At 67.9% G+C, this 56,677-nt stretch carries 53 protein-coding genes and 4 pseudogenes (2 of these 57 cut by a window edge); 27 read left to right on the top strand and 30 right to left on the bottom strand.

The genetic code is table 11. The features are described from left to right. Positions 1–175, bottom strand: the start of a protein-coding gene (locus CP970_RS07660) for a hypothetical protein (RefSeq protein ID WP_055554852.1). Its footprint begins 725 nt before the window's first position; only the first 175 of its 900 coding nucleotides appear in the window; the start codon lies at positions 173–175; the stop codon falls past the left edge of the window. A gap of 231 nt (positions 176–406) precedes the next feature. Continuing rightward, positions 407–844, bottom strand: a complete 438-nt coding sequence (locus CP970_RS07655; protein ID WP_055554850.1) for an arsenate reductase ArsC — start codon at positions 842–844, stop codon at positions 407–409. Between the two features lie 95 nt (positions 845–939). Between CP970_RS07655 and CP970_RS07650 the strand changes: the two genes are divergently transcribed. Both CP970_RS07650 and arsB read left to right on the top strand, forming a co-directional pair. Further along, a complete protein-coding gene (locus CP970_RS07650; RefSeq protein ID WP_055554847.1) occupies positions 940–1,251 on the top strand; it encodes an ArsR/SmtB family transcription factor in 312 nt (103 codons plus the stop codon). Further along, the gene (gene arsB / locus CP970_RS07645) at positions 1,251–2,357 is read left to right on the top strand and encodes an ACR3 family arsenite efflux transporter (protein WP_055554845.1); all 1,107 of its coding nucleotides are present in this window, start codon (positions 1,251–1,253) and stop codon (positions 2,355–2,357) included. The genes CP970_RS07650 and arsB overlap by 1 nt, the downstream gene beginning before the upstream one ends. A gap of 67 nt (positions 2,358–2,424) precedes the next feature. Here arsB and CP970_RS07640 read toward each other — a convergent pair whose 3' ends face one another. Both CP970_RS07640 and CP970_RS07635 read right to left on the bottom strand, forming a co-directional pair. Further along, positions 2,425–3,090 (bottom strand): nitroreductase, encoded by a 666-nt coding sequence (locus tag CP970_RS07640; protein WP_055547774.1) that lies wholly within the window; start codon positions 3,088–3,090, stop codon positions 2,425–2,427. Between the two features lie 83 nt (positions 3,091–3,173). Then, complete coding sequence (locus tag CP970_RS07635) at positions 3,174–3,833, bottom strand: MSMEG_1061 family FMN-dependent PPOX-type flavoprotein (protein WP_055547776.1); 660 nt, start codon at positions 3,831–3,833, stop codon at positions 3,174–3,176. 345 nt (positions 3,834–4,178) lie between these two features. On the opposite strand from CP970_RS07635, the gene CP970_RS07630 reads away from it, so the two are divergent. The 3 genes from CP970_RS07630 to CP970_RS07620 all read left to right on the top strand — a co-directional run bounded on the left by CP970_RS07630 (position 4,179) and on the right by CP970_RS07620 (position 6,362). Continuing rightward, positions 4,179–4,415, top strand: coding sequence for a hypothetical protein (locus CP970_RS07630; RefSeq protein WP_055547778.1), 237 nt, complete (start codon positions 4,179–4,181; stop codon positions 4,413–4,415). Between the two features lie 321 nt (positions 4,416–4,736). Then, positions 4,737–5,333, top strand: coding sequence for a WD40 repeat domain-containing protein (locus CP970_RS07625; RefSeq protein ID WP_150493083.1), 597 nt, complete (start codon positions 4,737–4,739; stop codon positions 5,331–5,333). A gap of 108 nt (positions 5,334–5,441) precedes the next feature. Next, positions 5,442–6,362 carry a hypothetical protein gene (locus tag CP970_RS07620; protein ID WP_150493081.1) on the top strand — a complete coding sequence of 307 codons (921 nt, stop codon included), beginning with the start codon at positions 5,442–5,444 and terminating at the stop codon, positions 6,360–6,362. Between the two features lie 74 nt (positions 6,363–6,436). Here the strand turns inward: CP970_RS07620 and CP970_RS07615 are convergent, their stop codons facing one another. Then, complete coding sequence (locus CP970_RS07615; RefSeq protein WP_055547784.1) at positions 6,437–6,946, bottom strand: MarR family winged helix-turn-helix transcriptional regulator; 510 nt, start codon at positions 6,944–6,946, stop codon at positions 6,437–6,439. 128 nt (positions 6,947–7,074) lie between these two features. Here CP970_RS07615 and CP970_RS07610 point away from each other — a divergent pair, with 128 nt between their 5' ends. Beyond that, complete coding sequence (locus CP970_RS07610) at positions 7,075–7,500, top strand: Rid family hydrolase (RefSeq protein ID WP_055547786.1); 426 nt, start codon at positions 7,075–7,077, stop codon at positions 7,498–7,500. A 485-nt stretch (positions 7,501–7,985) separates the two neighbouring features. Here the strand turns inward: CP970_RS07610 and CP970_RS07605 are convergent, their stop codons facing one another. The 6 genes and pseudogenes from CP970_RS07605 to CP970_RS07560 all read right to left on the bottom strand — a co-directional run bounded on the left by CP970_RS07605 (position 7,986) and on the right by CP970_RS07560 (position 13,688). Continuing rightward, positions 7,986–8,252, bottom strand: coding sequence for a hypothetical protein (locus CP970_RS07605; protein WP_055547788.1), 267 nt, complete (start codon positions 8,250–8,252; stop codon positions 7,986–7,988). 1,055 nt (positions 8,253–9,307) lie between these two features. After that, positions 9,308–9,496: pseudogene (locus CP970_RS07590) on the bottom strand (phosphotyrosine protein phosphatase); the annotation flags it as partial. 279 nt (positions 9,497–9,775) lie between these two features. Then, on the bottom strand, positions 9,776–10,657 hold the full coding sequence (locus CP970_RS07585; protein ID WP_055547790.1) for an alpha/beta fold hydrolase: 882 nt from the start codon (positions 10,655–10,657) through the stop codon (positions 9,776–9,778). A gap of 38 nt (positions 10,658–10,695) precedes the next feature. Further along, positions 10,696–11,991: a hypothetical protein gene (locus CP970_RS07575; protein ID WP_055547792.1), complete on the bottom strand. Its 1,296-nt coding sequence runs from the start codon at positions 11,989–11,991 to the stop codon at positions 10,696–10,698. A 112-nt stretch (positions 11,992–12,103) separates the two neighbouring features. Continuing rightward, positions 12,104–12,682: a TetR/AcrR family transcriptional regulator gene (locus CP970_RS07570; protein ID WP_055547794.1), complete on the bottom strand. Its 579-nt coding sequence runs from the start codon at positions 12,680–12,682 to the stop codon at positions 12,104–12,106. A gap of 676 nt (positions 12,683–13,358) precedes the next feature. Beyond that, entirely contained in the window at positions 13,359–13,688 is a 330-nt protein-coding gene (locus tag CP970_RS07560; protein ID WP_055547796.1) for a transposase, read from the bottom strand. Positions 13,689–13,960: 272 nt separating this feature from the next. Between CP970_RS07560 and CP970_RS07555 the strand changes: the two genes are divergently transcribed. Further along, positions 13,961–14,455: a hypothetical protein gene (locus CP970_RS07555; protein ID WP_055547807.1), complete on the top strand. Its 495-nt coding sequence runs from the start codon at positions 13,961–13,963 to the stop codon at positions 14,453–14,455. 338 nt (positions 14,456–14,793) lie between these two features. On the opposite strand, the gene CP970_RS07550 is transcribed toward CP970_RS07555, so the two are convergent. Continuing rightward, positions 14,794–19,440 carry an alkaline phosphatase family protein gene (locus CP970_RS07550; RefSeq protein ID WP_055547798.1) on the bottom strand — a complete coding sequence of 1,549 codons (4,647 nt, stop codon included), beginning with the start codon at positions 19,438–19,440 and terminating at the stop codon, positions 14,794–14,796. A gap of 1,071 nt (positions 19,441–20,511) precedes the next feature. Continuing rightward, a complete protein-coding gene (locus tag CP970_RS07545; protein WP_063806095.1) occupies positions 20,512–20,892 on the bottom strand; it encodes a DUF3662 domain-containing protein in 381 nt (126 codons plus the stop codon). 389 nt (positions 20,893–21,281) lie between these two features. Between CP970_RS07545 and CP970_RS07540 the strand changes: the two genes are divergently transcribed. Continuing rightward, positions 21,282–21,680 (top strand): FadR/GntR family transcriptional regulator, encoded by a 399-nt coding sequence (locus CP970_RS07540; RefSeq protein WP_317987144.1) that lies wholly within the window; start codon positions 21,282–21,284, stop codon positions 21,678–21,680. 834 nt (positions 21,681–22,514) lie between these two features. Here the strand turns inward: CP970_RS07540 and CP970_RS07535 are convergent. Next, the gene (locus CP970_RS07535) at positions 22,515–23,480 is read right to left on the bottom strand and encodes a restriction endonuclease (RefSeq protein WP_055547803.1); all 966 of its coding nucleotides are present in this window, start codon (positions 23,478–23,480) and stop codon (positions 22,515–22,517) included. A 744-nt stretch (positions 23,481–24,224) separates the two neighbouring features. Here CP970_RS07535 and CP970_RS07530 point away from each other — a divergent pair. The 4 genes from CP970_RS07530 (at position 24,225) to CP970_RS07515 (ending at position 27,661) form a co-directional block, all read left to right on the top strand. Next, entirely contained in the window at positions 24,225–25,313 is a 1,089-nt protein-coding gene (locus CP970_RS07530) for a ferredoxin reductase (protein WP_055547805.1), read from the top strand. A gap of 18 nt (positions 25,314–25,331) precedes the next feature. Then, on the top strand, positions 25,332–26,396 hold the full coding sequence (locus CP970_RS07525; protein ID WP_206188647.1) for a fatty acid desaturase family protein: 1,065 nt from the start codon (positions 25,332–25,334) through the stop codon (positions 26,394–26,396). Between the two features lie 132 nt (positions 26,397–26,528). Beyond that, positions 26,529–27,089, top strand: a complete 561-nt coding sequence (locus CP970_RS07520) for a DUF6328 family protein (RefSeq protein WP_224058314.1) — start codon at positions 26,529–26,531, stop codon at positions 27,087–27,089. Between the two features lie 143 nt (positions 27,090–27,232). Further along, positions 27,233–27,661 carry a hypothetical protein gene (locus tag CP970_RS07515; RefSeq protein WP_055548211.1) on the top strand — a complete coding sequence of 143 codons (429 nt, stop codon included), beginning with the start codon at positions 27,233–27,235 and terminating at the stop codon, positions 27,659–27,661. Between the two features lie 192 nt (positions 27,662–27,853). Here the strand turns inward: CP970_RS07515 and CP970_RS07510 are convergent, their stop codons facing one another. The 4 genes from CP970_RS07510 to CP970_RS07495 form a co-directional block, all read right to left on the bottom strand. Beyond that, positions 27,854–28,273, bottom strand: a complete 420-nt coding sequence (locus CP970_RS07510; protein WP_191094881.1) for a hypothetical protein — start codon at positions 28,271–28,273, stop codon at positions 27,854–27,856. Further along, positions 28,270–28,896, bottom strand: a complete 627-nt coding sequence (locus CP970_RS07505; protein WP_055548213.1) for a hypothetical protein — start codon at positions 28,894–28,896, stop codon at positions 28,270–28,272. Before CP970_RS07505 ends, CP970_RS07510 begins: the two co-directional genes overlap by 4 nt. 130 nt (positions 28,897–29,026) lie before the next feature. Continuing rightward, positions 29,027–29,200 carry a CsbD family protein gene (locus tag CP970_RS07500; RefSeq protein ID WP_079043547.1) on the bottom strand — a complete coding sequence of 58 codons (174 nt, stop codon included), beginning with the start codon at positions 29,198–29,200 and terminating at the stop codon, positions 29,027–29,029. Positions 29,201–29,292: 92 nt separating this feature from the next. Next, on the bottom strand, positions 29,293–29,466 hold the full coding sequence (locus CP970_RS07495) for a hypothetical protein (protein ID WP_055548215.1): 174 nt from the start codon (positions 29,464–29,466) through the stop codon (positions 29,293–29,295). Positions 29,467–30,164: 698 nt separating this feature from the next. On the opposite strand from CP970_RS07495, the gene CP970_RS07485 reads away from it, so the two are divergent. The 4 genes from CP970_RS07485 (at position 30,165) to CP970_RS07470 (ending at position 31,672) form a co-directional block, all read left to right on the top strand. Beyond that, positions 30,165–30,434, top strand: coding sequence for a hypothetical protein (locus CP970_RS07485; protein WP_055548219.1), 270 nt, complete (start codon positions 30,165–30,167; stop codon positions 30,432–30,434). A gap of 68 nt (positions 30,435–30,502) precedes the next feature. Then, positions 30,503–30,862, top strand: coding sequence for an ANTAR domain-containing protein (locus CP970_RS07480; protein WP_055548222.1), 360 nt, complete (start codon positions 30,503–30,505; stop codon positions 30,860–30,862). 41 nt (positions 30,863–30,903) lie between these two features. After that, positions 30,904–31,260, top strand: coding sequence for a PRC-barrel domain-containing protein (locus CP970_RS07475; protein ID WP_055548224.1), 357 nt, complete (start codon positions 30,904–30,906; stop codon positions 31,258–31,260). A 61-nt stretch (positions 31,261–31,321) separates the two neighbouring features. Continuing rightward, positions 31,322–31,672: an ANTAR domain-containing protein gene (locus CP970_RS07470; RefSeq protein ID WP_055548226.1), complete on the top strand. Its 351-nt coding sequence runs from the start codon at positions 31,322–31,324 to the stop codon at positions 31,670–31,672. A gap of 150 nt (positions 31,673–31,822) precedes the next feature. Here the strand turns inward: CP970_RS07470 and CP970_RS07465 are convergent, their stop codons facing one another. The 4 genes from CP970_RS07465 to CP970_RS07455 all read right to left on the bottom strand — a co-directional run bounded on the left by CP970_RS07465 (position 31,823) and on the right by CP970_RS07455 (position 35,381). After that, positions 31,823–33,253, bottom strand: coding sequence for a PP2C family protein-serine/threonine phosphatase (locus tag CP970_RS07465; protein WP_055548228.1), 1,431 nt, complete (start codon positions 33,251–33,253; stop codon positions 31,823–31,825). 36 nt (positions 33,254–33,289) lie between these two features. After that, positions 33,290–33,892, bottom strand: coding sequence for a hypothetical protein (locus CP970_RS07460; RefSeq protein ID WP_224059175.1), 603 nt, complete (start codon positions 33,890–33,892; stop codon positions 33,290–33,292). Between the two features lie 63 nt (positions 33,893–33,955). After that, positions 33,956–34,081 (bottom strand): hypothetical protein, encoded by a 126-nt coding sequence (locus CP970_RS45500; RefSeq protein WP_263406792.1) that lies wholly within the window; start codon positions 34,079–34,081, stop codon positions 33,956–33,958. Positions 34,082–34,085: 4 nt separating this feature from the next. After that, a complete protein-coding gene (locus tag CP970_RS07455) occupies positions 34,086–35,381 on the bottom strand; it encodes a diacylglycerol/lipid kinase family protein (RefSeq protein WP_055548230.1) in 1,296 nt (431 codons plus the stop codon). A gap of 174 nt (positions 35,382–35,555) precedes the next feature. Between CP970_RS07455 and CP970_RS07450 the strand changes: the two genes are divergently transcribed. After that, entirely contained in the window at positions 35,556–36,389 is an 834-nt protein-coding gene (locus CP970_RS07450) for a DUF1206 domain-containing protein (RefSeq protein WP_224058312.1), read from the top strand. Positions 36,390–36,831: 442 nt separating this feature from the next. Here CP970_RS07450 and CP970_RS07445 read toward each other — a convergent pair whose 3' ends face one another. The 4 genes from CP970_RS07445 to CP970_RS07430 form a co-directional block, all read right to left on the bottom strand. Then, positions 36,832–37,548 (bottom strand): GAF and ANTAR domain-containing protein, encoded by a 717-nt coding sequence (locus CP970_RS07445; protein ID WP_055548232.1) that lies wholly within the window; start codon positions 37,546–37,548, stop codon positions 36,832–36,834. An 83-nt stretch (positions 37,549–37,631) separates the two neighbouring features. Then, complete coding sequence (locus tag CP970_RS07440; RefSeq protein ID WP_224058310.1) at positions 37,632–38,393, bottom strand: GAF and ANTAR domain-containing protein; 762 nt, start codon at positions 38,391–38,393, stop codon at positions 37,632–37,634. Next, on the bottom strand, positions 38,390–38,995 hold the full coding sequence (locus tag CP970_RS07435) for a hypothetical protein (RefSeq protein WP_055548234.1): 606 nt from the start codon (positions 38,993–38,995) through the stop codon (positions 38,390–38,392). Before CP970_RS07435 ends, CP970_RS07440 begins: the two co-directional genes overlap by 4 nt. A 56-nt stretch (positions 38,996–39,051) precedes the next feature. Further along, on the bottom strand, positions 39,052–39,501 hold the full coding sequence (locus CP970_RS07430; protein ID WP_055548237.1) for an STAS domain-containing protein: 450 nt from the start codon (positions 39,499–39,501) through the stop codon (positions 39,052–39,054). A 451-nt stretch (positions 39,502–39,952) separates the two neighbouring features. Here CP970_RS07430 and CP970_RS07425 point away from each other — a divergent pair, with 451 nt between their 5' ends. After that, positions 39,953–40,438 (top strand): Asp23/Gls24 family envelope stress response protein, encoded by a 486-nt coding sequence (locus CP970_RS07425; protein ID WP_055548239.1) that lies wholly within the window; start codon positions 39,953–39,955, stop codon positions 40,436–40,438. A gap of 127 nt (positions 40,439–40,565) precedes the next feature. Here the strand turns inward: CP970_RS07425 and CP970_RS07420 are convergent, their stop codons facing one another. Both CP970_RS07420 and CP970_RS45945 read right to left on the bottom strand, forming a co-directional pair. Then, positions 40,566–40,748 (bottom strand): hypothetical protein, encoded by a 183-nt coding sequence (locus CP970_RS07420; protein ID WP_055548241.1) that lies wholly within the window; start codon positions 40,746–40,748, stop codon positions 40,566–40,568. Positions 40,749–41,271: 523 nt separating this feature from the next. Then, positions 41,272–41,583: a restriction endonuclease gene (locus tag CP970_RS45945; protein WP_224059172.1), complete on the bottom strand. Its 312-nt coding sequence runs from the start codon at positions 41,581–41,583 to the stop codon at positions 41,272–41,274. Between the two features lie 54 nt (positions 41,584–41,637). Between CP970_RS45945 and CP970_RS44805 the strand changes: the two genes are divergently transcribed. After that, a complete protein-coding gene (locus CP970_RS44805; protein ID WP_055548246.1) occupies positions 41,638–41,892 on the top strand; it encodes a hypothetical protein in 255 nt (84 codons plus the stop codon). Positions 41,893–42,866: 974 nt separating this feature from the next. Here the strand turns inward: CP970_RS44805 and CP970_RS44800 are convergent. After that, the gene (locus CP970_RS44800) at positions 42,867–43,718 is read right to left on the bottom strand and encodes a hypothetical protein (protein ID WP_224058307.1); all 852 of its coding nucleotides are present in this window, start codon (positions 43,716–43,718) and stop codon (positions 42,867–42,869) included. Positions 43,719–45,498: 1,780 nt separating this feature from the next. Here CP970_RS44800 and CP970_RS07395 point away from each other — a divergent pair. From CP970_RS07395 to CP970_RS07375, 5 genes are all read left to right on the top strand, one after another. Next, complete coding sequence (locus CP970_RS07395; protein WP_055548250.1) at positions 45,499–46,950, top strand: tryptophanase; 1,452 nt, start codon at positions 45,499–45,501, stop codon at positions 46,948–46,950. Positions 46,951–47,027: 77 nt separating this feature from the next. Further along, the gene (locus tag CP970_RS07390; RefSeq protein WP_206188650.1) at positions 47,028–48,071 is read left to right on the top strand and encodes a methyltransferase; all 1,044 of its coding nucleotides are present in this window, start codon (positions 47,028–47,030) and stop codon (positions 48,069–48,071) included. 47 nt (positions 48,072–48,118) lie between these two features. Beyond that, positions 48,119–51,250, top strand: a complete 3,132-nt coding sequence (locus CP970_RS07385; protein WP_150493077.1) for an amino acid adenylation domain-containing protein — start codon at positions 48,119–48,121, stop codon at positions 51,248–51,250. Continuing rightward, complete coding sequence (locus CP970_RS07380; RefSeq protein ID WP_079043198.1) at positions 51,247–51,996, top strand: alpha/beta fold hydrolase; 750 nt, start codon at positions 51,247–51,249, stop codon at positions 51,994–51,996. The genes CP970_RS07385 and CP970_RS07380 overlap by 4 nt, the downstream gene beginning before the upstream one ends. Before the next feature lie 72 nt (positions 51,997–52,068). Beyond that, a complete protein-coding gene (locus tag CP970_RS07375) occupies positions 52,069–53,073 on the top strand; it encodes a methyltransferase (RefSeq protein ID WP_055544293.1) in 1,005 nt (334 codons plus the stop codon). 252 nt (positions 53,074–53,325) lie between these two features. Here CP970_RS07375 and CP970_RS07370 read toward each other — a convergent pair whose 3' ends face one another. Further along, positions 53,326–53,658, bottom strand: a complete 333-nt coding sequence (locus tag CP970_RS07370; RefSeq protein ID WP_224058305.1) for a hypothetical protein — start codon at positions 53,656–53,658, stop codon at positions 53,326–53,328. 158 nt (positions 53,659–53,816) lie between these two features. On the opposite strand from CP970_RS07370, the pseudogene CP970_RS07365 reads away from it, so the two are divergent. From CP970_RS07365 to CP970_RS46195, 3 pseudogenes are all read left to right on the top strand, one after another. Continuing rightward, a pseudogene (locus CP970_RS07365) lies at positions 53,817–54,802 on the top strand (transposase); the annotation flags it as partial. A 204-nt stretch (positions 54,803–55,006) separates the two neighbouring features. After that, positions 55,007–56,604: pseudogene (istA, locus tag CP970_RS07360) on the top strand (IS21 family transposase). After that, positions 56,601–56,677: pseudogene (locus CP970_RS46195) on the top strand (ATP-binding protein); its annotated part runs 451 nt beyond the window's last position; the annotation flags it as partial. The pseudogenes istA and CP970_RS46195, both read left to right, overlap by 4 nt.

Genomic DNA, 56,677 nt, shown 5'->3' with positions numbered 1-56,677 from the left:
GGCCGCCCCACCACGCGCCGCGTGCGACGACCTCGCCGTCACGCAGGGCGACGCGCTTCCACTCGGTGCGGAACCGGGTACGCCGATGGCTTTCCCGGGCATCCAAGGGGTCGGGGAGTACGTCGAAGAGATGGGCGTCGCTCGCGGAGAGCGCGCGGATGACCAGATCGGTCATGAATTCCTCCGGGATACAGGCTGCTTTGAGCGCTCCCGGTCAGAATTCAACGATCACGCCGGGACAGCGGAAAGGGAGCGCTGGAAAGGTGTGAACCGCACGGCACTCGCCTCCTTCCGTCAGTCTCAGGGCGTGGATCCAGACCCTATGTGGTCTTCCGCGGGCCCGTCCATGGATTTTCTCCCGCTGGCTTCCGCTGGCTCCCGCTGGCCTCGACCGCACCATCGCCGCTCATGCCGCGGGCCCCGGGGCGATCTCCGTGATCAGGCCCTCGATCAGGTCCTCGATCAGGTCCTCGACCAGCACCTTGATCTCGTCGCGGATCGGGCGGACCGCCTCGACACCCCGGCCTGCCGGGTCCGCCAACTTCCAGTCCAGGTAGCGCTTTCCGGGGAAGACGGGGCAGGTGTCGCCGCAGTCCATGGTGATGCAGACGTCCGACTCCCGCACCGTGTCCACGGTCAGGATCTTCGGGGTCTCGGCGGAGATGTCGATGCCGACCTCGGCCATCGCCGCGACGGCGGCCGGGTTCACCGCGGCGCCCGGCCGGGAGCCTGCCGAGCGGACCTCGACGCGGTCCCCGGCCAGGTGGGTCAGCCATGCGGCGGCCATCTGGGAACGGCCGGCGTTGTGGACACAGACGAACAGCACTGAGGGCTTGTCGGACATCAGGGGTCTCTCTCGTCTCGTGCGTCTCGTGGGATCACGCATCGTTCCGCGACGGGACGTGGCATCACCCGTCACTGATGTGAAAGTATCAGCCCATGCTGACGTCAGCCACCACTGATCTGATCCGCGTCCTGGCCGATCCGCTGCGGCTCCAGATCGTGACCCTGCTCGCCCGCGAGACCCTGTGCACCACCCACCTCGTGGAGGAGACCGGCGCCCGGCAGACGAACCTCTCCAACCATCTGCGCGTGCTGCGTGAGGCGGGCGTGGTGGACACCGAGCCCTGCGGCCGCTTCACCTACTACAAGCTCCGCCCCGAGGTCCTTGAGGGCCTTTCCGCCGCCTTCGGCGAACTAGCCGCCCAGGCTCGTACCACCGTCGAGACGAACCGAAAGCGAGCCTGCTGATGACCGCGACCGAACCCGGCGTCGCCGCACCCGCCAAGGCGGGTGGTGACGCCTCGATCGTCGCGAAGCTGTCGACGCTGGACCGCTTCCTGGCCCTGTGGATCCTCCTCGCCATGGCCCTCGGCCTGGGTCTCGGGCGCCTGGTCCCCGGCCTGAACGACGCTCTCGCGAAGGTCGAGATCGGCGGCATCTCCTTGCCGATCGCCATCGGCCTGCTGGTCATGATGTATCCGGTGCTCGCCAAGGTCCGCTACGACAAGCTCGACGCCGTCACCGGCGACAAGAGGCTGATGGTGTCGTCGCTGGTCATCAACTGGCTGGTCGGCCCCGCCGTGATGTTCGCGCTCGCCTGGACCTTCCTCGCGGACCTGCCGGAGTACCGCACCGGACTGATCGTCGTCGGTCTGGCCCGCTGCATCGCCATGGTCATCATCTGGAACGACCTGGCGTGCGGCGACCGCGAGGCCGCCGCCGTGCTCGTCGCCCTCAACTCGGTCTTCCAGGTGCTGGCGTTCGGCCTGCTCGGCTGGTTCTACCTGGACCTGCTGCCGAACTGGCTCGGCCTCGGTGACGGCCAGCACCTGGACATCTCGATGTGGAAGATCGCGCTGAACGTCGTCGTCTTCCTCGGCGTCCCGCTGCTCGCCGGGTTCCTGACCCGCGGGATCGGCGAGCGGAAGCTGGGCCGCGAGCGCTACGAGTCCGACTTCCTGCCGAAGATCGGCCCTTGGGCGCTGTACGGGCTGCTCTTCACGATCGTCATCCTCTTCGCCCTGCAGGGCAGGACGATCACGTCGCAGCCGCTGGACGTCGTCCGGATCGCGCTGCCGCTGCTCGTGTACTTCGCGGTCATGTGGTTCGGCACGTTCTTCCTCGGCAAGGCCATCGGTCTGTCGTACGACCGCACCGCGACTCTCGCGTTCACGGCGGCGGGCAACAACTTCGAGCTGGCCATCGCGGTCGCCATCGCCACCTTCGGCGTCACCTCCGGCCAGGCACTCTCGGGCGTCGTCGGCCCGCTGATCGAGGTCCCTGTGCTGGTGGCGCTGGTGTACGTGTCGCTGGCCTGGCGCGGGAAGTTCGCAGCGTCCCAGCTGAGTTCATGACCTCACGCGCCGATGGGGTCGGCGCGTGGGGTGGGGTGGTGGGGTAGCGGGTCGGCGGGCCGCCGGGTCAGATTCCGATGAAGCTCACCGTCTCCGTCACGTCCGCCCGCCCCGTACGAAGACGCGGCACGCCTTCCTTCTCGAACCCCACCGCGACACCGCAGTACAGCACGAGCCCGTCATCGACTCCGACCGTCCGACTGACGGTCTCGCGATACATCGTCCACATCACCTGAGGGCAGCTGTGCAGCCCTTCCGCCCTCAGCAACAGCATGACCGTCTGCAGGTACATGCCCGCGTCCCCCCACTGCCCGGGCCCCATCGCCCGGTCGAGGTAGCAGAACAGCACGACCGGCGCGCCGAACGCCTCCGAGTTCAACGCGGCGATCTTCTTCGGCCTGTCGACGTCGTCGCGCTGGATTCCCAGCGCTTCGTACCGCTGTCCGGCCGCGGCGGAGAAGCGGTCCAGATACGGTGCGGCCAGCCCGGCCGGGTACATCGGATACTCCCGCTCGTCACCGGGGTCTCCCGCGAGCGCCCTGGCCGTCGCGCGCCTCTTCAGCTCGGCCAGGGGCTCGCCGGTCACGACGTACGCGTGCCAAGGCTGGAGGTTCCCGCTGGAAGGGGACCGCGCCGCCGCGGCCAGCACGCGTTCGAGCACCTCTTTGGGCACCGGCTCATCGCTGAACGCGCGCACGGCCCTGCGGCTGTCGACGGCTTCATATACGTCCACGTCTCACCTTCACACGCCGTCGGTCGGCCCTGTTGCTCGTACCGGCTACTCGTATCGGTTACTCGCACGGGTACTTGAGTCGCTTACTCGTACCGGTACTTGAGCGAGTCCGCCTCCGCCTGTTCGATGTCGGCGATCGTCAGTTCCGGCCTGCGCAGCTGGGCCAGTGTCACCTCGGCCGAGGTCGGCTGGGCGTCCTTCGACAGCCACTGCTCAGGCTTCCAGGCGGCGCTGCGCAGCAGTGACTTGGGGCAGTGCGGGTAGACCTCCTCGATCCCCAGCACCAGCGCGCTGGCCGGCGGTTTGCCCACGGCGGTCAGCTGGGACAGGAGCTCAGGGCGGGTGGAGACGCAGGCCCGGCCGTTCACCCTGAGGGTCGTGGTGCGCCCCGGGATGACGAACAGCAGCCCGGCCCGTCCGGTGGCGATGACGTTCTGCAGGGTGTCCAGACGCTTGTTGCCGGTCGCGTCCGGTATGGCCACCGTCCGTGAGTCCAGGACGGCGACGAACCCGGCGGGGCCGCCGCGCGGGGAGACGTCGCAATTGCCCTCGGCGTCCGCGCTGGAGACCAGGACCAGTGAAGAGAGACCGATCAACCGCTGGGTCTGTTCGGTGAGTTCGGGCATCTCCTTCCGCATGGCTCCGTCGTTGGGGAGCGGGTAGACCCGGCGCAGCGTCTCCTGGTCGGGCACGGCGTCGAGGCGGAGCGAGTCGAAGGCACTGTCGGTAAGGGGCATAGTCATGCCTCGACCCTAATCGGCCACACCTGCTCCGGTCGCGGACTCGGCGTGTTGGAGCCTTCGACCGGCTCCATGGGGGCGCTTGAGGCCATCAACCTCGTGATGGGACACGGCCTGACGGCGCTGAACTTGGCGTTGCCCTAAGCGGCTTGGCGCGGTGCGCGTCCCACCGCTCCACCCGTCACCCCTACGTTCAACGGCGGAGGCAGCCTCAGGGGACGACGGGGACGAAGGGGAACGAGCGGATGACCGTCCGAGTGGAGGCGGACCGGAAGACAGCCGATGACCTTCCCGGACCCGCGCGGTCGCGGGCGGTGATCATCTTACCGCGCGGTCGACTACGACCGGGTGCGCCACGAGCTCGTGGTGAACTGCCGTGCGCAGAGCCGACTCGTCATCCTCGACTGCTGCTACTGCGGCACCGCCCTGGAGGGGTACATGGGCGCCGCGGAGGAGGAGGTCGTCAACAGGGCCCGCGTCGACGGCACTTACATCATGACGTCCACCGCGAAGACCGCTCCCGGACCGCTCCCGGGCTGGCGCCACTGGGCGAGACGTACACCGCGTTCACGGGCGAGTTGGTGAAGGCCCTGGAGGAGGGAGTGCCCGGAGCCCCGGACATGCTGAACACGAGCGATGTCTTCCGGCGCGTGCGCCACGCCCTCCAGGCCGCCAGACCGCGCCGTCCCGTCCCGTCCCTCAGCAGCGTGCCCGCAACGACGGGCACACCATCGTGCTGGCGCGCAACCGGTGGAGACCGCCGGACCCGGATCCTGCCCCTGAGACTCCAGGGACGCCGCGGCAGGCCGCACCGGCGCAGGGGCAGAAAGACCAGCCCCGGCGGGGGGCGGTGGCACTGCCGCTGTGCTCTTGTGGCCGAAGGAGACGGACACCAAGCTCAGTAGCGTGGGCGCCGCGGTTCTGGCGTTCAGTCCCGACGGCCGCGCACTCGCGACCGGCAGCGCAGGCGGGGTCAGGCTGCGCGATCCGGCCACTTGCGTCGGCACCGTCGAGCTCCGGAGCGGAGATCGGGAGGAGCGGGGCACCATCACCTACGGGGCACTCGCCTTCAGCGGCGACGGCATGTTCGTGGCCTCCGCCTTCGACGTCCAGGACGCGCCCAGCCGAATCCGGCCGTGGGACGTGTCCGGGCGGCGCATGGTCAGTGATCAGAAGCCCGAGGGCAGCGTGACCGCCTTGGCGCTGAGCCCCGACGGGCAACACGTGGTCACCGGTACGACGGACGGCTGCTGGATGCGGAGGACTTCCGGCAAAGGCACCAGCAAGACCAAGACCTTTCTCGGCGACGAGGCAACCCACGCCGTGGCCTTCAGTCACGACGGCAAGATGCTGGCCACCGCCGGGACGGGTGGCGTCCGGTTGTGGAACACCGGCACCGGCCACCTCACTGCCTCGTTCATGGACCGCGCCGCCGGCGCTGTGGCGCTGAGTCCGGACGGCAGGTCGACCGCGGGTGGGATCGAGGACGACGGACCGCCGTGAACCGGAGGTCACGGAATCTGACTCTGTCTGGAACGGGTTGGTCCGGCTTCCCCACCCGTATAAGGGAGTTGGAGCACGAATCCGGCCGATGTCCGAAGGGGGAGAACGATGGGATCAGGAGCCGACAACGCCGGGGACGACATGGTCGTGGGGCGGACCAACGAGAGCGAGGAGCGCACCATCCTGGTCGCCAAGGGAGGGGGCGATGCGCTCGACGGCTACGGCGAGGACTTCGTACTGAGGGTGGCGATCGAGAACGACAAGGTGCTGCGGGACGCCTCCGAGGGGGTGGACGCCCTCCACGCCAAGGGGACCATCGCCTTCCCCGGTCAGCCGGCGGGCAACGGAATGGTCGCCACCGGGGCGAACGGCGTCGTCGGCTACGTACATGGCGCACCCCGCGACAAGGCGCAGGAACAGCAGGTGCAGGCGGGCGTGCTGGGCGCGGGCGGCACCGCCCTGCCCGGCGTCTTCGGGCGCGGTACGCCCGGCGTGCTCGGCTACGGACAGGGCGCGGCCAGGGACGCCGCCTGGGAGGCCGCGGATCCGTCGGCCGTGCTCGGCAGGGCCGTCGGCATCGGCGTCCGGGGCAAGGGCGACGACGGTGGAGTGCGCGGTGAGAGCGAGAACAGCTTCGGCGTGGAGGGGAAGAGCACCCTCGCTCCTGGCGTACGCGGGCAGAGCGCGCTGGGCATCGGTGTCCTCGGAGAAGGGTCTCCTGGCGTGTCCGGGCTCGGCCCCGGAAGCGCGAACGGCGGCCACTTCGAGTCGGAGGCGGGCGCTCAACTCCGGTTGCTACCGCGCCGGTCGGACGCGCTGAACCCGCCGCTGCCGATGACTCCCAACGCGATCCCCGTCGAACGCGGCCAGGGCCCCGAACTCCCCAGGAACGGCCGGGCGGGCGAACTCACCGCGCTCCAGGACCCGTCGGGCACCTGCACCCTGTGGTTCTGCGTCAGCGACCCCGGCGAGGGACCGGCCCGGTGGGCGCAGGTCCTGCTCGGGTCGACGTTCGACGGCCGCGCCTGAAGTGCGGCTCCGGCCAACGCCCGCACGTACCTGGCATCGAGCACACCTGACGTCACGACGTCACGACATCGCCGTCAGCCGAAGTCGTCGGTACCGATGCGGAGTTTCTGCGCGATGCGGGCGAGGGCCTTCTGGTCGGCCGTGTTGAGCGAGTCGAGGACGACGCGGCGTACGGCGCGCAGATGCGTGGGCGCTGCCAGGCGCACGATGTCGAAGCCGTCGTCGGTGAGTTCGGCGAGGGTGTATCGACCGTCGCCCGGGTCGGGTGTCCGTACGACCCAGCCGCGCTGTTCGCAGCGTTTGACGACGTTGGACAGGCGGGGGAGCGACCCGCTGGCGAGGAAGGCGAGCTCGCCCATCCGCAGCTTGCGCCGCGGGGACTCGGAGAGGTGGCTGAGCACGAGGTACTCGAACAGGGTGAGGCCGTGTTCCTGCCGCAGCGGCGACTCCAGCTTGCCGGGCAGCAGCAGGACGAGGGAGATCAGCCCTGTCCATGCCGCCTTCTCCTGCTCGTCGAGCCATCGCAGCTCCTCGTCGTCCGCGTCCTCGCTCGCGCCGCTCATGGGCCCTTCCGTACCACTCATGGATCTTCCCGTCCTTCCGGCGAAGTCCGCCATCACTTCACGCGTGAAGTCATCGTTTGCTAGCATCACTTTACGCGTGAAGTCATGCGCGGGGAAACGCGCCGCTATGCACAGGAAGAGGAAGCATCATGAGCACCGTCACCTTCGGCATCACCCCGGGCTACGGCGAGAAGCTGCACGCGGCCCTCGGCTACAGCGGGGCCGTCCGCGTCGACGACCGGGTCGAGATCTCCGGACAGGCCGGGGTGGATGACGACCTGGTCATCCCCGAATCGCTGGAGGACGAGATCATCCAGGCCTTCGACAACGTGGAGCGCACGCTCGCCACGGTCGGCGCGACATGGCAGGACGTCATCCACGTCAACTCGTACCACAAGGTCACACCGGGAGATGACGTCATCGGCGACGACCACAACAGGGTCATGGCCGAGCAGTTCCGACGCCGCCTCGGCGGCCGCGCGCCGATCTGGACCGAAACCGGCGTCACGGTCCTCGGCCTCGCCGCCATGCGCGTGGAGATCCGCGTCACCGCCATCGTCGGCTCCGGAAACTGAACCGCGGACCGGGAGGTCTTCCACCTGGTCGAACGGCTGCAGCCAGCACCCCCCGCTCATAGAGGCTTCTGCGTGCAGCGCGTCAGGGGAATTCGCCGCGGGGGACCAAGTCGTAGCCCTTCGCCCTTGAGAACCCGAAGGCGCGGGAAGCGTCCTCGGCGCTGCCGGTTCCGGCCCCGGTTGCGCGGCCTGAAGCTGTTCCACTTGGAGGGCGGCGTGAGTGAGGTCATGCCGTGCCCGCCGCCGATGCGATCGAACTGCCGTACCCGAAGACCCTCAGGAGCGTGGAGCCGCTGCCCAGGGCAGCGAAAGGCGCACATCCGACCGAACGCTTTCCAGAACTACCTCGACCATCGCGAGATATCCCGGCCGCAGTCCTGGCGGATCTCGGGCAGCTGACTCGGTAACTCCAAGATCCCCGACAGGCTCAAGCCGATTGGGGCCCTACTTCTTTACGAGTGGGGCCCAAATCGTGTGTAGGTCGCCTACCCGAGCAATCCTTCAGGCATGGGGAGTTCGTGCCCGCTCAGCATGTCCGCCGTACGCTCCCGGGTCCTCTTCTGCATGAAAGGGATGGCCTTCTCAAGAAGGTTCCGATCGAAGAACTCCTCCAAGACCTGGAAGTGCGTGGCGTCCGTGAAGTGCTGGCTCGAGCTCTGTACCAAAAGGTCCACAAGCTCGAAGCGCCTGCCCAGGAGTTCGACATCCGGTACGTTCTTCCCGAGTTCCGGAAGTACGACCGGCTGCTCCATGAACGCCTCCTGCAGGAGACTGTGTGCAGCAGCTCAATCTCGTCGGCGGGCATGACGTCCTGTTCGCCGAAGAGCCACTCCGTGGCGGTCTTGACGCAGCGCGACGCGATGCCTTTGCCGCGGGTTGCGGCCACCGTCCAATAGCCCACGCCGGTCGCCAGTGTCCTCAGATGGGTGCCGTCCACCCAGCCCGTTTCCTGGTCGGTGATCCAGGCGCGGGCCTCGTCCTCGTCGTAGATCGGACGCGTCAACCAGCGGCGCATCGCCTCGTCGCGGTGGGCGGCGACAATTGTGGCTGTATCCGAGTCCCACCAGGGACGGAGGCTCAGGGGCGGCGTGGTCGGAGTGGGTTCCACGGTTAAAGTCATTGGCGACATCATGCGGACCATCCAACAAGATGGTTCGCATGATGCGCCGACGCACGAAGTATCGGGAAGTCTCTTCTTCTCGCTACCGGCACACCCATGAGCTGGTAAACCGTCAACAATCGAACGCATAACGACTGCGCCGAAGCCCTGTTCAGCAGTGAGGCAGGCAAGCAGCCGGACTTGATCCGCAGGTTCCAGCCGTATACCTGGACGGCGAGCACGGCCAGGGCGATTGCGCCCAGTTGCCTACGAGACGCATCCGCACCGCTCCGAAGCCATGACCCACCCAGCGATGACCGACCTCATGACCCGCCTCCCCACCGGTGAAGCCACCCTTACCTGGCGCGGAACTTGACCTGGGATCAAACGCACCTCGCAGGGCGAAACCCTCAGTAAGGGCTACGAGGTCGAGCATGTGCTGCCCAAGCACCTGGCATCGGACGACGCAGCCATGAACTCGGGGTTCTGGACGCCCTCGGGGAAGCCGGGTAGTTCTCGACCTTGGTGGTCGTGGTCAGGGAGCCGCCGACGAAGGTGGCGCCGCCAAGGACGAGGAGCTTGAGGTCGGCGCGGGCGTGTACAGCACGGCGGTGCAACGCACGGGCCCCGAGCCGGTGATGATGACCTCGCGTACGGCATGGGTGCCGGCTCTGGCGGACAGTGCGCCGGATCCGCTGTCCATGATCGTCACACCTCCAGGCGTGCGTCGATCTCGGTGATGAGGGCCTCGATGCGGGTCTTGATCTCGTCGCGGATCGGGCGGACCGCCGTAACGCCCTTGCCGGCGGGGTCTTCGAGGGTCCAGTCGAGGTACTGCTTGCCGGGGAAGATCGGGCAGGCGTCGCCGCAGCCCATGGTGATGACGTAGCGGGATGCGCCGCGGCCCGCGACTCCGGCCGTGAACGTTGCACAGGAGAGCACGGCAGTGATCAGGGCGGGACGGTGTTTTCCCGGGTTCCCAGGGTTGTGCGTGGTGCTCAATTTCGTTTCGTCGAGGAGTGCTTGGAGCGCGTCCGCCGGGCGCTGGTCAGGGTGAGGGGGCCTCGTGGCTGTGTGGCTGTGTGGCTGTGCGGAATAAGATCGTTCGTTTCAGCCACGAGGCCCCCTCACCCTGCCGGGCCACTTCAGATCGCCGGTCTCGCCGGCCGGTTGCGGTTACCGGTGCGCGGCCAGGAACGGCAGGACGACGTCGGCCATCTCGTCGGGCACTTCCTCCGCCAGATCGTGGCCGGCGTCGAATACGTGTCCGGTGACGTCGTGGGCCATGAGCCGCATCTGGGACTCGTTGCGGTCGCCGATGAACGCGGATCCGCCGAGCGCCAGAACCGGGATGTCCAGCTTCTTCTGTGCGGCCTGCCGGTTCTGTTCGGCGTCGACGAGCATGGCCCGGTAGATCGAGAGCATCGCGCGGATGCCGCCGGGCATGGAGTAGCAGCGCACGTATTCTTCGACCGCGTCGGAGGTGGCGCTGTCGGGGTGGCTGCGCTCGAACTTGATCATGTAGGTGATCAGCTCGCGCTCGTGTCCGGCGATCAGCATCTCGGGTAGGTCCGGCTGGAAGTAGAAGCCCAGATGCCACAGGTGCATGCCGCTGGAGACGTTCTCGGGGGTGAGGGCGGTGTGGTCCTCGAAGCCGAATCCGGGGAACAGTGCCTCGGCGAAGACGAGAGCGGTGACGTGGTCACGGTGGCGGGCGGCGAGCTGGTAGCCGATCACCGCGCCCCAGTCCTCGCCCGCCACGGCGTATGTCTCGTGTTCGAGGTGGGTCATCAGCTCGGCGATGTCGTCGCTCATCGTCGCGGAGTCATAGCCGTCCGAGGGGCGGGCGGAGTCGCCGAGACCGCGAAGGTCCGGGACGACGACGGTGTAGTGGGGTGTCAGCTTCGAAACGAGGTGGCGCCAGTGGTAGCCGGTCTTGGGCACCCCGTGCAGGAGCACCACCGCGGGGCCGGACCCTGCTGTGCGGTAGTGCAGACTCGTTCCGTTGACGGCGGCTCGGCCCGTGCGGACGGGCGTTCCTTCATGGTCGAACATCATGTTCTCCAACCTTCCCGGTGTACTTGGCGATGCGGGTGTCAGCGGGCTGGCGGAGGGTCGACGAGGGTCACCAGACGGCTCGGCCCGGTGCCGTCCGTGGTTGTCCGGGCAGCGGAATGGTCGGCGGGGCGCAGGGTGACGTTTTCCGGGTAGAGCCGGCCGAGCAGGGCCAGTACGACGAGGTCGTCCTGGCCGGTGGCGTCCAGGGTGACGTCACCTGCTTGTGTCCACACCAGCCCTGGTGCGCGCAGTGCGGACCACACAGCTGCGGTGCGGGGCGCGGCATCGGAGTGTGCGTCGCCTGAGGTGGGGTCCGGCCGGTGTGCGAAGCGGTGGCCGCGCAGAGCCTGGCCGAGGTCGACGTGAGCGGTGGTGCCTTCGTGGGTGACCTCGATACGGGCGGTGCGGGCCCCGTCGGCGACCGGCCCGGCGACGGTACGGGCAGTGAGCGACCCCGATGCGGTGTCGGCGGGCGGCAGGTCCTCGACGAGGGTGCGGGGGGCGGCGTAGTAGTCCTGCACTTCGGCGACATACGTGACGGTGTCTTCGGCGGCCGGGTCGGCGCGCCAGGTCAGCAGGTGCCGGGGTGCGGCCAGGGGCGGCAGGCCGAGGACGGCGGGCAGGGCGGTGCCGCCGCCCGCCTCGAAGCCGTAGCCGGCCGGGCCGGAGGTGCCGGTGACGACGTGGTGGGCGAAGCCCACGATGCTGGTGTGCCGGATCTGGCGGACCAGTAGTTCGGTGAGGAATGCGTCGCGGGCCGGTTCGGTGTGCCGCAGTCCGGTCGGGGTGATCCGGAGCGGGACGTCCTGCCAGTTGGTGAAGGGCAGCAGGGCGTCGCGCAGCAGGACTATCTGATGCAGCCACTCGTTGTAGAGCTGCATGGCGACGGGCCCGCCGCGGCGGCCGAGGAGCAGATCGGCTGCGGGAGGGGTGAGCAGGTGGCCGTAGCAGTGGCTGCGGACGACCAGCGGCCCCGCAGGGAGCGGTATTCGGTCGGTGAGCAGCCGCTCCAGGGTCGAGGTGGCCCAGAAGGCCAGCTCCCGGCCGATCGTCTCGGCCTGTGAGCCCAGTTCGCGCGCTGCCGAGGCGCTGTCCGGGCCGATGGCCAGCGGCAGGGAGGTCTCCCGGGTGCCGAGAGCGAGTGTCGCGCGGATCTGGTCTTCCAGTACCTCGCCGTCGGCGCTGGTGAGGGCGTTGTCATCGATGATGCCCTGCAGCAGCGGCTCGGTGGCGGTGAAGAAATCGCGGGCTGTCAGGACGGTGCCGGCGGCGGGGAAGGTGTTCCAGCGGCTGCCGCCGAGAGCGGGTGTGTTCGGGGTGGGTGCGGGGGGCACGGGTCCTCCTCGGTTCTCGATGAAGTAGCGGTGGATGTCGCCGGATCGCGTGTCTGTGCGGCCTCCGGCCTCTTTTGTGGATCGCTCGATACAGTTTGCGGGCATGAAAAAGTCAGCCGAGGGCGGCCAGGGCGACCTCCACGAGGGGTTCGAGGGCACGGGCATCCGGGGTGATCTTCGAGGAGACCAGCAGTCCGTTGAGGAACGTGACGAGGTAGGCGGCCAGCGTGTGCGGGTCGTACCGCGCCGCGATCTCACCCCGCTCCGCCGCGACCCGCAGCACCTCCGCGAGCGCGTCCCGACTGGCGTCCTGCATGTCCCGCACGGTGCGCCGGATCGCAGCGTCCTTCGGCAGGCGCTCGCAGGCGGCATTGACCGCCAGGCAGCCCCGGCCGTCGTCTTCCACGGCGATCCGGACCCGCTCGACCAGCATCGTACGGATCGCGGAGCGGGCATCCGCCCCCTCCTCCAGGCTGCGCAGGGCGGCCGCCGCGAGAGTGGTGCGGTAGTGCTCCAGCGCCGCCCGGTACAGGCCCTCCTTGTCGCCGAACGCGGCATACAAGGATCCCTGCCCGATCCCCAGGTGCTGGGTCAGGTCGCGAACCGAAGTGGCCTCATACCCGCGCATCCAGAACAGTTCCATGGCGCGACTCACCGCCGCCTCGGTGTCGAACTCCCGGGTCCTTGCCATGGCTCCACCGTAATCTATCTGGATCGTACGCTCAAGAAAGAGGGCTGCGGCCTGACCATGTGCTGCCCCGCAGGCCGGCCTCACGGCTACTCGTCGTCGGCGTCCCCGGCGGCGTCCAGTACGCCACCTGCTCCGCAGCCCCGTCGTCGTCGCCCTGCGAGGGAGGCGGTGCTGGGAGTGGACACGCAATCAGGTCAGGAAGTGGGGAGCCGCGCGGCGGCCCGGGAGGTCTTCCATCTGGTCAGACAGCAACATTCAAGACCCCACTCATAGGGGCCCTCGTGACGGATGAGTAGGGTCGGGCGGATGAGCGAGACACCGAAGAACACCCTGCAATACCGCTTTGACGGGCCGGAAGACGCACCGGTCCTGATCTTGGGTGCCTCCCTCGGTGCCACCTGGCACAGGTCGTAGAAACCGTCTTCAGGCGTCCACGTGGTCCGAAACGATGGCGTTTGCACCCGTCCTGGTGCCGTGATCCCGGTGCGTCGATGGTGTTGGTGACTTTCCTGTGACTCGTGGGGCGCTTTTGGCGCTTCGTAGTTGGGGCTGCGACGGGCCTCGCCGAGCCAGGACTCCGACACCCCGACAATCTTGCAGGTCAGACGGTGCGGGACGTGGTTTTCGGTCCTCTGGCTACCGATGAACGCGGCCAGGCCAGCCGGGTCCGTCACGGTCACTTCACCCAGAGGACCATGCATCGCTTGAGGACATCACGCTCCATTTCCAGCTCGCGTATCCGCTTGTTCTTCTCGCTCATCTCCCGCCGCAGCCGTTCCAGTTCCGTGCGTTCGCTCTCCCGCATCCGCCCGCCGGCCGCCTCCGGCGCGGGCCGGTCGGACGACGCCGTCCCGTTGCGGCGCCAGCGCGACACCCAGCTGTGCAGCGTGCCCGCGTGGATGCCGAGCTCCTCGGCGACCTGCGGGACCGGCTTCCCGGTCTCGATCACGATGCGTACAGCACCCTCACGGAACTCGGCGTCATACGTCCGCTTCTCGGTTCCCATGAACCTCAACTTCCCCTGCAATCACGGACTCCACGCTACGAGGGGAGGGACAGACTCCCGGGCATAGAGGCGGAGTTGCTTCGGGACGGGCCGCCGGTAGGCCGCGCAGTTTTGCTGCCGAATTTCGGCCAAGTTGCGGTACTGGTGTGCGGACGTAGCCGGACGTCCACGGACTGCGGCGAACGCAGTGAGAACTAGTGAGACTGAATGGGACTGTCCGGGTTCAATCCATGCTGGGTTACCTGCTTCGTTCTGCGGGCCACACTGCACCCATGACGAGCTTTCAGCAGCGGAAAGCAATGGGTGACGCGCATGAGCGGTACGTCGCCGAACAACTCGCCGAGCGTGGCTGGGAAGTCGACTTCTGGGGCCAGGGGCAGCTGAGCCGGGCGCTTCAATGCGCGCTCCGGAAGACCGACAGTTCCATCCGCTGGTTCCCGGATCTCATCGCGGCCAAGGCCACAGACCTCGTCCTGATCGACTGCAAGGGCGGCATGACCAGCAGGCGAACAGGCCGCCATGCCGTCGAACGGTCCGCGGTGACGGCGCATTTGCAGCTCGTTGCCTGGACACAGCTCCCGGTCTACTACGTGTTCGACGGCCTGGATGTGCACTCGCCGTACGACGTACTCGTCGCGGGGCAGAAAGGGCCACACAGCATTGCGGGATCGGGCGCCCCGTACTTTCTGATCTCCACCCGGGGAGCCCGCCGCTTTGACGACCTGTTCGGTACGCCGGGCGTCGGCCGGTTGGGTATGGCCTCGTAGTCCTGCTCGACCGCCTTCGCGTTGATGGGGGCGTGCGCCCCCATCTCGACACTTCGCCCTCGTACGTACGTGGTGTCGAGCCCATCAGCTTCAATTCCTGTGCGCCAACACATTCCCGCTGCACCGGCGTCCCTGTTGAGGCGGGACCGGCCGTGGAGAGGCGGGGCTCGTCGCGGCCGGTACTGCCCACGCCCAGGTTCCTCTTGGGTGTCCGCTCGACCAGTTGCAGCTCTGCGTAATTCCTCTGCGTCACGAGGTCGCAGGGCTGCCGGGGCTTAAACCGATCGCACCTTGCGTGAGCATGCCAGCAGACATCGCATCAACTGACTGCCGCCCGTTCACGCTCCTGCGGACGTGAGAGTGGGGCGCAGGTGAAAGTTGAGGATGCCCCAGGCACTCCAGGTGTTGCTACTGGGGGCGAGCTGCTTGGTGCGGTAGAGCATCCCCGTGTCGTCGACGGCGTAGAGTTCCATTCTCTCGCGCGATCCGTTCCTCTCGGCGCCTACGTGTCGTATCCGCAGGGTTCTCCCCTCGAATTGTGTCGGGAGCAACATCCATGGTCCCCAGCTGGCGCTGTGGGGGGTCGTCTCGATGCGCTGGAAGAGCTGACCGTCGGAGTCGGCGCCGAAGAGGACGAGGCGTCCGTCGTTGTTCAGGGCCAGCTGGACGGACTCGAGCAGGCCGTCCAGCGGGATCATCGCGCCCCACTCGTTCTCGGTCTGAGCGTTCGGGGCGTTCATCTTGCGCTGGAAGAGCGTTCCCTCCTCGGTGATCCCGATGAGAACGGCGCGCCCGTCGCTGCCGGTCCTTACGGTCATGCGAGTCACCGCACCACTGAGCGGGGTCCATGGGGTGAACCATCCGGTCGTCGCGCTGTCGTCGTTGAGGGAGTCCTGCCAGCGGTGTTGGATGTGCCCGGTGTTGAGGTTGGCGTAGAGGTGCAGGCCCCCCCACTGGTCGGTCACGGCGGCCGCTGTCGCGAAGGATCCGTCGAACCGTTGGGGCTGGGTGTAGGTGCTGGCGTTGGGGGCGGTCTGCGCGCGGCGGATGACGGTGCCCGACCCGTGGATGGCGAAGAGCTCGATCCGCCCGTCCTGGTTGCCGGCCGCGGTGACGGACCGCCATCCGGGCCCCTGATCGAGGATCGTCCAGCGCACGAGGTCTCCACTGGCGGTTCGTTCATGGGTGTTCCAGAGGTTGCCGACGTCGTCGGTCCCGAAGAACTCCAGTCGCCCATCCAGGTTGCGGGCCACCGCGATCGAAGAGCCGAGCGGGAAGACGCCGAGCAGCGGACTGGTGACCTTCCAGGCCAGCTGGGGGTCCAGGCCGCTGGCAAGGGCGTTGGCGCGCAGCACCACCGGACCGGGCTGGGTCGGGTCGACCGGCTGCAGGAACGCGCCGGGGACCGCGAGACTCTGGATCACGAACAGGTCGTCGGCGGAGTCGGCGAGGGCCACCGGACGAAGCAGCCACTTCTGCCGCGCGTCTCCAGACGGGTTGATGACCGGACCCGTGCTCGCCGACGGCGGACCGGGGAGGTACTTGACGTCCTCGATGACACCCGGCGGAGCCGCATTCAGTGTCGGCGCCGAGGCGCCGGCCGGGCTGTCCACCGTCAGGTAGAGGTTGCTGGCCCGGCTGCGGATGTACACCGAGTCGCCGGCCTGTTCGAAGGAGAACTCCTGCCCCGCACTCCCGTCGCTCGCGAGCTGCCACATCGAAGCCTTGGCGGCGGAGATGCCGTCTTTCGGGCCGAGCGTGGTCTGGGTGGCCCTGAACTGGAAGTGGTGGGGGATGAACGGCCGGAATTGGTGCTGTTGCCGCTGGGTGCTGAGCACTGCGGACAGGTCGTTGGCGGCGGCGTAGCGGGCACCCAGGTAGGGCGGATTCGCGCTCAGGAAACGACGCGCGATCGTCTTGGGGATCGAGGTGTGGTCGAAGTGCAGGTCGCCCCGGTGGGTCGGCGTTGAGGCATCGGTCCCGTCGTGCCCGAAGACGGTGCCGGGAGCCGTCCACGGCGAGACGACGAACGCCGGGACCCGGACGCCGTGCGTGTCGACGGGCAGGTCCGGCGAGACCCGGAGCGCGGCCGCCGGAGGCACGTGGTCGTAGAACCCGCCGTGCTCGTCGTAGACCACCAGCAGCAGGGTGCTGTCCCACGCGGGGCTCGCGACCACAGCGTCCACGATCTTCTGGACGAAGACCTGGCCGTCCTTGACGTCGGCGATCGGGCCGTCGGCGTTGGCATCCGGAGGCAGCTCGATGAAGTGCGGCTCGACGAACGACACGCTCGGCAGGTTGCCGGACTTGGCCAGGGCGAGGAAGCCGCGGTCGGCGTCGTCGAGGGTGACGATGTGCTCGGCGTCGAAGGTGTACTTCTCGAAGAACCGCAGGAAGCAGTACCCCTGCTCGAAATAGGTCCAGGTGACAGGTCGCCCGGTCGCCGGGTCGGTCGTGTCGGACAGGTGGTCGAGGATCGTCTCGGTGAAGGCCGGCCTGATCGGGCTGGAGTCGTGGAACTCCCAGAATCCGCGGCTGCTGACGTTCGGCCTGCCGGTCAGCTCGTAGAAGCGGTTGACGAAGGTGGGGCCGGGATGGCTGGCGAACCAGCGGTGGCCGACGGCGAAGTCTCGCGCGAGGGCGTCGTAGGTCGGCACCGTGCCGGCGGTGTGGTGGCCCATGATCTGCGCGGCCCGCTCGGGCCCGTACTCTTCGGCCCAGCTCCGTACGAACCCGTCCATCAGGCCGCCGTTGATCGCGCGGTGCGTCGGCTCGTGGCCGTGGGGCGGGTCCGGTGAGAAGAAGGTGCTGGTGAGCGGGAAGGAGGGGTAGGTCTGGCCGTTGAAGGTGTTGGACTCGCCGCCCTTGAGCCCGTCGATGTCGGTACGTCCCGCGCCGCCCTGGGCGACCGGCAGACTCAGGTAGCCGACCATGTGGTCGAAGGACCGGTTCTCCATCATCAGCACCACGATGTGGTCGATGTTCGTCAGTGCCCCGGGCGAGAAGTCCCAGTCGGCCGGGAAGTTCTCCGGCGTCTGCGGCACGAACCCGTTGGGGGCCCCGGTGTAGCGGATGACGAGGTTGTCCCCCTCGAAGCCGATCGAGTCGAGCACGGTGTTGTTGCCGTCGATGTTGCGCTCGTCGTCCGCGGTGCCGCCGAGCAGCAGGCTCGTCACCAGGGCATTGATGCCGTCACGTGGGCTGTCCCCGGTGATGGGATCGGGCTTGCCCAGTGTGCGGAGGATCTCGTCGCGGATGCGCTGGCGTACCGTTCCCCCCGGGTCGAAGGTGCTGCCGGTCGTCAGGCGCACCTGTACGACCTGCTCGCCGAAGACCTTGTTGATGTTGCCGTTTTGGGTGACCAGGTCGACGGGCTGGCCGAGGAAAGTCCCGGTGTAGTGGAAGTTGGGGAGCGTTCCGCCGGGATGTTCCTCGACGACCGTCATGTTTTCCATGTCGGGGATCCACGTCATCAGGTCGACCATGCTCTGGTGGACGTCGAACCGGCTCACCCGGTGCGTGACGCCGAGGGTCAGCCGCAGCGTGATCTCGAAGTCGAGGAAGTCCACGCCCCCAAACAGCGCGGTGACCAGCTCGTTTTCGCTGCTGGTGGTGTCGAACTTCAGGGTGATGGTGAGGGGCGCCGGGTCCGCCGGGTCTATGCGGGCCGTCAGGGAGGCGCTGTCGATCGTGTTGAAGTAGACGTTGTCGATGTTCAGCGTGGTCACCAGCTGTCCGAGGCTTCTCGGGCTGCTGACGTATGCGACGCCCCCTTGCACCGCGGTGATCGACCGTACGTCCAGATAGCTCTCCGGCAGTGTGACGCCGTTGAAGCTGCCGGAGTTGTCCAGTCGGACCTTCCGCAGCGGTGGAAAGTGGCTGGTGTCGGTGTCGTTGCGGTGGTTGATGAACTCGTCGAGCTTGGCCTGCAGCAGGGAGACCGGGATGAGTTTGGGCTTCCCGGTGTCGGTGTGGTCGATCGGGCGGCTGGACAGCACGGGCGCCGTCGGTGGCGTGACCGTGGGAAACGACGGGCCTTGGTAGACGCCGAAGAACACGGTGTTGTCCTGATCCAGGATGACCCCGCTCGTCGTGGTGGAGAAGACCAGGCCCTTCTGGTCGGCGTTGGCGGGGTCGGTGAACGTGAAGGTCAGCCGGTAGTCGAAGACCCACCGGTCGTTCCCGTTCGGGGAGATGCGGATGACGATCACCGGCAGCACGATGTCGGCCATGGCGATAGGTGCGATCTCCGACGTGGCGGGACCGACCGTCCAGGTGATGGACTTCGTGCCCGGGTCGTCGAAGTGCTGGCCCGAGAAGATGTCCTGGGCGTCGACGACGCGCTGGTGGATCGAACTGTTCACCCGGTTGCTGATGAACACGCTGAGCTGGGTGTCGCCGTCCTTGTCGTCGTCGTGCGTCGCGATGTCCAGCGTGACGCTGTGCAGCATCGCTGTGGAGGTCGGCTTGTTCAGCACCGGTGACGGAACCAGCGGGTTCTCCGAGCAGATGCCGGAGTAGTTGAGGTTCTTTTGGTTCAGGATGACCCCCGGACCATTGAAGTCCGAGGAGAACGCGAAGCTGCGGCCGTCGTCGAAGGTGAACTTGACGGTGTAGCTGAAGATCCACCGGTCGTTGCCGTTCGGCTGGATGTGGATGTTGACGACCGGCAGCGCGATCTCCTCCAGGCTGATCGGGCCAGGCCGCAGCGCGAGGCTGAAGGTGTGCGACGAGGGGTCGGGAAACCTCTGCGAGGACGCCAGGCCGATACCGGAGGCCAGGTAGGGGTTGTTGCCGTTGTCGTTGAGGTCACCGGTCGGGAGGTACCGCGCGTAGGCGAGCCGGTTCGCGATGAAGGTGGAGTCCTGCTCGGGGGTGGCGGTGGTGCTCTGCCGGTTCTTGACGAACACGTGGACAACGGTGTCGCTGTCCTTGTCGTCGTCGTGCGTGTCGAAGGTGATGCTGACATCAGTCAGTACTGGCATGGTGGCTCCTCGTCGCGCATCCACGAGCGGTGCATCCGTACAGGGCCGTACACGGGCTAGGCGATCAATTTCAGAGCGTGTGGCGCGAAGCCCGAGCGAAGGTGTCCAAGATCAGTTCGTGGCGACGGATCTGACGTGTTCGGCGCACGTGGAGGAATCCGGCCTGGAGCAATTCGCCTGCGCGTTGGCATCCCGCATGGGGACTTCGGGCTCAATCGGCGGCACATCCCGCACCCCGCAACCGCTCGATGGGGGGGAGGTGCGTCATGCGCGCCGACGGCTAGCCATCACCTTGGCCTGGCCACCGTCAGGCCCCAGCCTCTGCGGGCGCGGACAGCACACCGTGCTCAATAGCGCCGGCTCATCGCCCTGCCGAGCCGGTGCTTTTTCCTACTTCAAGCGCACACGGCCGGGGGCTCGGGCAGCCCCGCCAGCATAGGACGCTGGCGCATATCCCGATAGACCGCACGGGACCGAGGTGCGCGAAGACGCCCGGGCGGCCTGGCGAGTTGCGGTGACGGAGCCGCCACCTGTCCGGCCGCTGCGGCAGATCCACCGCGGCGTCCCAGCCTTCGGCGGGAATCCCCACGATCGTGAGGAAACCCGGCTTGTTGAGGCGGCGAATCAGGATTCCGCCGCGGGTCACCGTGAAGCGGGCCCCTGGGATGCCTCGTACCTCGCCCCACTCGTCGATGGTGGGGACGACGACGGCGCGGACCCGGTCGCGGGTGGGCGGTTCTTCGGCGCTATTGAAAAAGGAGCTTTCCAGTACCGCTTGGCTGGGGTCCGCCTCGGGGATGAGCGCTGCCGACGGTGCCAGTACCGTCACGTGTTTGAGGGCCATGGCCCAGGGCACAGCGTCCTGTCCCGGCCCAGAAGGCGCGGCTGGATTCTCCGCGATGCACGCACACAAACGAATCGCGACGCCAGCCGAGTCGGCTCATCGCGCAGTGTCCTGCTGTCATGGACAGCCGTCCCGCTCAGGTGGCCTGACATCTTCTCCGGGAAACCGGGCGCGTTCCCGAGCGCCCCGTCGTAGTGAAGGGTCCGTTGGGACATCCGCGGTAGCGGTCAGGGCCGGTGTGGTGCGATCCGGCTGTGCACACGGACACGGCCGACGCGGGTGTCGCGGGAAGCCGTCAGTTGTACTGCCACGGGGCCGGTGAAGGTGTAGCCCTGTTCGGCCGCGTACCGGCGTACCTGGAGGGCAAGGTAGCCGCCCACGTTGGCGCCGTCGGCGGTGAGTTGCTGGTGGGATTCGGGCGGCAGTTCGATGGCGAAGGCGTTGGGGACCACGGTGCGCTGCCGGTCGAGGATCAGAGCGTGGTCGTCGCATGCGCGGTGCAGTATGCCGACGACTTCCAGCGGGTGCCGAGGGGGCGGGATCATCTTCGACCACAAGGCGCTGGTCCACGCATCCATGCGACGTTCGAACCCTGCGAGGAATGTCATCCTCCGTTGCTGCCCGGCGTGTGCCGGGGCAGGCGGCCCCAGACGAGTGATCGTCATTCAAAGACGTGCGGCTGTGCGAAAAGCGCTGCCTGCGTTCGCCTCCTGCACCGTCACATGGGGTCGGTGCGGCCGAACAAGCCGGCGTGGCCTGGGGGAGTTGGGTGAGGATGCGGCGTAGCAGGGCGTCGTCGGCGAGCGCGGGGAGCACGGCATCGACGGCGCGCTGGGCCTCGGCGATGGGGGCGTTGCCGCGCTTGGCGACCGCGGCCACGAAGGCGGTGGGAGTGAGTGGCTCGCTGGCCGGTTCGATCAGGGTGAACAGGGTCCCGCAGTCGTCGGGGAGCAGGCGAGCTGGTTGGCGTAGCCACCGCGGACCGGATCGCTCCATCGTGGAACCCGCGGCAGCGCACAGGGCCGCGCTGCACCGAACCGACGACGACCTGGCGGCGATGCGCAGTGCCCTCGATGCCATGGCCGAGACGCACGCCAACTCCCCCGCGGACGCCGCCGAGGCGGACACCGCCTTCCATCGAGCGCTGCTCAACGCCACCGGCAACGAGATGCTGGCCCGCATGGACCTTCTCCTGGAACCGGGGCTGCGCGAACGCGACCGCGTGGTCCACTCCCACAGTCAGGCATCCGACCCCCTGCCCAGCCACCAGGCAGTGTTCGACGCCGTATGCGACCAGGACGCACCCCGAGCAGAGCTGGCCATGCTCGACCTCCTGGCCCAGGCCACGCACGACTTCGACCAGGTCGCCGGTGAGCAGCACGCTGCGCCCAACTGATACCGCGTGCATCCCCCGGGGCTTGTAGAGACGCGGGGCGGCGGACGCGTTGGCGGGGTGCGTCAGGTTTGCGTCCCGTGGTGCAGACGGCCGTGGAGGTTCGGACGTGAACACGAGCCGCATCTGTCATTCCTCGGCGCGGTGATGGTGCGCGTGGAGAGAATGGGCGGGTGCTGTCCCGAGTCCGAGGTCTGACTCATGACTACATTGGCCGAAGTGCCTGGATCACTCCGTGTCGGCTGCGGATTGGGGACGGTGCGTTACCGGTGCCGGGCCGGCGGGGCGTGTCCCCATAGGGGCCTGCCGATCACCAAGGCTCTCTCACTTACCTGACCGCCTGACGCGACCCGGTACCGGCAACGCGACGCGTTGATGGGCTGAGCAGAGGGACGGACATGCGCTGCGGCGAGACGGTACGAGAGGTCTTCCACCTGGTCAGACGTGCGTACACGGCCCCCAGTAATAGGGGCGGTGACTGATGTGGACCTCCGTCGGCCTGTTCCCGCGGGGGTCGCTGGTGGGTCGGCCTGGGCCAGGGATCCAGCGCGCAAGACACGCTCGGCCCGGATCCTGACGAGGTCGCTTTCCGCCGCTTCCTGTGGTCGGGCGTTGCCCCTGATCGCCTGGTCGACTCCCTCACAGGGGCTCGTGCCCCTTCCGGCGTCCAGGTGTGCCCGTCTGCCGAATGGAAACTACTTCCGGTCCGGTCAGTTGTAGGTCGACCCCGGACGTCCAGGTGCCACATCGGCTGGGGTCCGCGGTCCGCACTGGTGGTGGCTGATGCGGAGGCCGGATGAACACGCATGTGAGGTCTTGGTTCTGGTGAGTGGCGACTCAGAAGTCGGAGCCCAGCAAGGCGAGGGGACGGCGATCGAGCTGAGCGATGCGGACCTTCTCGCGCAGCCAGTGTGTGATATCGCCGTCCTGTTCGAGCAGGAGGATGAGTTCTCGTAGTTCACCGAGAACGATCACTCGCTGGTTCAGGGCCCGCTCGCTTTCCTTGATCGCCGGCCCGGTGAACCCGGAGGCCGATATGAACAGCGCGCGGACTTCCGAACGTCCGTAGACCCGAACGAGATGGCGGCTCATTGCGTTGATCTCGACGGGCTCGCCCCGCCACTTGATTTCCACGAGGTACTGGGACCCGTCCATTTCCAGCGCGCCGTCGATCTGCTCGGCCACCTGGCCGTCCTCGTCACGCAGGACAAAGGACTCCCTGAGCAGGACCCCTTCGGCCTTGAAGACATCGTTCAGTACGCCTTCGAGGGCGGTGCCCCGCTTCCTTGGGTCCAGTTCGTTGAAGAGGTCGGCAAATCGGCCGCGAAGCGCTGCGAATTCCGCGCGTCGCCGAGCCAAGCGCTCCGTCTCGGCAGTGCGTGCAGCAAGCCGTGCTGCCCGTTCGTCGTTACGTGCCTGGTTCATCCGGGTGAACGAATCCTTGACGTTCACCAGGCTTCGCGCGTTCGCCTGCAGCCCTTGAGCTGGTAGTCGATCGTCTGGCCACAGCGTGGAGAAGTCTTCGAACTCGATCGCCCGCTTGAGTAGCTCTCGTCGGACTTGCAGGCCGGCATCGCCTTGCTCGTTGATCTGGCTGAGTACGGCACGAACAATCTTGTACTTGCTGATTGCTGCCCTGTCCGCAGCGAGCTGTTGTCGGTGTACTGCGAGCAGCTCCTCACTGACGCCCGCTCCGCGCAAGAACCCGAGGACTCCGTCCTTGCTTCGGCTCAGCCGTGGCACTAGCTCGATCAGCAGCTCCAACAGCTCGGGAGGCCAATGGTAGGCGTCATCGTGGCCCATTCGACATTCGCACCTTCCACGTCGAAGCCGTTGCGCAGGCCCCTTCGGCCTGCGATGGATCCGAACACCACATCCTTCAAACCTGATTGTGCAGCGCGCGTATCAACTCGACCCCAGTTTCACGCGATAGAAGACGTCCAGCTCGTGCATGGTCGGGTGCCCACTCCGGGGGCGAGGGCGGCCGTCAGTGGGTATGGACATGCATCCTGGTCTTTGCGGAGGGCGTCGGCCGTGACCCTTGTCGGCACCTCGCTGTGAACACCGGGCGTACCGGTTCGTCCTGAGCGCCCTGTGACCTTGGAAGACTCCGGAGCGCTCACGCGTCATCGCGACGCCGGGGTGCGGTGGCGGAGGTCGCAATAGCGAAGCGGGCTGTGCGGGCGCAGGCTGGCTCACCGCTGTGGCTTCCAGGACAGCCAGTCAATGGCGTTCGGCTGCCTCCCCGCGAAGGTCCAGCAGCCTGGTGAGTAAGCTCCCGAGCCAGTCTCTTTTCATGGGGCGGTCGGGTGTCGCGGAACCGGCACGGTCATCCGGCCAATTACCTTTGGCACGCCCCGACTTGCCCACGCAGGCCACCGCACTGTGCGGACGCGCGCTCGCCGGATACCGCAGACCGCGTGTGGCGGGATGCGCCTCCTGGGCGCGCGTCCGTTCACACAGTCGTGGTTACGTTGCCTCAGCCGGGCCCGGGACGACTCGACGTACGCAACACCCGTCGTGCTGCGCGACGAGAGGAATCCGCGTATGCCTGAGTTACTGGCCCTCGCAAGCAGGCTGCTGGATGTGGCCTCCTGGCTGACCAGCCCGCTCACCCCGGACGACTATCTCGGGCTGATCGACCCCCTGCTCGGCGCCCGCTTCCCAGTAGGGCGGGTGACAGGGGTGTGGCCAGAGACTCCGGATGCTGTCACGCTCGCTCTGCGGCCCGGCCGGGGCTGGGCGGGGCACCGCCCTGGGCAGTACCTTCCGGTCGGCGTCGAGATGGACGGCGTGTGGCAGTGGCGCACGTACTCCCTCACCTCGGTGCCGGGGCGGCAGGACGGGCTCCTGACGATCACCGTCAAGGTCACGCCCGAGGGCAGAGTGTCTCCGCAGCTGGCCCGCCGGACTCCACCGGGCACGGTGCTTCGACTCGTCCCCGCGCAAGGCGAGTTCGTTCTTCCGGACCGTCTCGCCTCCCGCATCCTGCTGGTGACCGCCGGCAGCGGCATCACCCCGGTCATGGGCATGCTCCGTACGCTCATGAGCCGTCGGCCCCCACACCCTGATGTCGTATTGGTGCACAGCGCACCCTGCGCCCGGGACAGCATCTTCGGCTCCGAACTGCACGCGGCTCGGCGGCGGTTGGACTGGCTGGACTATGTCGAGCACCACACTCGGCCGCACGGCAGGCTCGCCCCGGACGATCTGGCCCGGCTCTGCCCCGACTGGCCCGAGCGGGAGACCTGGGCCTGCGGCCCGGCCGCCCTGCTCGACGCGGTGGAGTGCCATTGGGGCCGGGCGGGGCTCGGCGAGCGGCTCCATGTGGAGCGTTTCCAGTTGGATCCGGTCCTGCCGCCGGATCACGATGCCGCTTCCGGTGGCCGGGTGCTGTTCACCCATACCGGTGTTGAGGTCACCGCGGACGCGGTCACCCCGCTTCTCGTCGTCGGCGAGTCAGCGGGGGTGGTGATGCCGTACGGGTGCCGGCGCGGGATCTGCTTCGGCTGCCTCACCCCGCTGAGGTACGGCCGCGTGTGCGACCTGCGTACCGGCGAAGTCCACGACCGGGCCGGCCAGATGATCCAGACCTGCGTCTCGGCGGCAGCCGGACCGCTGGCCCTCGACGCCTAGCCACCCAAGGAGATCCCCGTGACTCTGACCCGTCCTGCCGCCATCGAGACGGCCTTGGGCAAGGAACTCGGTGAGGAGCTCGACCGGATCCGTGCCGACATCATCGCCGCGCGCGCCGCCGACGACGCCCGCTACATCCGTACGGTGATCGCCGCCCAGCGCAGCCTGGAGGCGGGAGGGCGGGCCGCTCTGGCCGTCTCGCTGTTCCCACCCGCCTGGGCGGCGGGGACAGCCATGCTCGCCGTCGCCAAGATCCTGGAGAACATGGAGCTGGGCCACAACATCCTGCACGGCCAGTGGGACTGGATGGGCGACCCGGCGATCCACTCGGCCACGTGGGAGTGGGATTTCCTCACGCCTGCCGAGGCGTGGAAGCACACCCACAACCATCTGCATCACACCTGGACCAATGTCGTCGACCGTGACCGGGACCTCGGATACGTCGTCTTCCGGATGAGCGGCGACCAGCGCTGGCGTCCGCGCCATCTCGCTCAGCCGCTCTACAACTTCGTGCTCGCGCCGTTCTTCGAGTGGGGCATCGCGCTGTACGACCTGGAGCCCGATGCAGTCGCCGCGGGGCGCAAGTCGTGGCGTTCCCTCGCAGCCGACCTGACCGGGTTCCTCGGCAAGGCCACCCGACAGCTCGCCAAGGACTACGTGCTCTTCCCGCTCCTCGCCGGGCCCTCCGCCCTGCCCTGCCTGCTGGGAAACCTCACCGCCAACACCGTGCGCAACCTGTGGTCGCACACCATCATTTTCTGCGGCCACTTCCCCGGCGACGTGCAGACCTTCACCGAGGAGTACATCGACGGCGAGACCCGCGGGCAGTGGTATCTGCGGCAGATCCAGGGCTCCGCCAACATCGAGGGCGGACCGCTCTTTCACATCCTCAGCGGAAACCTGGGCCACCAGATCGAGCACCATGCCTTCCCTGATCTGCCCAGCAACCGCTATGCCGAGATCGCCCCGCGGGTGCGGGAACTCTGCGAGAAGTACGGCATCCCGTACGTCACCGGCCCGTTGTGGCGGCAGTACGGCTCGACCTGGGGACGCATCCTGCGCTTCGCTGTGCCGGGGAAATGAACTCCACAGACGGAATCCAGGTGTTCGGTCCGAGGGTGAGTCCTGGGCCTGGCTGTCCGTACGCCTCGTGGGCCCGGCATGCTCTGCCCGGCCTGGCGACGGTTCGGCGTGTGTCGACTAGTTTGCTGGGACATGGCCGAGGAGAGTCCCCGTACGCCGCGCGAGGAGACGACGCTGGAGCGGGCCGACCGCAATTTCGGCGAGCTGCTCCAGGAGCTGCGGATCATCCAGACCGGTGTCCAGATCCTGTTCGCGTTCTTGCTGACGCTGGCCTTCACCGCCCGCTTCGCCATGCTCGACACGACGCAGCGCGCGATGTACATCACGACGCTGCTGCTCGCCGTGCTGGCGGCGGCCCTGTTCACCGCGCCGGCCGCGCTGCATCGCGCGCTGTTCCAGCGGGGGGCCAAGCCCGAGATCGTGCGGGTCTCCTCACGGCTGGCGGGGGCGGGCATGAGCGTGTTGATGCTGGCCCTGACGGGGTCTGTGCTGCTCGTCGTCGACGTGGTGCTCGGCCGGGTCGAGGGGGCGATCGCGGGCAGCGCGACGTTATTGGTGTGCGGCGGATTGTGGGGGCTGTTGCCGCAACTCGTCGGGTGGCACGCCGCTCGGGCCGAGGCCCGAGTGGATCTGACGGTGGCTACCGGCTCAGGCCAAGACGCCGCTGGTGGAGGTCCCGTGACTGATCGTTGACGCGATTGCTTCAACAATTGGTTCACGAAAGCGAGTTGTTGCCGGGCCGGTCGGACGGGGTGGCTGGATTGCGGGTTGTGATGGGGGCGGGGGCGGGTGAGGCTGTCCGCGGCGGTCGAGGGGCAGGTGGAAATGGGGGCCTCATGGCGTTACTGGTGGGCACCGTCACGCTGCAATCGGATGCGGGACTGAATCTGGCGGCGGTCGGTTTCGGTCGTAGTGCCATCGCCGCCATGCTTGTTCCGCAGGACGGGCCGCGCGAGCACTGGACCGTGAATGTCTGCGGGGCCGGAGTCCAGTTGGTGAACAAGGCCACCGGCATGCTCCTGGGGGTGCCGGCGGCACGGTTCGGCGCGGTGGTGATGACGTTGCCGAGCGGGACGGGCGAGACGATCTGGGCCGCTGTCCCGAGCGGCGACGGTGTGATTTTGCGGCTGGCGGACCATGATCTGAGGATCGAGGTGGAGGACCCCTTGACGCATCCCCCGCAGTTCCTCATCGCGACCACGGTCCAAGAAGGAGCCTCCTGCGGTACCTGCTGGAGCGTGAAGCCGGTGGCGCTGCGCGTGTGACAAGCCCGGCCGGCGGGAGATCCTCCGAGCCGCGTCCACCACGTCATGCTCGGTGCCGTCCGCGGGGCATCGAGCGGATCGGTCCGGCGCCAGAACACAACCGCCGCACTTTCGACCGGTGTGGGCTTGCGCACCGGCTTCGGGCGGCGGCTGTGTTTTCTGCGAGGTGGCAGCTTCACTGCTCGGCGGGCGCTACATGTGCAGCAGTAGCTCTGTGGTCTCCTTGTACTGCCGTAGCGCGAGCCGTAGTTCCTCTGTCTGGGCTTCGGAGTCCTGGCCCTGCCAGCTCGCGCGCAGGACGCGGCGCCGCTCCGCGAGGGTTTCGGTCAGCTGGGTGACGGCTTCGTCGAAGACGCCGTCGGCCTCTTCCACGGCCTGGCGAGGACTCTCGACGAAGCCGTTGAGGGCCTGCTGGAGCCGCATGATGAGCTTGTCCCGCTCGCCCTGCGCCAGCAGCGTGGGCCCCGGGGTGCGGACGGATGCATCAGCACTGGCGGCCGGCTCACGCGGTGCGCGAGCGGACTCGGTGCGAGGCGCCTGCCCGGCGTGCTGTTCGACGAGATCGGGCCTTCCGCCCTGGGCCTGTTGGGCGCGTTCCTGGTCGTACATCATCGCGTGCCACTTCCCTTTGCATGGCGCCGGTTCAATGCCCACGGCGCGTTACCGCGGGCGTCGGGAGACTGCGGACGACGCCGGTCCGAGTCGGCCGGCTGCTCGGTGACCAGTGCCTCGAAGAGGCTGCGGGCTCCGATCATGGCCTCCCGCATTTCCTCGGTGCCGCTCTGGCCGCGGGCGGCCGTGTGCGTGCTGCGGTAGCCCTGGACGTAGTGGGCATGGTGGACGGAGAGCGCGGCCAGCTGCTCCTCGAAGGGCTCGCCGTCGGGAAAGCCCCGGTCCCTGGCCAGATGCGACAGCAGCGCATCGGCCTCGATGACGGCCTTCTGCGGGGATTCGACGAACTGCTCCTGAACGGTGGCCCATTGAGTCACGTAGTGCTCGTGAGCCTCGGGCGACAGCGGCTGCTCCTTGAGGGAGCCATACCGCTTCACCCGCTCACTGAGCTCCCGGTCGGCGCCCTTGGTGTCGCCGTCGTGTCGGGCGACGGCACGGTCGTACTCGGGCCCGAAGCGCCGCTTCAGCTCACGACCGCCACTGCCCCGGGTACGTCCACGCACGAAGAAGAAGAGGGCGGCTGCCGCGATGACGAGCACCGCGATGATGACGATGGTGATCATGGCTGGCCTCTTGGGTTCTTGCCCCGTTGGTCGCTCTGCTGCATTTTCATCAATCCCTGTCGGCTCACTCGTGTTGAGGCCGGTCCGGTTGGTGCCCACGCGCCGTGGGCACCAACCGGGGCGTTCGTGGTCAGCGCCGGAAGGCTCCCTTGGCCTTGTCGCCGGACTGCTTCAGATCTCCGGAGATCCGGTCGGTCCTGCCCTGCCTCCGCAGCCGCCTGTTGCCGGTGGTCCTGCCGAAGCGTTCCGTGATCCGGCCTGTGAAAGCCTGTGTCTTGTGCCTGATCGTTCGTCCCACGCTCATGGCTGTCCTCTGCTCGTCCGCTGGATGGGTTCCCGCGCTTGAATGCCGTGCAAGCCGCCCTATCCGCGGGCAGGGCACGGGGCTGGGGCGGATCAGCCGTGGCTGCGGCCGAACCGGCTCCTGCCACCGCCGCTGCGCCCGCGCATCACGAAGCCGACGAGCCAGAGGACCAGAAGTACAGCTGCGACGTACCACAGGATCTGCATGGTGAAGCCGAACCCGAAGATCACCAGGATCAGCAGAAGGAGAAGAATCCACAAGAGCATCGCCGGGCCTCCAGATCGCGGGGAGTTCTTCTGGTTTCCGCGGGGTCCTGGCGAAGCGGGAAGGTGGAATGCGGCCACATGGTCTGGAGCGGCATGGCCCTACGCCGTGCTGTCAGTCAACTCCCGGCAACTTCCCTTGTCAACGACCCGTGGGGGCGGACGGGCTGGGGGAGCGCAGCCGGGACTGCCGGGGTAATCGGAGTCCCGACGGGAGTCTGGGCCGGCTCAGCTGGCGGCAGGACGTGGTCCTCCCACCAGGACAGGCCCATGACAGTGGCGAGCAGGACGAAGGGGGCCGCGGCCGGGACGATCAGCGTGTACATGCGTACCGCCTGGGGTGAGATGCGTGCGATGCGGCGGGCAGCAGGTCGTTGCCCGCATGGAGCGCATCGAGGCCGCGCCGGGATGCCGGGCGAGGGGCGGGTGCGGCCATGCTCGTGACGCGGCGGGTTCCGGCAGCGATGCGCACGGTGCGCCCCTGGGGAGCGCGAGGGCCGTTCGGCGCTGCCGGGGGCTGGGGCGGCACGGCGCACGCTAGCCTCCGCCGCAGGCGCTGACCAGATGCCAAGTGCGCCTCTACGTCGTGCAGTTACACCGTGACGTGGCGAGGTATCCGCAGACTCTGGGCGGGACTACGCTGTGGGGTGAAGCCCCAGTCCCCGGCAGCGATGCCCCATTCCGCTCCGGGGAGGCCCACCGTGTTCGTGCTCCCGTTCATCCTCCTCGCGGTCCTGTTCGGGCTCGGCTTCCTCAACGCCTTGTGGTGGGTGGCCGCGGCAGTGTTGGTCTTCGCCCTTGTCCACTACGGCAGGGGCGGTACCGGGGGCCGGGGCCGCGGGAGTGATTCCGATTACGGGGAGTACCGGGACTACCGGGATCGGCAGAATCGCTGGGACCGCCGCTACCGACGCCAGCGCCGAGGGCGCTGGATGCGCCAGGACCGCCGGGACCGTGAGCACCACAGGTGACCTGGAGGTCGCCCAGACACTCCGGGGAGTCAGGCCAGGTGCGAGGAACTCGGCGAGAGGTACCTGTCATGCAGCGGCCGGCCACGATCCAAGCGGAGCAGGTGAACTTGGCTGTCGAGGCCACCTGGGGAAGCGTGTCCCCGGGGCAAGATGTCGCCGCCCTGCGCACCGAGAACGATGAGCTGCGCCGGACGATGGCCGGCCGCGCGGTCATCGATCAGGCGTGCGGCATGGTGATGGTCCTGACTCCGTGCCGCCGGTCGGCAGCCCGGAGGCTGGTGGTGGATGTTGCGCGGCAGTGCGATCTCAGGCTGCGAGAGGTTGCTGCGGCCCTGGTCGCCACCACGGAGGACAAGTCTCTTCCCGAGCAGATGCATCGGGCGCTACGCCGTGCGCTGCGGCGCCTCCATGCAGCCGACCGGCGATGAGCGGCACGCCAACCAGAACAGCCCTCCGGGAGGGAGACGTCATGATTCACGCAGCCGATGTCCGAGAGTGGCGCGACCTCGCCGTCGTCGACACCGAGACACACAAGATCGGTGTCCTCGAAGCGGTCTATGTGGACACCACCACCGACGAGCCGGCCATGGCCACCGTGCGGACCGGACCGCCCGCCCGACGCCGGCTGATGTTCGTCCCCCTCGACGACGCGATTGTCGGCCCGGATTACCTCAAAGTCGCCTATGCCAAGGCACTGGTGAAGACAGCCCCCTCGATCGGCACCGACGACGTCCTGCCCGCCGAGGACGAGGCAGCGATCTTCAAGCACTACGGGCTGCCCTACGAGACCGGGACGGCCGGGGAGCGGCGACTCGCCCGCCGCTAGCTACTTGTCGCCCCTGGGGCATGGGCTATGGCTCTCGTCACTGCGTTGTGAGGTAGGCGCCATGCATCAATCGGCCACGGCCTACGGTGGACAGCGGCTGTTGACGGCTGCGGTTTCGGCAGGGGATGCGGCTCTCGTGGCCGAGGTCCTCCAACTGCGCGCGGAGAACGATCAGTTGAGCAAGGCGCTGTCGAGCCGTGCGGTGATCGACCAGGCGCGGGGCATGATCATGGCCCTGGCGCCTTGTTCCAGCGAGCGGGCCTGGGGCCTGCTGGTAGACGTCTCGCAGCATTGCAACGTCAAGCTCCGGGACGTGGCTGCGGCCCTGGTGGCCACGGCACGGGGTGAGCCGCTCGCCGAGCAGATGCAACGCGAGCTACGCCACGCGCTGAAGCGCCTCAACAGCCGGTAGCGGTTGCTTGCGCGCTGCGGGCGGCACCGGGAGCTGTGATCTCAACTCGCGGTGCCTTCGTCCGGGCCGACCTCGGATGCCCTTGTCGGGTAGCCCGCCGTGCGGATCTCAAACACCCCGGCCCAGCAGCTCCACCGTCGTTCTTCCTGGTCAAGTGCTGTGGGGGTCGGGGAGGGGCACGCTGGTGTGGGCGGTGCCCGATGCGCCGGAGGGTGCTGTGGCGGGCGTCTGTGAGGCGGCGCTGAGAGCGAGGAGCGCGACGTCGTCGGCGGGCCCGGTGGGGAAGGAGGCGAGGAGCGTGGTGAGGTCGCCGATGATCGCGGCGGCGCCGAGGGCACAGTTGGTGGCGGCATGATGGGTGAGATGGGCGGCCAGGCCCCTCTCGCCGAACCGGGCGCCCCGGGAGGTACGGCCCTCGATGAGCCCGTCGCTGTAGAGGAAGAGCGCCTGACCGGGCAAGAGTTGAACGGTGCGGGTGGTGAAGTCCGCCTGGTGCAGGGCGCCGACGAGCATCCCGCCGGGCAGGTTCACCGGCTCGGCTCGGGCGAGAGCCTGGAAAAGCCCGTCGCGCCGGGTCGGGTGCAGGTGGTAGGCCGGGAGGTGGCCGCCACCGGTCAAGGTGATGACGAAGCCGCCGGCGGGGTTGGGGACGAGGGTGCCGAAGATCAGGGTGCAGAAGCGGCTGCCGTCGGCCGAGTCCGCCAGCAGGGCGGAGTTCAGAGCCCGCAGTACGGCGTGTGGGTCCGGCTCCAGTAGGGCGGTGGAGCGCAGGGTGTAGCGGATCAGCGAGGTCAGTGCGGCGGCCGGTGCGCCCCGGCCGCTCACATCGCCGAGAAAGAACGCCCACCGCCCGGCGCCGAGGGGAAAGACGTCGTAGAAGTCGCCGCCGACATCGCGGACCGAGGCGGTGGTGTAGTGGCAGGCCGCCTCCAGCCCCGGTACTTCCGGCAGGGCAGGCGGGAGCAGGGTGCGCTGCAGGGTGGAGGCGTACGCGGCGATCTCCGCCCGGTCGCGCTCGGCGCGCTCCCGCGCCGCGTGCTCGACCACGACCAGCTCCCGCTCCACCCGCAGCATGCGCAGCGCGCTGAGGCGCAGCTCCAACTCGTCCATCACCAGCGCCGCCAGGTCGGCCAGGGCACCGGCCTGCCCGGAGGTGATCCGGCGCGGCTCGGTGTCCATGACGTCGACGGTGCCCAGGCGGTGCCCGTCACGCGTGGTGATGGGGGCGGCGGCGTAGAACCGTGCCCGCGTCGGGCCGGTCACCAGCGTGTGGGCGCGGGCGAGCGGGTCCTGGAGGGTGTCGGGCACGACCAGGGGCCCGTCGGTGAGGATCGCCGAGGTGGAAAGACCCGGGTCCCGGCCGATCTGCGTGACCTCCGCCAGGCCGTAGGCGGCCTTGAACCACACCCGGTCGGTGTCCACGATCGTCACCGTCGCCACCGGGACGTCGAAGAGGCGGGCGGCGAGTGCGGCGATCCGGTCGAACGCCCCATCCGGCGGGGTGTCCAGGATGTCGTAACGACGCACTGCCTCGATCCGCCGCGCTTCCTGCTCCGGCGACAGCTCCACACGCTCCTCCACGCCTCCACACGCTCCGCGTCCGGTCGGCGCGGTCGGCTATTCGGGCCGCTGGGTCCCGGCATTGTGAGCGAGGCCGTCGGGATGCTCCGCCGTGCGTTCACCAAGAGGAAGGACCAGTACCCGCAGGGCTGTTGGGCCGGGCGGCTGCCGGTGGACCTGTCCGACCTCCTGCCAGCCCCAGGCCGTGAAGGCGGCACGGACTGGGTGATCGGTGTGATCGACCAGGGTGACGCCGAGGGACGCCTGATGGTCGGCGAGCAGACGCTCCTGGAGCCGGCGGGCGAGTCCGCGGGCATGCCCGTGCGGGTGGACGACGGTTTCAGTGATCGCGAAAACATGCCCGGACGCGGTGAGTTGCTCGAGGTTTCGTGGGAGAGCGCCGTCGAACCCCTCCCACCAGGAGCCGTCGCGCGCCACCGGGACTCCGTATGCGCACCCGGCCAGCGCCTCCGCTTCGGCGATGAGCATGTCGAAGCCCGGCAGTTGTACGTCGTCCGCCAGGCGGTGCAGGAACTCCTCCCGCCCGTGGAACTCCTCACCGGGCGGAGCGGGGGAGGATTCGACGTACAGATCCGCCAGATCCTCCCGAAGGCCCTCCGCCTGCCAGCGGTTCAGCCGGCGCAGACGCACCGCGCCCATGGTGGACGGCTGTGAGCTGTCGGGTTCATGCGGGTGCTGGGGAGTACGCATGGGTGCCTCGGTTCAGGAGACCGGGTGGACGTGCAGGACAGGCATCGTGGCCAACTGGCAGTGCGCCGCCGGGGTCTGGGACGTCTGCTGGGCAGCATAGTCCCGGATCGGCACGGCGTTGTCGTCCGTTAGCGGCACGAGATCACTGTGAGGCAGGGAGGTAGATGGTGAGTGCGCGAACCCTCTTGTCGAGGACCAGGGTGTCGCAGGCGGGGCTTACTTCGCCGTCGCGGGTGTAGTCGCCGGTCCTTCCCACGCCGTCGATGCGCAGTCGGATGGCGGTGGTCTCCTGGTAGACGCGGGAGCGGGCGAGGGTCCCGGTGAGGAAGGCCGCGACGAGGCGGGTGCGGGCGAAGGGGCGCTTTCCGTCGACGATGCGCAGGTCGAGGAGTCCGTCGTCGAGGGTGGGGCGGTAGGAGGGGGCGAAGCCGGGCGGGTCGTAGCGGCTGTTGCCGGCGAAGAGCAGCCACAGCCGCCGGGGCTGTCCGTCCAGGGTGACGTTGATGGGGGCGCCTTCGGCGAGGACGCGGAGCAGGCCGATGGCGAGGGCGGGCCATGTGCCGAGGGACGTCTCGCGGGCTTCGCGGGCGCGGACGAGTTCGGGGTAGACGCCGATGCTGAAGGTGTTGAGGAAGTACGCGCAGGTGCCGTCGCCGGTGATCCTGCCGAGGTCGACGGTGCCGCCGTGGCCCGCCTCGACGGCGTCGGCGGCCTCTTTCAAGGTCGGCAGTCCGAGGTCGGCGGCGAAGTGGTTGAGGGTGCCGCCGGGGAACACCGCGAGCGGCAGGCGGTTGTCGGCGGCGAGCACGGCCGCCGCGTTGACCGTTCCGTCGCCCCCGACCACGCCGAGCGCGCCGCCGCGCGCCTGTACCTGCGCGGCGGCCTGCCGGAGCACGGTGTGCAGGTCCTCGCCGGCTTCACAGAGCCGCAGGTCCGCCTTGGGCAGCAGGGTGCGCAGTTCGACTTCGGCCGGGACCTCGCCGCCGGCGTCGCTGTTGACGACCACGACCAGGCCCTCGCCTGCGGGAAGGGCGGGCACCGGGAGCTTCGGCCGGGCGCTGTCGGCGGGCTCGTCGCGGTGCAGCGGCCACCAGCGACAGGTTGCCACGGCGATGCCCACGCCGAACGCGACGTCGACCAGAACGCGGCCGGGCGTGTGTGCTCCCGCGCGGAGGCGGGAGAGGGCGATGCCCGCTGTGACGGGAATGAGGGCGGCCCCCAGCCGGGGCGTCTCCAGGGTGGCGGCGGTCGCGAAGGCGGCTGCACCGGCCGTGCGGTGGGAGGACGCCACCCCGCTCGGCGGATGCCGCAGCGGGCGGCGCTTGTCGAGCACCTTGGTGGCGGCCTGGATGGTGGTACAGGCCAGGGCCAGCGAGCCGGTGCCGCGCAAGGCGGCCCGGCGCGCGCTGCGGGTGCTGGTCAGGCCCTTCGCGGCCAAGGAAGCGAGCTTTGCGCGTTCGCCGGGGCGCGGTTCATGGGTTCGCATGTCGGCCGAGTACCCCTGCCGGTGGTGAACAGGCTGCTGTGGGTACGGCGCATCACGCCTCCTCGCGGGGGCACCCGGGGGGCCAGGACGCGCCTCGCGCGCACATGGCCATGGGGAGGAGACCTCGTGACGTCGTCCCAAGCGCAGGACGGAGGCCGGGGTGCAGGTTCTGTCGCCCACGCCGCCAAGGAGGAGACGCTGACCGCCGCGGGCCGGGCGGGTTTCATGGCGCGTGGTGTCGTGTACGTCCTCATCGGCGCCCTGGCGATCCAGATGGCCCTGGGGAGCGGCGGGGAGTCGGCGGATCGCCAAGGAGCGCTGGACCAGGTCGCGGAACAGCCCTTCGGGAAGGTGATGCTGTGGGCGATGGTCGTGGGCTTCGGCTGCATGGCGCTGTGGCGGGGCTCCCGCGCGGTGCTCAGCAGGGGGCCGAAGCGGAAGGCCGCCTCACGGCTTCTGGACGGCGGGCGGTCGATCTTCTACGCGTCGGTCTGCTGGATCACCGCCCGGTTCGCCGCCGGTGGTGGCCAGGGCTCCAGCGGCAACGCGAAGTCGCAGGACTGGACGGCATCGGTGCTGAAGCTGTCGTACGGCCAATTCCTTGTGGGGGCCGCGGGTTGCCTCCTGATCGGCATCGGTGTCGTGCTCGCGGTACGGGCGGCCCTGCGCAAGTTCCTGCGGCAGCTGGACGTGGGCGCGATGAGTCACCGCACCCGGCAGATCGTGACCGGCCTGGGGGTGGGCGGCGGCGTGGCCCGCGGCACGGTGTTCGCGGCGGCAGGCATCTTCATCCTGATCGCAGCCGTCCAGTTCGACGCGGACGAGGCCAAGGGGGTGGACGCCACGCTCCGCAGCTTCACACAGACCCCGGCGGGCCCCTGGCTCCTGGTCGCCGTGGCGATCGGACTGATCCTCTTCGGCGCCTTCTCCTTCGCCTCGGCCCGCTGGCGCCGCCTGTGACCAGGGACCACCACAGCCACCAGGTCTGCATCGAGCGCAGCTGGACTAGACCGTCGCACTCGCAGCGCGGCTCGGGACCGCAACCGATGCGGCTACCCAGTCTCATCACGCCAGGCGCAATTCTCCTGTACGGGGTGGATGCTGGATCCGCGCGAGCCCGACCACGGTCGGGCCCCTTCCGGCACTCGCGGTCGGGCCCACCTCGACCATGGACGCCGACGACGCGGGAGTACGTCGGCCCCATGGGAGCCCTCTCCCCCTAGATGTGCCGGCACGGCGTTCGCTGCAGAAGGCCGCACCGGGCCGCGCTCCCGGCGCAGAGACTCTGCCCGCGCCCCGAGTGTCCATGCGGGGCTGTTCGGCCAAGGATGCGTCAACCAGAACGGTCGTCCGAGAACTCTGGTGATACCGCGACGGCAGCCGAAGCTCTTCGTGGCACGAGTCAGGACGCCAGACCGGCCAGGGGCTCGCTGTCGTCTATGAGGGCGCGGGCGACGTCGGACAGGCGGCGGTTGTGGGCGCGGGCGTAGCGGCGTAGAGCGGTGAATGCCTGTTCCATGTCGATGTCGTGGCGTTCGGCGAGTTTGCCTTTGGCTTGCTCGATCAGTACCCGGCTGTTCAGCGCGGCCTGCAACTGTTCGTTGAGGACCGTGTTGCGCTGGGTGGACCATTGTTGCAGCAGGCTGATGGTGGCGACGTCGGCCATGGCCTGGGCAATGGGCGTACCGACCGGGTCGAAGGGTCCGGGAGCGGACCGGAAGAGATTCAGCGCGCCGACAACCTCGTCGCGCAACCGCATGGGCAGGGCCTGGACCGCGCCGAACCCGTGTAGCCGGGCCTGGACGGCGAAACGAGGCCAGTGGGCGGTCTCCGTACGCAGGTCGGGGACGCAGACCGGGGCGCCCGTGCGGAAGCAGTCCAGGCAGGGGCCCTCGTCGTTCTGCAGCTGGAAGAGCTCAAGGAGGCGCACCTGTTCGTCGGAGGCGGCCATCACGCGCAACTCGCCGTCCCGGTCCGCGAGCAGCACCCCGGCCGCGCTCGCCCCGAGCATCCCCACGCAGCGGTCGGTCAGCAGCCGCAGGAAATCGATCAGGTCGAAGTCGGCGACCAAATTGTCCGCCAACTCGACGAAAGTCTTGGCCAGGAGCCGCTCATTCATCGTCAACACCCTTTAAAGAAGCTAGTCCTGCCGGAATGGGACGGGGAGTGCAGCGTCGCGCGCTGCTCGGACCGACGAGGGCATCAGGTGTCCTCGTCGGTCCGGGTCGGCTCCGTGTCCGGAGAGAAGCGGAGCCGATGGGCCACCACGTCGGCGGCCACGGCGGTGAGCCGGTGCCCCCGGGCATAGGCGTGGGCGCGCAGACGGGCGAAGGCTTCGTCGAGACCGACACCGAGCTGGACGGTGAGCATGCCGGTGGCCTGGGAGATCTCCGCCCGGTACCCGCCCAGGTCCTCGATGCGCCTTGTGGTTCCGTCGTCGTCGGGTGGTGCGCCCGTCGCGTCGATCCGGGCGTCCAGCAGGACCAGCGTCGCGAAATCGGCGAAAGCCAGTGCGTCGGACAGCTCCTCCGCGCCCAACCGGACCGGGACCTGCGCGTAGAGATCCAGAACCCCGGGGCTGATCGCTCCTATCTGCAGGGGGAGCGCGAAGACCGCGAGAGCTCCGGCTTCCAGAGCCGCATCGGCGAACACGGGCCAGCAGTCCTGCAGTTCACCGGTCCGCAGGTCGGGCGCCAGGACGACCGCGCCGTGCGTGAAGGCGTCCACGCACGGTCCCTCGCCCAGCGTGAGCTGCAGCTCCTCCAGCCGTTCGCTGATGTCATCGGTACTGCACAGCGGATGGCTCGCCGCGGTCCGGGACATCGCCGACATCCCGGCCCCGCCGACCGGCAGCGAGGTCACCGCCGCGGTGCACACATCCAGCACACCGACCCGGGCACCGCGTCGGGCCGCCTGTTCGGCGACCAGCACGCGGATACGGGACGACCGGCTGTTGGGCGTCACCCCGGCCACCGGGTCCAGGCGTGATGCCCCAGTCCCTCCAGCCGCTCCACGGTTCGCTCTCCGAGGGGAAGCACCAGCACGCGGAACACCGTGGGCAGGCCCGGCCTCCAGATCTCTCCGATGTCCTGCCACCCCCAGGACCGGAAGGCATCCAGGGCCGGGCGATCGGCCGGATCCACCAAGGTGGTGCCGAGCGACGCCTGATGGCCGGCCAGCAGCCGCTCCTGCAGACGGCAGGCCAGGTCGTCGTCCTGCGGATGCGGGCGGACCAGGACGTTGGTGACGGCGAAAACACTGTCGGACTCGGTGAGTTGCTCGATACTGCGCGGCAGCGCACCGTCGAAGCCGTGCCACCAGGAGCCGTCGCCGCGCACCGGGAATCCGAAGGCGCAGCCCACCAGGCCGTCCGTCTCCGCGATCACCATGGCGAACCCCGGCCTGCGGATATCACCGGCGAGACGGCTCAGGAAATCCTCCCGACCGCGACTGCGGTACTCCTCCTCGGGCTCGGTCTCACAGGAAGCCGTGTACAGATCCGCCAGATCCTGGCGCATGTCCTCCGCCAGCCAGCGGTTCACCCGCCGCAGCCGCACCCCGGCCATGTCGGACGACTCGTCGCCAACGGGCGCCCGTGAAGGATCCCGCCGGGGCCAGGTCATCACAGCACACCGCCCGAAACAGCGGAGACGGCCGGAACCAGCCGATGCGACGTCTCGAAGCCCGCCACGGGAAGCGGGACCGGTGCGGCGGCGAAGAGGACAGCAGGGCGAGAAACCGGGCCTGGAACGGCCGGAAGATCCCCGAGCAAGAAGCCGGAACCGGTGAGCTCGATCATCCAGGCCAGCATGGGCGGCGGGTAGTGCAGGTGCAGCGCCCCGCCGGCGGCAGCGGTGCGCAGGAACGTCTCGACGAAGGCGTTGAGACCGCTGCAGTCGCAGAAGGTGACAGGGGTGAGGTCGACGTCGATGGTGCGCACGCCGTCGCGCAGGCACCGCTCAAGGGTCGTGCGCATCAGTGGCACCGTCTCCAGGTCGATCTCGCCGGCGAGGGTGATCAGGGCCCGGGTCCTTCTGTCGTGCCGGTAGATGTTCAACGGGGGCAGGGGCATGATGCCTCGTTCCAGAGACCTGCCGGCAGAGCCATGGGATGTGGCCGGACCACCGGCTCCTCCACGGGCGTTCCCGGCAGGGGAATGCATTCGGCGGAGGCCGCGAACGGACGGTCCGGCAATCTGTCCAGGGGACAGAGAGCCTGCCCCGTTCCCTCCAGGGGATGCGCCGGGTGATCGGACGAAGAGGGTCCGCTCCCCGCAGCCATCTGTGTCGAGCAACAACAGGTCCGCCGGGGTCCAGGACGTCCGTACCTCAGGATAGTCCCCATCCCGCAGCAGAAGGCGGCCGGAAGCCGCCCGTTCTCAGGGGCTGGACGTTGGCCCGGTCCAGCGGTACCTGATGGGCATGTCCGTTGTGCCACAAGGCACTTGGAGGCCGGTACGAAACGCGGCGACCGACGGTCGTCCGCGCCGGGAAGTCCGTGAACCCCCAAGGAGGTGGCTTCGCGTGACGGAGCCGATCAGCCAGACCCAGCACAACCCCCACCCCGGAGAGCTCCCCTCCGTCGTCGGCACGAGGCTGCAGACCGGAGCGAGGGAGCCGGCGGCCACCCGCGGCAAGACGGCCATCGCAGACGGGGTCGTGGAAAAGATCTCCGGGATCGCCGCACGCGAAGTGCCCGGAATCCACGCACTGGGAGGCGGATTCAGCCGCACCATGGGTGCGATGCGCGACCGCGTCCCCGGCGCACGCTCCAGTGCGGGACGCGGTGTCAAGGTCGAGGTCGGCGAGAAGCAGACCGCCGTCGACCTGGAAGTGGTCGTGGAGTACGGCGTGAGCATCACCGAGGTCGCTGCGGACGTGCGCGAGAACGTGATCGCGGCGGTGGAACGGATGACAGGTCTCGAAGTCGCCGAAGTGAACATCTCCGTCAACGACGTACACCTGCCCGGAGAGGACACCACAGAGACCAGCGAGGGCCGGGTGCAGTAGCGCCACGCTCAAGCAGGCGCGTGCGGCGGTTCGGATTCAGCGGGCGCTTCGCGCGCGGCATGGCGACAACTGTGTCCGGGTCCTCGGCCACAGGTCTGACAGACCGGTCGGAGCCCGAAGACCTGGCTCAGCGCCGGCGTCCGCGACCTCGTGGGGACCATCCGGCCCCCACGCCGCCAGAGTGCACGGCGAGGAGGGCAAGCCCGACGAGCATGAGACTCGTCGGGCTGAAGACCGCCTCGGTCGACGTCTCGGTCGCGTGGATGACGAAGGCGATGACGAAGAGCACGGCCGCCACGAATGCCAGCATCTGTCTTCTCCTGCCGATGAACGGCGAGCCACAGGCGACTCCGGTGGCCATGCCGACAGACGAGGTCCCCACTCAACCCTGATCACGCGTGCGCAGCACCAACTTACGGATGACGCGGGAAGATTACGCGCGGCTCCGGTTTCCCGTGCCGGGACTTCGCCACCAAGAACATCAGGCGTGTCGGAGAAGCGGGCCCGGCCTCGCTGCTGCTGTTCGGCGGAGCCCTTCAGCCAATCCCGATCACCGCCTCTCAGGCGGCGCGTGAACAGATGGTTTGCTGGCGGGCGGTGAACCCCATGCGGTTCCAGTGGAAAGGGATGTGCCGTGCGAGAACCCCGCGTTTCCCGTGGCTGAACTTGCTGCTCTCCGGCGCCTCACCGCCGAATTCCTCAGATGGGGACGGGCCCGCTTCGATGCTGTGTGAATCCGAAAGCGCGGCACGCGAACAGGGGACGTTGCACACAGTGCCCTGCCTACGTGCCCAGGACAGCACGCTTGCCCTCGGTGCCCATCCCGCGTTGCCTCAAACGCTACGCGGCCCGTGAGGTCTTCCACCTGGTCGGACAGCTACAGTCAGGATCCCGCTCATAGGGGCTGTCGTGATGTCAGTGTGATGTACGGGGCCGGCGATGCCGTTCAGTTCGCGGACTGCCGCGATTCCCACGGGTGTTTCTTTCGCGGTGTGCTTGCATTGGATGGCCGGCTTGTCCCCGCCTGGCGTGATGGCGATGACGTCGAGGCCCCCGTCGTGCGGGTCGCCGTGCCCCTGTGCGACGTCCAGTCCGTCGCGGGCCACCAGGTCGGAGATGAGCCGCTCAAACTGGTGGGAGGACATCGCACGGATCTGGCTCAGGCTCGTGCTCGCCGGTGAGGCCAAGAAGACCTGGGCTTGCTGCTCCTCGAAGGCCAGGGCGTGCAGCCGATCACGATCCTCCGCGAGGAGTACCCCGACTCGGGCGGCGGACTCGGCTTGGTGGCGGAGCAAGTCCGCGACCGCGTCGAGCTCCGGTGTGCTGTGTGGGTGCCGGCGGTACCGCTCTACCCGCTTCGCCACGTGCACCGACCGCGGTTTCTGTTGGAGTCGCTCGGCTTCAGTGACGTCCTCGCGTGCCCAGGCCAGTTCCTGGACCAGGAGTTGCCGTAGGCGCATGGCGGCGAGAGCACAGCGAGCGGTGGTGCGGGTGCACTCGGGATCATGGAGATACGGGTCATGCTCCGCGCGGCGGTGGGCGTGGTGGCGCTCGCGTCCGAGGTTGTCGCAGTGCGTCCGGAGGACGAGTAGGGCCTGTTCGAGCAGGTGGTCTTCGTTGTCCCAGCGGACGGCGGCGTGCAGATGCTCGTCGTCGGCGACAGCGATCCTGCGCTCCAGTATCTCGCGCCCTGGAGTCCGGCTACCAGCAGGAGCACGGCGAGGCCACCAGCCGCATTAAGGCGAATTCCCTCAACCGCGATATTGGCAAGCAGCACAAAGATGTGCACAGGAAAAGGTTCCTCTGGCTGATAGCACCGGCAGCTCCGTGGGTATTCGGCTCTATATCATTGGCTATAGTAACGCTACCTGGCCTGGTGGAACGCGGCGTCGACAGTTGGTCTGCAGCGTATACCGGATTGCTTACCGCTCTCACCTTCGTCGTCGGTCTATGTGTTCAACCGCTCGGGCGCCGTTTGCATCACCGCGGCAGCGCGCGCGGTTTTGTAGGGGCCCAACTGGTGACCGCGCTGGCCATGGTTCCCGCAGTGTTCACTGCGCGGGAACACTCCCCGTTGCTCATGCTGGTTGCCGTATCACTGCTTGGAGCAGGGTATGGCCTGGGGGTAATGGCGGGCCTTCTGGAAATGCAGCATATCGGGGAACCGGGAGGCCTCACTCAGGCTACGGGAGCCTACTATTCATTGGCGTATCTGGGTTTCCTGCTTCCGTTGGGGTTGGCGGCTTCGGTGCAGTCGGCCCATATTTCATACCCGGGTATCTTTGCAGTGCTCGCGTTCGTGCTGCTGGCACAGGCGGGGTGGAGTGCGTTCTCTTCGCGCCGCTGGCCTTCCCCCGCAACGGGCATCGAATGCCTCGCATCCCGGAGTACTACGCGCGGGTGACGTCGTAGCCGGGATGACATCAAGCTAGGCGAGGCCCTTCGCCTCGTTCAGTAACTGGGCGGCATGCCGGTGTCTGTAGTAGGGCCGCAGTTGTTGTCGCATCACGGTGAGGCGGTGAGCGGTCCTGGTTGACCGCAAGGCAGGGCGGGCTGCCAGGAATTCCGCCCAATGGGCAACAGCCCTGTCCAAGTGGCCCATCTCCAGGAGAACTTCGGCCAGTCGCGCGTGGGTGAGAGTGCTGGCTCTGAGCTCAGTCGACGTACGCAGACGCAGTGAAGTTGTGAGGGCTGCTGCCGCCCTGGGTGCTTCGCCCAACGCGGCGAAAACCTGTGCGCGCTGGTACTGCAAGCCTCCGGGAGGGTAGGCCGTGAAGGCCCCTGGGGCGGAGTCGGCCTGATCGTAGAGCCTCTCGGCGTCGGCCAGTCGCGCGAGTGCAGCACGGCGGTCGTGATGGGCCTGCAGCACACTCAGGTGAGCGAGTGCGTAGGCTTGAGTGACCCGGGGTGCATGTCTGGCAGCCTGCGCTGCCCGCTCCGCGAGGTTCAGCACGGCAAGGTTGTGGTGGCCCAGTTCGTAGGCGTGCGTCGCCATGGCCCGCAAGGCGACCGTTAGCATGCCGTGGTCCTGCGCTTCGACGGCCAGTTCGGCTGCGGTGCGCTGGTGACGCTGACCTAGTCCATGGTCGCCATCGTCGATGCACGCGGCTCCCAGGAGCAGGGTCAACTGGGCCGAGGCCGACAGTAACTGCCGGTAGTCCTCCTCGCTTGCGGAGACATGGAGCCATCGAATCACCTCGTGTGCGAGGTAGGCGGCCAGCGAAGCCCGCGTGCTACCTCCGCCGTGGTTCTCGGCAGCTTCGGCGAACAGGGAAGCCATGGCCCGCATCTGGGCAGCCTGTGCCCCCACGGCTTGCGCTGGCCTACGCAGTGGGCGCGAGCGGGGCTGACGGCCCGAGAGGGGCGGACCGGCAAGTGCGGCGAGGCTGAAGGCAGCGGCATTGCGCGACCGGCGCTGCATGGGGTCGAGATCGGCCAGAGTGAGTTGATTGAGCCTCAAGACTGGGTCGAGCCCCGCTCCAGAAAGGTCTAGGTCTGGTGCAGGCGCGCGCGAGAGCCCAGCCTCCCGTGCAGTTATGGGCCTGTCCAGCCCTCGTGCGAGTGCTTCCAGGAGGAAGGTCGAGGCCGGGGGGCGAGGTTGATGCCCGGCCAGCCAGCGGCTGATGGTGGACCGGTTGCACGTCAGGTGCCGCCCATGCTCACCGGCCACCGCCACCACCATCCGGGCGAGTTGCGCGTTGCTCCAGGCCGAAGCCTGCAACAGGGACTGCAATTGAACATTGGGAGCCCCAGGCATGGCTCTCTTCCCTTCTGTGGAATCCTGCCTGAATTTCACAAGCGCACAAGGTTGCAGCGTGTGCGCCGTGTCCACTGCCCTCGGGTGCTGCACCATCGGGTCCGTTCGTGGTGCACTGCTCATGCCCCGTTTGTGGTATCGCAGTCCTCGGCACCGCGTACCTGCCTGTGGGGCCTCGCAGCTCATTCGATGAGCAGGCGGAGGAAGGAGCCTTGTGCGTGAGCCACCGGACCACTCTCGATCCGCACGCGTCTGGTCGTCGCTGCCCGGACCGCGCTGCTCCGTCTCGACACCGGACAGCATCTTCCGCACCCGCACGTCGAGTTCTACGAGCAGGCGGGTGCGCGGGTGCGTGCCGGATGGGGATGCCGGGCACCGGGTCGACGGGACATGCGGACTCGCGCATCTGGCGTCGAAAGCGGTTCGGCAGAGGTATTTCCACATGCACGCCACCTCCTTCGGGACGGCAGCACCCTTGCAGCGGAACCGGTCCCCCTTCGACCTCAACTGCACAACTCGCTCTTGCCCTCAGACTGCGAACTCCACCAGGATGCTGATCCGTATCGGCTCGTACGCGAGGCATTCGACAATCGGCTGTTGGCGAAGCACACGAGTGCTGCCCTGGCGGTCCTGGTGGGGTTCGCTGCACCACATGCTTCGTTGCTCCATCCCTTCGGTCGCGCAACGGCGAGATCTGTCAACGATTACTGCTGCGAGTACCGCGGACCGGCCGTCCCAACCGCCCGCACCGCAATGTCTCTCTGCGGTGCTGCCGGGGCGAGGGCTGGCACATATGGACGCTGCGTTCTCTGCCAGGCAACGCTCAGATTCCCGTTCACCGGGGTACGGGATTGCGCCGCCACGACTTCACACACGCAAGGGCCGGACAGGGTGGCGACTCATCGCGTCCGCTCAGGCGGTGACCTTTCGACATCGTCGGGGTGGTTGCCCTCTCTACGTCCAGAGGCCCTTGCCCGGCATCCTCCCCCACCGGGACAGCCCGTCCCAGCGCAGACAGGCCGTGCACCCTTCGTTTCGCCGCTCATGAGCTGCAACGCCGCATCCGTCGGGGTGCGTTGCCTCGCGACTGCGTGATCAAGAATCCGATGGAACGCCGGGCTGCCTTACTCATGAAGCGGATCTCCTTGGCGGCCTTACACGGCCCGCAGTCCCCTCTGTCGCGCGCCGCACGTCGACCCTCGGCGATCGAATCGCCTTCGACCATCTGAGTCGGGGCTTCATCGCAGGCCCGCCGCACAAGTCTCTGCATGCTCTAGCACCCTCCGATCGAGAGGCTATTTCCATGAGTACATCCGAAACTTCAGGTCTTCTGAATACCTTAGCCAGCGCACGCCATCCCGCGGAGCCATGGCGGATCAAAACTGTCGAGCCGATCCGCATGACAAGTCCGGAAGAACGAAAGGCTGCCCTGGAAGCGGCGGGATACAACGTGGGCCTTCTGCCAGCCGAGTTGGTGTACATCGACCTGTATACCGACTCGGGGACCAGCGCGATGTCGGACCGTCAGTGGGCCGGGGTGATGCTGGGGGACGAGTCGTACGCGGGGTCGCGGAGCTTTTATCGCTTCGAGGCGGCAGTGCGCGACTTCTACGGCTACGACGAGGTGATTCCCACACACCAGGGGCGGGCGGCGGAGAATATCCTCTCGCGCTGTTTGATCCGACCGGGCCATCACGTCCCGGGGAATATGTACTTCACCACCACGCGTGAGCACCAGGAGCTCAACGGAGGGATCTTCCACGACGTCATCGTCGATGAGGCCCATGACCCGGAGGCGGATCTACCGTTCAAGGGCAATGTGGACCTCGGCAAGCTGGAGCAGCTGATCGCCAAGGTGGGGGCCGATCAGATCCCCTATGTGTCCCTGGCCGCGACGGTCAACATGGCCGGCGGCCAGCCCATCAGCATGGCCAATCTCGCCGAGGTTCGCGAGCTGACCCGACAGCACGGAATCCCGGTGATCCTCGACGCCGCCCGGGCTGTGGAGAACGCCTGGTTCATCAAGCAGCGCGAGCCTGGCTGGAGCGAGCGGACGGTCGCAGAGATCCTTCGGGAGATCTGCGCACAGACCGATGGCGCAACGATGTCGGCGAAGAAGGATAGTTTCGCCAACATCGGCGGCTGGCTCGCCGTACGTGATCCCCACCTCGCCGAGCAGGCGCGGAACCTGGTCGTTGTCTACGAGGGCCTGCACACCTACGGCGGGATGGCGGGCCGTGACCTGGAGGCGGTGGCCCAGGGAATCGAGGAGTCGGTGCAGGAGCCCAGCATCCGCACCCGCATAGAGCAAGTCGCCTACCTCGGAGACCGAATCGCCAGGGCGGGAGTGCCCATCGTGCGGCCTGTAGGCGGGCACGCGGTGTGCTTGAACGCGACGGCGTTCCTCGCGCAAGTGCCCCGCGAGCAGTTTCCCGCTCAGACGCTGACCTGCGCGCTCTATCTCGATGCGGGTATCCGGTCCACCGAGCGAGGTGCGGTTTCGGCAGGCCGCGATCCGGCCACGGGCCATAACCGCTATCCCAGCCTGGAGTTGGTCCGTCTCACCATTCCACGCCGCGTCTACACGCAAGGTCACATGGACGTGGTGGCCGACAGCGTGATCCGGCTGCACGAGGGGCGGAAAGCGCTGTGCTCGGGTGTGGAGTTCACCTACGAGCCATCAACGCTGCGGTTCTTCCAGTCACGGTTCAGGCCGCTGGCAGCCGAGCCGCTGTTCGGCGCAGTCGGCCGGTAGCCCGCCGCCTGTCCGCGATCCCCTGATCTGCCCGTCGTCGGTTGCGGCGGCTCATGACTGCCTGTGAGGAGTGCACCATGTCGGAGTTTTCCCCCAGCCCCCCGTCCTCGCTGCCCACCCCGCTGATGGAGCTCGCTTCAGGGTTTTGGAGCTTCAAAACCTACGCGGGCGCCATTGAGATCGGTCTGTTCGACCTGCTGGCCGACGGGCACGAGCTGACCGTGGAGGAGGTGTCGGCGCAACTGGGCATTGCTGTGCGTCCGGCCGATCTGCTGTTGGCCGGCTGTGCCTCGCTGGGCCTGCTGGAGAAGACCGGCGTCCGGTACCGGAACGCGGCCCTGGCCGAGGAGTTCCTGATCAAAGGGCGGCCGTACTACTTCGGCGGTTTCGTCCGCTATCTGGACCGCCGAGAGTATCCGGCATGGCGGCACATCGTGGAGGCGCTCCGTACGAACCGGCCCCAGACGTGGACGCCGGGGTCTCAGGAGTCGCTGTTCGATACCGAGGATCCGGAGACGCTGCAGCTGTTCTGGGACTGTATGTTCTCCATTTCCGTCTTCACCGCGCGGGCCCTCGCCGGGGTGTACGACTTCACTCCGCACAGGCGGTTGCTGGACGTCGGCGGCGGCGCCGGGGCGTTTCCGCTGGAGCTGTGCCGCCGGTTCAAGAATCTGTCGGCGACCGTTCTGGATCTGCCGCCTGTGTGCGACCTGGCCCGTCGGAAGATCGCCGATGCCCAGCTGGAAGGCACCGTGGACGCGGTGGCCGGCGATTTTCACCGTGATGCTGTCCTGCCGGGCGGCTACGACGTCATCGTGCTGAGCATGATCCTGCACGACTGGGACGAGGAGTCCAACCGGGCCCTGCTGCGCAAGTGCAGGGAGGCTCTTCGCCCAGGGGGCGTCGTACTGATCTGCGAGCTGTTGCTCAACGACGAACGGACTGGCCCGCCCGCTGCGGCCTTGATGGGCATGAACATGCTCATCGAGACGGAAGGTGGCAAGAACTACTCCGGCGCCGAATACCGCCGTTGGCTTCTGGACGCGGGGTTTTCCCAGGCCGAGACCCTGCCCCTTGAAGCGGCCGGAGCCAACGGCGTGGTCGTCGGCTATGTCAGCTGACCAGACACTTCCTGTTCCCCATCGTTTTGCAGTCTTGGAGACTCACCATGCCCGAGCGTGAGCGACTGGCCGGATACGACCGCGCCCGCCACGGAGTGCACCTGCTCAGGTCGCCACAGGTGATCGCTGAGCCGTCCCGCTACATCGACGCGATCGCCGAGCTCGGACCGGTCTTCTTCGACGAAGTCGGCTCGGTCTGGGTGGTCTCCGGGTACGCCGAGGCGGTCGAGGTCCTGCGCGACCACCATCGGTTCTCCTCCGTACGCGAGCATCGTGACGCAGCCTTCAGTCAGCGAGGACTGCACGCCGCTGCCGACCTGAGCGCGATGGTGCACGAGCAGATGCTCTTCCTCGACCCTCCACAGCACGGCGCCATCCGCTCTGCTCTGGCCGAGCAGTTCGCCAGCAAGATGATGAAGAGCCGTGAAAGCGACTTGCGCCAGATCGCCGACCAAGCCCTCGATGGCCTGCCCTCCGACGGCGACATCGACCTGGTCGGCGACTTCGCCGCGAAGCTCCCTGCCTCGCTGGTGGCCTTCTTACTCGGCATGCCGGGGCGGGAGGTCGAACTGTCCCGGTGGGCCGAAGCATATGAACGGCTGTTGGGCAGCCTGTCGGCGCTGCCCGTATCCCCTGACCCGGAAGTCGACGACGCCCTCCATGAAGCCCTCGCTCAGCTACAGCACGAGGCCCGCGCCCGGCTCCGCGCCCCCGGCAATGACGTCATCAGCTCCCTCGTTGCCCCGCTGGCTGACCGCAGGCCGAGCGATAGTGAGCTGTTCGCGATTGCCGCGAACTGCATCGTCCTGGTCGGGGGCGGATATCAGACCCTGACCCACCTCGTCACCCAGACCTTGCTGGCCCTCCACGATGACCCGGCTTGCCAGCAGCGCGTGCGCGCACAGCCCGATCTGATCCCGTCGTCCGTCAAGGAGATCATGCGGTTCAGGGGGTCGAGTCAGTACGTCGCCCGCCGGGCTACCACCGATGTCACCCTCTGCGGACAGCACATCACTGCGGGCCAGAGCATTCTGGTTCACCTCGCCGCTGCCAACCTCGACCCCACCGTCTTCACTGAACCTCGCACCCTGGACCTCGACCGCCTCGGCCAACGGCACCTGGGCTTCGGCACCGGGCGCCATGCCTGCCCCGGCGCAGGCTACGCGGAGCGTCTGGCTGCCTTCGCCATCGGGGGCTTTCTGGACAGGTACCCGGCCTACACCCCGCATACCGAACCCGGCGCTCAGTCATGGGGACTGCACGGCAACACCCGGTGCCTCGAACACGCACACGTCCACGTCACCGCTACCCCCCGCACCACCGCCCCGGCCGTTACGGGCTCCCCCTCCCTGCCCGCCGGCCGTCCTTACGCGTACTGCTGGCACGAGGTGTTTGAGGAGCAAGCCCGCCTGACCCCCGAAGCGGCCGCAGTCATGTGGGCTCACGGCACCATCACCTACCGCGAACTCGATCAACGAGCCAACGCGCTGGCCCACCGGCTACGCCGGCTGGGGGCCCAGCCCGGTGTGGTCGTCGCCGTCGTGATGGAACGGTCCGTCGAGTTCGCCCTTGCCATACTCGCCATCGCAAAATCTGGGTCCGCTTTCCTGCTCGCCGATGTCACCTGCCCACGGCAACGCCTGCGCGCCATGCTTGTCGAAGCCGAGGTACGCCTGGTCATCAGCGACGGTTCCCTGCCCACGTCGACGTTCCCCGCCCAGGTGATCGGCACCGGCGAACCCGCTGCTCGGCCGGACCCCCCGATGACCGGTGCCACCCCTGGCGACACCGCGTACATCGTGTTCACCAGCGGCACCACCGGCGCTCCCAAAGCCATCGCGATCAGCCACGAGGCAACCGTCAACCTGGGCCTGGCCCAACGTCAGATCTTCACCCTCGGGCCTGGCGACCGACTCCTGCAGTTCCTCTCCCCGAACTTCGACGGTTGCATCGCCGATTTGACCCTGGCCCTCCTGTCCGGCGCCACCCTCGCTCTGGCGCCGACCGACAGGCTCACCGTCGGGCCACCGCTGGTCCGCCTCCTGGGCAGCGCGAAGATCACCGCAGTGATCCTCACCCCCTCCGTCTGGATGGCTCTGCCCGTCCAACAGCTGCCCCACCTGCGCACCGCGGCCGCCGCAGGCGAGCGGCTGCATGCCACATGGGCACAGCAGTGGGCAGCTCCAGGACGGCGGCTGTTCAATCTCTACGGCCCGGCTGAAACAGCCGTACTCGCCACCTGGCACGAGTGCACCCTGAGCGAGGAGCCGCCGCCCATCGGCCGCCCCATCGCCAACAAAGAGGCTTACCTCATCGACAACGACCTGCGTCGGGTCGAGCCCGGCCAAGAAGGAGAACTGTGCATCGGGGGTACCGGCATCGGCCGGTACCTCAACCAGCCCGACCTGATGCAAGAACGTTTCATTCGCGACCCGTACACCAGCACCCGGCCGGCCGGACTCCTCTACCGCACCGGCGACATCTGCCGACAGCGTCCGGACGGGACCCTCGATTACGTGGGCCGCCACGACCGGCAAGTCAAGATCCGCGGCCAACGCCTCGAACTCGACGAGGTCGAACGCGTCCTGGAAACCGCCCCCGGCGTCGCCGCCAGCCGCGTCCAGGAACAAGACGGCCGCCTCCACGCATTGATCACCGCCGCGGGCCAACCCCCCGATGAGGAGGCCATCCGCAGCCACTTGGCCACTCGCCTTCACACCGCCATGGTGCCCGCCACGCTCACCACCGTCTCCGAATTGCCGCGCACCCAGAACGGCAAAGTCAGCCAGCGCGCCACTGCTGCGGCCACGAACGGCCACCGCGACCACCCGGCTCCCGAGGCATCCGCCGCTCCCATGGTTATGCCCCCGCGCTGCAACTCACCCGCCGCCCCTGGCGCTTCCACGGTACCCAGCGCTTCCGGCACACCCCGCAAGCAGCACTCCCGCCTGACCTGGCAGATCACCCAGCACTTTGCCAAGGCCCTGGGCCTCCCCCTGCGGCAGGTCCAGACCGATTCCGACTTCTTCACCCATGGCGGAGATTCCCTCAAGCTTGCCTCACTCCTCCAGGCCCTGGAGACCTTGACCGGCGCCCCGGTGGACATCACGGAGCTGATCACGTCTCCCACGCCCGAACGGATCGCCACTCACCTCCTCACCGAAGAGACGTCCTCATGAACCGGCCCCTCCGGCACACACGCAGAGGAACCGGGCCGGACACGGTCCTGTTCGTCCACGGAACGATGGACCACAGCGGGAGCTGTTACCCCATCGCCCGCCGGCTCTCCACCTGGACCGTTGTCGCCTACGACCGCCGTGGATGGGGTACTTCGCGCGCCCTGGCCTCCCCCCGCACCACTCTCGCCGACCACGTCGCCGACCTGGCGGCCGCACTCGCCTCCCTGCCCCGTCCCGTCGTCGCCGGACACAGCTACGGCGCCCTGGTCGCCCTCGCCACCGCCGCCCAGCACCCCCAGCTGATCCGCGCGGTAGTCGCCTTCGAACCGCCCCTTCCCTGGCTGCCGTGGTGGCCCCCCACAGCCCCCTGGGAACAGCTCGTCAACGACGCCTCCCAGAACCCGGCGGAAGCCGCAAGAGACCTTCAGCAGGCCGTCACCGGCCGCCCCGCCACCGGAACGAGCCAAGAGGAACTCGCCCAGCTCGGCACCGCCCTGATCCGAGAGATGACCGATGCCGCCATCAGCGAGCCCACCTTCGACCCCCTCACGATGACCACTCCCGTCCTCACCGCCTCGGGGACCCGATCCCTGACCCACCACCAAGAAACGAGCCTGCACCTCGCCGACCTGCTCCCCGCCGGCCACCACGAACCCATCCAAGGAGCGGGCCACATCGCTCATGTGACCCACCCCCGGCACTTCGCCGCCTTGATCCAGCAGGCCCACACTCCTCACACCGGCTGACCTGCCCCCACAAGCCGTCATCCACCGCTCTCTTCCACGGCAACTGCTCCCCGCACCTCACCGGAGGACCTCGTGCTGCCCAGCAACCTGGAGAAGGCCCTGTACGGCGTGATCGCCACGCCCGTCCTGCACCTGGCCGACCGCCACCGCGTCTTCTCCCACCTGGCAACCCACGGCCCAAGCTCCGCACACGACATCGCTCCACAGCTGAACCTCGACGAGGACGCACTGGAACGCATCCTGCTGGTCCTCACCTCCCTCGAAATCCTCCAGCGCACCCCCTCCGGCCACTACCACCTTCCCGAAGACATACGGCCCTACGTCGACCCCGACGACGATCACTACATCGGCGGCTTCATCACCCACCTCGTCACGGAAACAGCCAGCAGGATGCCCCGGCTCGACGCCTACCTCCAACAGGGCAAAGACGCTGTGGACGGCCCCGACTCCCAGCCGTTCACCTCCCTCTACCGCGATGAGCAGACCACCCGCGCCTTCCTCAACGCCATGTGGGACCTCAGCTTCGCCCCCTCCCGACAACTCGCCGCCCTCGCCGGACTCACCCACACCACCCACCTCGTCGACATCGGCGGCGCCAGCGGCTCCTTCGCGGTCGCCGCACTGCAGGACTCGCCCACACTCCGGGCAACCGTCTTCGACCTCCCCCAGATTCAGCCCTACCTCGAAGAGACCCGCATCGCCCACAAACTCGGTGACCGGCTCGCCTTCACACCCGGCAACTTCTTCACAGACGAGTTTCCCGAAGGCGACTGCCTCGCCTTCGGCTACATCCTGTCCGACTGGCCCGACCACAGCTGCCTCGAGCTCCTGCACAAAGCTCACCGAGCCTGCCAGGCAGGCGGCCGGGTGCTCCTCATGGAAAGACTCTTCGACGACTCCCGCCAAGGCCCCCTGTCCACCGCAGCAATGAACCTGACCATGCACCTGGAAACCCAAGGACGCCACCGCACAGCCGATGAATACACCGCCCTCCTTAGGGACGCCGGATTCACCAACTGCCACCCACTCCGCTCCACCAGCGATAAACACCTGATCATCGGACAAAAGGCCAGCTGAGGGCGTCGGTTCCGACAACGGCGGCCGATGCGGACCCGCGCGAGCCGCCGAGGGCGAGGAACCCGGCTGACTCAACGGCATGGGTGCGCAGTACCGGCCCGCTCAAGGGGATCCGCACTCAATCCGCAGAGCTCCCTGGTTCGAGTCCGAGGACGGTCACTCCGCAACCATAAGCACCAGACGGCGCCCCATGCCCCCATGCGTTGAGTGCCCCGCTTATCTTGTTCTTTATGGTCGGCGGCTTCGTTGAGGTCAGCAGCGCACGCGAGCGATGTCGCCGTCGATGCGGACGATGCACTCTTTGAAGAGCGCCATGGGCTGACCTTCGTCTTCGGGAACCAACGTTAGTCCGAGGTCCATGATGGGCTTGATGGCCGGCGTGGTTCGAGAGCCGTCGGGGTCCGGGCCGTGCAGGGCCGCCCAGCTCTCGAACAGCACACGGACCCCTTCCCATCCGGGCCCCGGGATGAAGTGGCAGAGGAACGTTGGCTGATCAATTGCGTACTGCCGTAGCTCGCCGATCCGGGTGTCACCTTGTGTGAGCCACCACATCCCGTCCACTACCGCTCCCTTCAGCTCAGCCACGACTTCAAGCAGGCTGCCTGAGCTCCCGAGCTCCGTAGTGTCGAATTGTCCGTCGAACTCGCTCCCTCACGCGGAATTTCACCAGACGTGTGGGCGGCCTCCGTCCAATTCTGTGCTCCGACCAAGGAATGCACCGAACCGGAGCGAAGGCCGTGGGGATGAGCCTGCCGCACCTCGATGTCCCAGGAGAAGCGTTCGCCGAAGCGCCACGGTTCCGGGACGACTTCTTCGACGGCCTGACCGCACGTGAGGACGAACTGTTCGAGCTGGCCGACGCGCTGCTGTGCGTGGACGGCTCTGTGACCTCGCCGGTGGACCCCACGCTGGTGGCCGAACACCGGCGTGGGCACGGCGCGATGTACGAGGCGTTGAACCACGGGAACGTGGACGTGCCCAGGCCGCGGCAAGTGCTGGCCGGTCTGCCGATGCCGCGGGCCGCCGACGGTGCCTGGTCCTGGCGGTCGACGTCAGCAACTGGCTCCGTCCCGACGTGCCGACCAGCGCGGAGCGTCTGTTATGCCACGTCTACGGCCGCAGCGGACGGTCCTCGGACCAGTTCACCCCCGGCTGGCCGTACTCGTTCGTCGCCGCCCTCGAATCGGGTCGGACGTCCTGGTGCCAGCTGCTGGATGCCGTCCGTCTCGGGCCCGAGGACGACGTCGCCGAGGTCACTGCCACCCAGCTCCGCCGTGTGGTCACGGACTTGATCGAGATGGGCCCCTGGCACGTCGGTGGCCGCGACATCCTCATCGTCTTCGATGCCGGCTACGACGCTCCGCGCATGGCTTACCTCCTGGCCGTACTCCCGGTTGAGGTGCTGGGCCGGATGCGCACCGACCGCGTCATGAGACGGCCGACACTTTCGCTCAGGGAGTACTCCCTGGCCTATCCCCAGGGCGGGCGACCGCCGAGGCACGGCAAGGAGCTCCGCTTCGCCAAGCCGGAGACCTGGGGTCAACCAGACGCGGCCACGACGCAGGTCACGGACCGGTGCGGCGCCGCCCGCGCGATGGCCTGGGACCGCCTCCACCGCCGCCTGACCACCCGCTCCGCGTGGATCGACCACACCGGCGAACTCCCCATCATCGAAGGAACGCTGATCAGCCGCCAGGTTGATCGCCCGCTCGGCGGAGGCGATCCGCTCCGCTCTGGTGTGAGCGGTCGCGATTTTCCCCACTTCGGCCCGTTTGAACTTTTCGATTCTCCCCATCCTGAATCTTCGTAATTGGCCATGGGTAGCGCGGAGTTCGGGATCGAGGGACCTGGTCGTCGCGGAGCTGCTCATGTTCCTCGTCCCGTGGGTTCGGATGGCCGATGGGCAGCCCGGATGGCGAGGAGAACGTTCGCCGTGGTCGACATCACGGAGATCTACATTCACTGGTACGCGGGGCGCTCGAAGAGCGCGCTGGCGACGTCCTTGGGAGTGGATCGCAAGACAGTCAGGAAGTATCTCGCCCCGGCCGAGGCTGCGGGCATGGTGCCGGGCGGGCCGCCGATGAGCGAGGCCGACTGGGCCAAGCTGATCAAGGAGTGGTTCCCGCGGGCCGCGGACAGGCGGCTGCGGCAGGTGACGTGGCCGGAGATCGACAAGCACCTGGAGTACATCAAGCCGCTGCTGGGGACGGTGACCGTCTCCACGATCCACCAACGCCTGCGTGATGAGCGGAAGTTGCACGTCTCGTTGTCCGCGTTCCGCCGATGGGTGCACGCCACGCTGCCGGACGAGGTATCCAGCTCAAAGGTCACCGTGTTGCGCGACGACGTCGAGCCGGGCTCGGAAGCGCAGATCGACTACGGCTTCCTGGGGCAGTGGCCAACCCGCGCACCGGCAGACGCCACCGAGTCTGGGCTTTCGTGATGGTGATGCCGTGTTCGCGGCACATGTTCGTGCGCCCCGTGTTCCACCTGGATCAGCACGCCTGGACCGAAGCACACGTCGCCGCATTCGCCTACTTCGGCGGCGTCCCGCGCCGACTGGTGCCGGACAACCTGAAGACCGGGGTCGATAAGCGCGACCTCTACGATCCGAAGATCGACAAGGCGTATGCCGAACTCGCCACCCACTATGGGGCACTGGTGGACCCGGCCCGAGCGTTGAAGCCGAAGGACAAACCGCGGGTCGAGCGACCGATGCCCTACGTCCGCGACTCGTTCTGGCGCGGACGGGAGTTCATCTCACTGGAGCACATGCAGGCCGAGGCAGTGACCTGGAGCCGTCAGGTCGCCGGGCGGCGGGAGTGCCGGCCGCTGGGCGGGGCGGCCCCGGCGGTCGTGTTCGAGGCGCTGGAGGCGGCCGAACTGCTGCCGCTGCCGCCCACACCATTCGTGCTGGCCAGATGGTCAACTGCCGTGGTGGGACCGGACATTCACATCAAGGTCGGTCGCACTCTCTACTCGGTTCCCTGGAAGCTGATAGGTAAGCGCGTGGACGTCCGCTCGACCGCCACCATGGTCTAGATCTTCCAAGACGGCGAGCTCATGAAGACCCACGCGGCCCTCGACCAGGGCAAACGCACCGACAAGCACGACTACCCGCCCGAGAAGATCGCCTTCCAGATGAAGACCCCGGTGTGGTGCCGCACCCAGGCGTCCGAGGTCGGGGACGGCCGGCAGGTCATCGACCAGCTCCTCGAAGTCAACGCTCTCTACCGGCTCCGCGCCGCCCAGGGGGTACTCGGTCTGCGCAAGAAGTTAGGCGACACCCGGCTCGAAGCCGCCTGCACCAGGGCTCTCACGGTCGGCGACCCCTCATACCGCACCATCAAGGGCATCCTCATCGCCGGGACCGAGATCGACCCCGAGCCCATGACCAGTGGCGATGCCGGAGCCGCAGCCTTCCTCCACGGGCCCGACCAGCTCTTCGCCAACACCACGACGCCCCCCGACATCGCGGACGACGACCACGACGACCAGGTCCACGACGACGCCGAGGTGACTGCCCGATGACCGTGATGGACGCCGCTCTGCGCGAATCACTCAAGTCTCTTCGCCTGTCCGGGGTGCTCGAGACGCTGGACGC

This window comes from Streptomyces kanamyceticus (assembly GCF_008704495.1).
GTDB classification, from domain to species: Bacteria; Actinomycetota; Actinomycetes; order Streptomycetales; family Streptomycetaceae; genus Streptomyces; species Streptomyces kanamyceticus.
The sequence above is the reverse complement of the archived record's forward strand: the minus strand, read 5'-3'. Positions and strand labels throughout refer to the sequence as shown.

Coding starts and splice junctions, on each gene's coding strand:
- CP970_RS07655 (WP_055554850.1), bottom strand. CDS start 844: ATGTCCGACAAGCCCTCAGTGCTGTTCGTCTGTGTCCACAACGCCGGC.
- CP970_RS07650 (WP_055554847.1), top strand. CDS start 940: ATGCTGACGTCAGCCACCACTGATCTGATCCGCGTCCTGGCCGATCCG.
- arsB (WP_055554845.1), top strand. CDS start 1,251: ATGACCGCGACCGAACCCGGCGTCGCCGCACCCGCCAAGGCGGGTGGT.
- CP970_RS07635 (WP_055547776.1), bottom strand. CDS start 3,833: ATGACTATGCCCCTTACCGACAGTGCCTTCGACTCGCTCCGCCTCGAC.
- CP970_RS07620 (WP_150493081.1), top strand. CDS start 5,442: ATGGGATCAGGAGCCGACAACGCCGGGGACGACATGGTCGTGGGGCGG.
- CP970_RS07615 (WP_055547784.1), bottom strand. CDS start 6,946: ATGAGTGGTACGGAAGGGCCCATGAGCGGCGCGAGCGAGGACGCGGAC.
- CP970_RS07610 (WP_055547786.1), top strand. CDS start 7,075: ATGAGCACCGTCACCTTCGGCATCACCCCGGGCTACGGCGAGAAGCTG.
- CP970_RS07605 (WP_055547788.1), bottom strand. CDS start 8,252: ATGGAGCAGCCGGTCGTACTTCCGGAACTCGGGAAGAACGTACCGGAT.
- CP970_RS07585 (WP_055547790.1), bottom strand. CDS start 10,657: ATGATGTTCGACCATGAAGGAACGCCCGTCCGCACGGGCCGAGCCGCC.
- CP970_RS07570 (WP_055547794.1), bottom strand. CDS start 12,682: ATGGCAAGGACCCGGGAGTTCGACACCGAGGCGGCGGTGAGTCGCGCC.
- CP970_RS07560 (WP_055547796.1), bottom strand. CDS start 13,688: ATGGGAACCGAGAAGCGGACGTATGACGCCGAGTTCCGTGAGGGTGCT.
- CP970_RS07555 (WP_055547807.1), top strand. CDS start 13,961: ATGACGAGCTTTCAGCAGCGGAAAGCAATGGGTGACGCGCATGAGCGG.
- CP970_RS07550 (WP_055547798.1), bottom strand. CDS start 19,440: ATGCCAGTACTGACTGATGTCAGCATCACCTTCGACACGCACGACGAC.
- CP970_RS07545 (WP_063806095.1), bottom strand. CDS start 20,892: ATGACATTCCTCGCAGGGTTCGAACGTCGCATGGATGCGTGGACCAGC.
- CP970_RS07535 (WP_055547803.1), bottom strand. CDS start 23,480: ATGGGCCACGATGACGCCTACCATTGGCCTCCCGAGCTGTTGGAGCTG.
- CP970_RS07530 (WP_055547805.1), top strand. CDS start 24,225: ATGCCTGAGTTACTGGCCCTCGCAAGCAGGCTGCTGGATGTGGCCTCC.
- CP970_RS07520 (WP_224058314.1), top strand. CDS start 26,529: ATGGCCGAGGAGAGTCCCCGTACGCCGCGCGAGGAGACGACGCTGGAG.
- CP970_RS07515 (WP_055548211.1), top strand. CDS start 27,233: ATGGCGTTACTGGTGGGCACCGTCACGCTGCAATCGGATGCGGGACTG.
- CP970_RS07510 (WP_191094881.1), bottom strand. CDS start 28,273: ATGATGTACGACCAGGAACGCGCCCAACAGGCCCAGGGCGGAAGGCCC.
- CP970_RS07505 (WP_055548213.1), bottom strand. CDS start 28,896: ATGATCACCATCGTCATCATCGCGGTGCTCGTCATCGCGGCAGCCGCC.
- CP970_RS07500 (WP_079043547.1), bottom strand. CDS start 29,200: ATGAGCGTGGGACGAACGATCAGGCACAAGACACAGGCTTTCACAGGC.
- CP970_RS07495 (WP_055548215.1), bottom strand. CDS start 29,466: ATGCTCTTGTGGATTCTTCTCCTTCTGCTGATCCTGGTGATCTTCGGG.
- CP970_RS07480 (WP_055548222.1), top strand. CDS start 30,503: ATGCAGCGGCCGGCCACGATCCAAGCGGAGCAGGTGAACTTGGCTGTC.
- CP970_RS07475 (WP_055548224.1), top strand. CDS start 30,904: ATGATTCACGCAGCCGATGTCCGAGAGTGGCGCGACCTCGCCGTCGTC.
- CP970_RS07470 (WP_055548226.1), top strand. CDS start 31,322: ATGCATCAATCGGCCACGGCCTACGGTGGACAGCGGCTGTTGACGGCT.
- CP970_RS07460 (WP_224059175.1), bottom strand. CDS start 33,892: ATGGGCGCGGTGCGTCTGCGCCGGCTGAACCGCTGGCAGGCGGAGGGC.
- CP970_RS07445 (WP_055548232.1), bottom strand. CDS start 37,548: ATGAATGAGCGGCTCCTGGCCAAGACTTTCGTCGAGTTGGCGGACAAT.
- CP970_RS07435 (WP_055548234.1), bottom strand. CDS start 38,995: ATGGCCGGGGTGCGGCTGCGGCGGGTGAACCGCTGGCTGGCGGAGGAC.
- CP970_RS07430 (WP_055548237.1), bottom strand. CDS start 39,501: ATGCCCCTGCCCCCGTTGAACATCTACCGGCACGACAGAAGGACCCGG.
- CP970_RS07420 (WP_055548241.1), bottom strand. CDS start 40,748: ATGCTGGCATTCGTGGCGGCCGTGCTCTTCGTCATCGCCTTCGTCATC.
- CP970_RS45945 (WP_224059172.1), bottom strand. CDS start 41,583: ATGTCCTCCCACCAGTTTGAGCGGCTCATCTCCGACCTGGTGGCCCGC.
- CP970_RS44800 (WP_224058307.1), bottom strand. CDS start 43,718: ATGGCTTCCCTGTTCGCCGAAGCTGCCGAGAACCACGGCGGAGGTAGC.
- CP970_RS07395 (WP_055548250.1), top strand. CDS start 45,499: ATGAGTACATCCGAAACTTCAGGTCTTCTGAATACCTTAGCCAGCGCA.
- CP970_RS07390 (WP_206188650.1), top strand. CDS start 47,028: ATGTCGGAGTTTTCCCCCAGCCCCCCGTCCTCGCTGCCCACCCCGCTG.
- CP970_RS07385 (WP_150493077.1), top strand. CDS start 48,119: ATGCCCGAGCGTGAGCGACTGGCCGGATACGACCGCGCCCGCCACGGA.
- CP970_RS07380 (WP_079043198.1), top strand. CDS start 51,247: ATGAACCGGCCCCTCCGGCACACACGCAGAGGAACCGGGCCGGACACG.